Below are 53,212 nucleotides of genomic sequence, written 5' to 3'. Positions count from 1 at the left end.
CGGTCGGCTTCGTCGGCGCGGCCGAATCCAAGGATGCGCTGGCCGAGAATTCCTATGGCGTGCCCTATGCCATCGTGCGCGGCAGGCTTGGCGGCAGCGCCATGACCGCAGCCGCGCTCAATTCGCTGGCGAGGCCGGGCCTGTGAACGCGCTCCCCAAAGGAAGGCTTGTCGGCGTCGGCACGGGTCCCGGCGACCCCGAACTATTGACGCTGAAGGCCGCGCGTGCCTTGGCCCAGGCGGATGTCGTCGCCTATTTCGCCAAGCGCGGCAACAACAGCAATGCGCGCGCCATCGTCGAAGCGCGCTTCCGGCCGGACATGCTGGAACTGCCACTGCTCTATCCTGTCACAACCGAGATCGACAAGGATCACGACGACTATCGCTCGCAAATCACCGGTTTCTACGAGGAGTCGGCCGAGAAGGTCGCCGAACAGCTCGAGGCGGGCAGGATGGTTGCCGTGCTGTCCGAGGGCGACCCGCTGTTCTACGGCTCCTACATGCATCTGCATGTGCGGCTTGCCCATCGTTTCCCAACGGAAGTCATTCCCGGCGTCACCGCAATGTCCGGCTGCTGGTCGCAAACCGGCGTGCCGATCGTCCAGGGCGATGACGTGCTGACCGTGCTGCCCGGCACGATGAGCGAATTCGAGCTGACGCGGAGGCTGGCCGACACCGATGCCGCCGTCATCATGAAGGTCGGCCGCAACCTGCCCAAGATCAGGCGGGCGCTGGAAGCCACCGGCAAGCTGACGCGCGCCGTCTATGTCGAGCGCGGCACCATGGCCGGCAGCGTCTCGATGAAGCTCGCCGACAAGCAGGACGACAAGGCGCCCTACTTTGCCATCATATTGGTCGCCGGCTGGTCCGGCCGGCCCGGCGCGCTGGGAGTGCAGGCATGAGCGGCCGCCTTACCGTTATCGGCCTCGGGCCCGGCAATGCCGATCAGGTCACCCCTGAAGCCCGCCGCGCCGTGGCCGAGGCAAGATTCTTCTATGGCTACAAGCCCTATCTCGACCGGCTGGAACTGCGCCCGGACCAGACCCGCGTTGCCTCCGACAATCGCGAGGAACTCGCCCGCTCCAAGGATGCCTTGATCAAGGCCGCCGAGGGCCATGACGTTGCCGTGGTTTCGGGTGGCGATCCCGGCGTGTTCGCCATGGCCGCCGCCGTCTGCGAGGCGATCGAGGCCGGGCCGGCCGAATGGCGCGCTGTCGACGTGGCGGTCGTGCCTGGCATCACCGCAATGCTCGCCGTTGCCGCCCGTATCGGCGCCCCGCTCGGCCATGATTTCTGCGCCATCTCGCTGTCCGACAATCTGAAGCCCTGGGATCTGATCGAGCTGCGCCTCCTGGCGGCCGCCGGCGCCGGCTTCGTCATTGCGCTCTACAATCCGATCAGCAAGGCGCGCCCCTGGCAGCTTGGCCGCGCCTTCGAGTGCCTGACCGCGATCCTGCCCGGCACCACGCCTGTCATTTTCGGCCGCGCCGCCGGCCGGCCGGACGAACGCATCGAGGTTTACCTGCTCGCCGATGTCGACGCGCGGAAGGCCGACATGGCGACCTGCATCATCATCGGTTCGCCGGAAACCCGGATCATCAAGCGCGGCGACAGGCCGGCGCTGGTCTACACGCCGCGTTCGGCAGCGGGCTCGACAAAATGACCGACCATGGCGGCGAGCTCATCGACGGTTTCAGCCGAAGGCACCTCCGGCAGATCAGGCCTGCGCACCATGACCACCTCGATGCCGAGCGCCCGCGCGGCGGCAATCTTGCCGTAGGTGGCAGCGCCGCCGCTGTTCTTGGACACGACGACGTCGATGCGATGGTTTTCGAGCAGCGCGCGTTCTTCCGCCTCGCCAAACGGCCCGCGCGCCAGCAGATAGCTCGCATCCGGCACGGCCAGCTTCGGCTCGACCGGATCGACGCTACGGATGAGATAGTGGTGCTGCGGTGCGGCTTCGAAGGCAGCAACCTCTTGCCGGCCAAGCGCCAGGAAGATGCGGCGCGGCACCTGACCAAGCGCCCGCACGGCATCACCAACCGCATCGACTTCAGTCCAGCGATCGCCCTCGATCAGTTCCCAGCCGGGACGGCGCAAGGCGAGGATCGGCACGCCGGTCAGCCGCGCCGCTTGCGCGGCATTGGCGGAGATTCGCGCGGCATAGGGATGCGTGGCGTCGATCAGCAGGTCCGTGCCCGTCTCCCCGAGATAGGCGGCCAGGCCCTCGGCGCCACCAAAGCCTCCGCTTCGCACGGGCACGCCTTGCGCGACGGGGCTTTCGGTGCGGCCGGCCAGAGACAGCGTGACCAAGGCGCGTACCGCCAGCTTGCCGGCCAGTTGCCGGGCTTCCGTGGTGCCGCCGAGGATCAGAATGCGGTGGGTCATCATGCCTGCTGAAAGTTCGCGCGGCGCCAGGCCGAAATGGCTGACGGTGATCGGCATCGGCGAGGACGGTTTAGCGGGTCTCGGCGACGAGGCCAAGCAGCGGATTGCCAAGGCCGAATTCATCTTCGGCGGCAAGCGGCACCTGGCGCTGGTCGCGTCCTTCGCCAAGGGCGAGCCACGTCCCTGGCCGGTGCCTTTCGATGCAGGGATGGCTGATGTGCTGGCCCTTGCCGGCAGGAACGTCTGCGTGCTCGCCTCCGGCGATCCGCTCTTCCACGGCGTCGGCGCTACCCTCGCCCGCAAGGTCGAGCCGCAGGAGATGCATGTCATCCCGGCGCCGTCGGCCGTTTCGCTGGCAGCCGCTCGACTGGGCTGGGCGTTGCAGGATATTGAGACTGTCTCGCTGCATGGCCGTCCGCTCGACCTGATCCGGCCGCTGCTGCAGCCCAATGCACGCATCCTGGCGCTGACGTCGGATGCCGAAGCGCCGGCGGCGATTGCCCGCCTGCTCACCGAACTCGATTTCGGCGCCTCGCGGCTGACGGTTCTGGAAGCGTTGGGCGGTCCAAAAGAGAGCCAGCGGACCGCCCGCGCCGATGCCTTCGACCTCGAAAACATCAATCCGCTCAACGTGCTGGCCATCGAAATTGATTCGAATCCGCAGGCCCGCATCCTGCCGCTCACGGTTGGCCTGCCCGATCATCTGTTCGACCATGACGGCCAGATCACCAAACGCGAAATCCGCGCTATCACCCTGTCGTCGCTGGCGCCGAGGCGCGGCGAATTGCTGTGGGATATCGGCGCCGGCTCCGGCTCCATCGGCATCGAATGGATGCTCGCCCACCCCCAGATGCGCGCCATTGCCATCGAGGCCGACCCGAGCCGCGCCGCCCGTATCCACCGCAATGCCGCCGCCTGTGGCGTTCCCGGCCTCGTCGTGGTCGAAGGCAGCGCCCCCAAGGCGCTGGCCAGGCTGGACACGCCGGATGCGATCTTCATCGGCGGTGGCGGCAGCGACACCGGCGTTTTGAACGCCGCCATCAAGGCGCTGCGCCCCGGCGGCCGGCTCGTCGCCAATGCGGTGACGCTGGAGATGGAGGCCCTGCTTCTCGCGCAGCACCTGAAACTGGGCGGCGATCTTACCCGGATAAACATTTCGCGCGCCTCGCCCGTCGGCTCGATGCAGGCCTGGCGGCCGGCCATGCCGGTCACCCAATGGAGCTGGGTGAAGCCATGATGGTCGCGGGCATCGGCAGCCGCAAAGGCGTGAGCGTTGAAGACGTGCTTGCCGCGATTGAAACCGCGCTCGAAGCACATGGGCTGGCGATGACGGCGCTTTCGGCACTGGCCACAGCAGCGCTCAAGAAGGATGAAGACGCGATCGCCGCTGCTGGCGGCGCACTGAACCTTCCGGTCATCGTCGTCGATGACGCTGCGCTTCAAGCCGCCTCGCCAGGCACGCTCAGCCATTCCAGCCTCTCGCAGGAGTTGGCCGGCACGCCCTCGGTTTCCGAAGCGTCAGCCCTTGCCGTTGCCGGCGCCGGCGCAAAACTGCTGGGCCCTCGCACCGTGCTTGGCCCGGTCACCTGCGCCATCGCCATCAGCGGAGACGCGCCATGACCGTCCATTTCATCGGCGCCGGTCCGGGTGCCGCCGACCTCATCACGCTGCGCGGCGCAAAACTCCTGGCAAGCTGTCCGGTCTGCCTGCATGCCGGCTCGATCGTCGCCCCCGAATTGCTGCAGCATTGCGCGCCAGGCACGAAACTGATCGACACCGCGCCGATGTCGCTCGACGAGATCGAGGCGGCCTATGTCGAGGCCCACAAGGCAGGCCACGATGTGGCCCGCCTGCATTCCGGCGACCTGTCGGTGTGGAGTGCCGTTGCCGAGCAGATTCGCCGGCTGGACAAGCACGGCATCCCTTACACGCTGACGCCGGGCGTGCCTTCCTTTGCCGCCGCGGCGGCCGCACTGCGCCGCGAACTGACCATTCCGGAAGTCGCGCAGAGCCTGGTGCTGACCCGCGTCTCCGGCCGCGCGTCAAAAATGCCACCCGGCGAAACGCTGGCCGGCTTCGGCCGCACCGGCGCCACGCTCGCCATTCATCTTGCCATCCACGCCATTGATCGCGTCGTCGCCGAATTGACGCCGTATTATGGCGGCGATTGCCCGGTGGCGATCGTCTTCCGCGCCTCCTGGCCGGACGAGCGGGTGCTGACCGGTACGCTGGAAACGATCGAGGCGAAGCTTGCCGCCGATCCGATGGAGCGCACGGCGATCATCTTCGTCGGCCGCTCGCTGGCGGCGGAAGGTTTTGGCGAAAGTTCATTGTACGACGCCCACTATCAGCGGCGTTTTCGCGGACGGGACGGATTGTGAGCGGCAGCACCAAAACCAAGGGCGAAAACGCCACGCTCGAACAGGCGCTCGCGCGGCTGAATTTCAAGCCGCGCCCGCTGGAGCCGGGCCATGTCTGGCTGGCCGGCGCCGGCCCCGGCGACCCCGGCTGCCTGACGCTGGAAGTGCTGGCGGCGTTGGCGGAGGCGAACGCGCTGGTCTATGATGCGCTGGTTTCACCGGATGTCGTGGCGGTTGCTGCAAGCGCCGAGCTTTTCTTCGCCGGCAAGCGCGGCGGAAAACCCTCGATGAAGCAGGACGACATCACCGCTCTGCTGGTCCGGCTGGCGCGTGAGGGCCGTCGTGTCGTCAGGCTGAAAGGCGGCGATCCCTATATTTTCGGCCGCGGCGGCGAAGAGGCTTTGGCGTTAGCGCGCGAAAACATCCCGTTCCGCGTGCTGCCCGGCCTGACCTCGGGCTTAAGCGCTCTAGCCGCCACTGGCATCCCCGCCACTATGCGCGGCATCAACAAGGCGGTGATCCTGGCGACCGGCCACGCCGCCGGCACCGATGACGACATTGACTGGGCGGCAATCGCCCGCACCGGCCAGCCTGTCGTCGTCTATATGGGCATGGCCAATCTGCCGCTGATCGCAGCCGCATTGCTTGACGGTGGGCTGGCGCCATCGACGCCGGCGGCGGTGATCGTCGCCGCGACGACGCCGCAGGAACGAATTGTCGTCGCTACGCTTGCCACCATCGCCGAGGAAGCTGCAGCCGCAGGTCTTGCCTCGCCGGCGCTGATCGTCGTCGGCGGCATCGTCGCCATGCGCGCGGCACTGGCGGGGCAGGCATGACCGCCCGCGCCATCATCATCGGCGCGCCGCGCTCCGGTTCGGGCAAGACCAGCGTCACCATCGGCATCTTGCGCGCGCTCACCCGGCGCGGCCTGAAAGTGCGCGGCGCCAAATCCGGCCCCGACTATATCGACCCTGGTTTCCACACCGCCGCCACCGGCCTGTCCGGCGTCAATCTCGACAGCTGGGCGATGCCGCCGTCGCTGCTCAATGCGCTGGCGGCGCAACAGGCCGACGACACCGATTTCGTCATCCTCGAAAGCGCCATGGGCCTGTTCGACGGCATTCCGGCCGCACCGGGGCGAACCGGCTCGGCCGCCGACCTCGCCCGGCTCTACGGCCTCCCCGTGCTCCTGGTGCTCGACGTGTCCGGCCAATCGACCACGGCGGCCGCCGTCGCCAAAGGGTTTGCCACCTACGATCCCGATGTCCGCATGGCCGGCGTCGTGCTCAACCGGCTGGGCAGTGAGCGCCATCGCAAGCTGTCCGGCGACGCCATCGAGGCGATCGGCCTGCCCGTCGTCGGCGCTATTTTACGCGACCCTACCCTGAACCTGCCTGAGCGCCATCTCGGCCTCGTCCAGGCCGGCGAGTATGATGATCTGATGGCGCATCTCGACCGGCTGGCCGACATGGCGGAGAAATCGCTCGACCTCGATGCGATCATAGCGCTGGCGACGCCCCTCACCCCGGCAATTGGCGGTTTCGCCGACGCCCTGCAGCCACCGGGCCAGCGCATCGCGCTAGCCGAGGATGCCGCCTTTACCTTCCTTTACCCGCATGTCGCCGCCTATTGGCGCAAGGCCGGCGCGGAAATCGTCCCGTTCTCGCCGCTCGCTGATGGGGCGCCCGACGACAGCTGCGACGTCTGCTGGCTGCCCGGCGGCTATCCCGAGCTCCACGCCGGCAAGCTTGCCGCTGCCGAGACCTTCAAAGCCGGGATGGCAAGGTTTGCCGAGACGAAGCCGATCCACGGCGAGTGCGGTGGTTTCATGGTGCTCGGTGAAGCACTGGAGGATGCCTCCGGCGAGACGCATCCCATGCTCGGCCTGCTCGGCCATGCCACCAGTTTTGCAAAGCGAAAGATGAATCTCGGCTATCGCGAGGCGCGGCTGCGCGCCGATTGCCCGCTGGGCTCCGTGGGCGCGCTGATCCGCGGCCACGAATTCCACTATGCGCAGATGACGGCCACGGGCAATGACGAGCCGCTGGCCGACCTCGCCGATGGCCAGGGCAATCCGATCGGCGCCTCGGGCTACCGGCGCGGTCCTGTCAGCGGCACCTTCTTCCATGCGATAGCGAGGGCCAGCGCATGAAGCTCCCGAATTTGACCCTTTCGCCCCGGCAAATCCTCGACGATATCGCGCTTTGCCTGGTCTTCTTCACCCGCCTGCCCCTGCCCGACCTCGACTTTCGCGGCCGCGGCCTCGCCGCCGCGATTTGGGCCGCGCCGGTCGCCGGCCTCGTCGTCGGCCTGATCGGCGCCATCGTCTTTGCCACGGCGGAACGATTCGGCCTTGCCATGGGACCAGCGGCGGCACTTGCCCTCGTGGCAACCGTGATCACCACCGGCTGCCTGCATGAGGATGGGCTGTCCGATGTCGCCGACGGCTTTGGCGGCGGCAAGTCGCGCGGCCGCAAACTCGACATCATGCGCGACAGCCGCATCGGCGCCTATGGCGCCATGGCGCTGGCCCTGTCGCTGCTGATCCGCTGGAACGTGCTTTCGGAACTGGTGGATCCCACACAGGCGCTCTTTGCCCTTGTTGCCGCGCATGCGGCCTCGCGCGGCGTGCTGGGCGCCTTCATGCACCTGTTGCCGCCGGCGCGCTCGGACGGCCTCTCGGCCGGCGCCGGCACCGTCTCGCTGGAAACCGCCATTGCCGGCGCCGTGCTTGGCGCGATTCCGCTTCTCCTGCTCGGGGTCGGCGGCGCCGTCGCCGCGCTGATCCTGCTCGGCCTGTTCTTTGCCGCTTTCCATGCCCTTTGCCTCAACCAGATCGGCGGCCAGACCGGCGACACGATCGGCGCCTTGCAGCAGGTCAGCGAAATCGCGGTGCTGCTCGTCGCTTCCGTCGCGCTTTCCTGATCCCTTTTGACCTGATTCCCTTCCGGAGACCTTGCCCCCATGCCCTTCAAATCCCTCGATGAATTGCGTGCCGCCTGCCTCGATCTGCCCGCCGGCAGCGATACCGCCGCAAAGGCCGTTGCCAGCCGCCAGGACACGCTGACCAAGCCGCAAGGCAGCCTCGGCCGGTTGGAGACCATCGCCGCTTGGCTGGCGCGCTGGCAGGGCCGCGACATGCCGAAGCTCGACCGCGTGAAAGTCTTCGTCTTCGCTGGCAACCATGGCGTCACCGCGCAAGGTGTTTCGGCCTTTCCTTCCGAAGTCACCGTGCAGATGGTGGCGAACTTCGCCGGCGGCGGCGCCGCCATCAACCAGCTCGCCCGCATCGCCGGCGCCGAACTCGATGTCATCCCGCTCGATCTCGACCATCCCACCGGCGATTTCACGCAGGTGCCCGCGATGGACGAGAAGGCCTTCCTCGCCGCGGTTTCGGCAGGCTATGACGCCGTGACTGATGACCTCGACCTGGTCTGCTTCGGCGAAATGGGCATCGGCAACACAACGCCGGCCGCAGCCATTTCAGCGGCGCTGTTCGGCGGTGGCGCGGAAAAATGGACGGGGCGCGGCACCGGCGTCGACGATGCCGGCCTGAAGCGCAAGGTAGTCGCCATCGAAGCAGGCCTCAAGCGCCATGCCGCCGCCCTCGCCGATCCGTTGGGCATTGCCGCCGCACTCGGCGGCCGCGAACTCGCCGCCATCTTCGGCGCCACGCTGGCCGCCCGCCATCTCGGCATACCCGTGCTTCTCGACGGCTTCGTCTGCACCGCCGCCGCGGCCCCACTGGCCAGGCTGCACCCGACCGGCCTCGCTCACACCATCGCGGCCCATGTCTCCGCCGAATCGGGCCACCGTGGCCTGCTCGAAGCCCTCGGCCTGCCGCCTTTGCTCGATCTCGGTATGCGGCTTGGCGAAGGCTCCGGCGCTTGCCTCGCTGTCAATATCGTCCGCTCGGCGCTGGAGTGCCATGCAAGGATGGCCAGCTTTGCCGAGGCTGGTGTGTCGGACAAATAGGTTCGCGACGCCCGGATCACACCCGATGAATGAGCCCTCGCAGATTTTCGGAGATCCCAAACAGGGGCTTCGCGATGCTCTTGCTCGGATTATCCGGGATTTCGACAGCAAGAGCGGAGCTTTTGCCGGGCTGAAGTACAATTCGCCGTGGATACTGGCAACGCAGGATTGGGCGGAACGCTCGGGCCATACGGTCGAAGAACTGCGAGAGATGATTTCTCAATGGCGGATTTCGATCAGATTCGACCAACCGGATCCGAAAACCGTCCAGACTTTTGAAGATCTCCGCAACGCTGCGGAAGAGTGGCGAGCTGAAACCGGCTACAGTGATCCGCCTACCCATCTAACTCATGAAATGACAAAATTCCCCAATCGCAAGGAACTGAAAGCCCATACCCTTAAGACATGGAGCGCTCTGGGGTTGGCAAGACAATGGCATGACTATGATGCCAGAGACCTCAGTTTTGGCGGAGCTTTTGAAGACAGATTTGGTCACAATGTTTCGGTCACCATGACCTTCAAGCTTGGGTATGGCGGGCCGGTTTGGCTGTATTTTCGCTTTCCCTATTTCGAGCTTGGCGAGCCCACGTCTTTTGAACTCCTTATGCTCTCGGGTTGGGGAATAAATCGGGCGCTTAAGTTGCCGGAAGCTCCCGAGTTGCAATGGACGGTCGGCAAAAGCAAGACGGACTTTGGAGCTGTCGACGGCGTCATCGCCCTAACCCAGGCGATTCTCACTTATCTGCGACCAACTGTGCAATAGCAGTCGAACGGTACTGCCACCGGACGGCAGCGAAACATCCCGCTTTCAGGGTCTTTCCACCAAGTCTTTGAAGAATTTGGTGGGTGCGCACAGGATTGAACTGTGGACCCGCTGATTAAGAGTCAGCACGTCTACAATAAAGCCGGCGAAACCTCGCTAAATCCCGCTTGCCGTAACACCCTGTTTTAGCATACAGATTAGCTGATGTTAGCCGCTCGTTAGCCACGGTCACCGCTTCGAGTTGTTAGCCCATCGTTAGCCGAAGGGGCAATCTGATGCGCAGGAAGACACTTTCCGATGCTGGCGTCGCCGACCTGAAAGCGAGGTCCGCGCGCTACACATTTCCCGATCCTGAACTCCGCGGCCATTACGTGCGCGTCATGCCTTCGGGTGCAAAATCCTTCGTTGCTGTGTCGCGAGACCCGAACGGCAAGCAGGTGTGGGCAACCATCGGCGCCGCCGACATGATGGGCGTAGAAAAGGCCAGGGAAGACGCCAGAGAGGCAATCAAGCGCATCCGCGCAGGCCTTCCCGCAATAGAGAAGAAGGTCGCTGCAGACACCTTCAGGACGGTCGCCGAGAACTACCTAAAGCGCCATGTTGCGGCGAAGGGCTTGCTCTCCGAAAGAGAGATTAAGCGGTGCCTCGATGTGTATGTCTTTCCGAAGTGGGAGAGCCGCGAGTTCACCAGCATTCGGCGCGGCGATGTAGCTGCCTTGCTCGATGAGATCGAGGACGGCCACGGCGCCCGGCAAGCGGATGCGGTGCTGGCGATCGTCCGCGGCATCTGCAATTGGTTTGCTGCGCGCGACGACAGCTACCTCTCGCCGATTGTGAGAGGCATGCGCAGAGCTACGCCGACGAAGCGCGAACGCGTTTTGACCGATGAAGAGATTCGCGCCATCTGGCAGCAAGCCAGTAAGGCCGGCACCTTCGGCGATATCCTTAAGATCGCCCTCACCACTGCACAACGCCGGGAGAAGATCCTGACGATGAGATGGGACGATATATCGATCGATGGCGTCTGGCATGTCCCGAGCGATGAGAGGGAGAAAGGCACCGGCGGCGAACTGAAGCTTCCGGCTCTAGCTCTTGACGTCGTGAAGGCTCGGAGCCGCATCGGCGAAAACCCCTACGTGTTTGCCGGCCGCACCAAGAAGGGCTTTTTCAACGGTGTGTCCAAATCGAAGGCCGCATTAGACGCATCAATGGCGCCACCCGCCGATGCTGCTGCCAACGACACAGGCGACGACAAGGCAGCAGAGAAAGAGGGTTGGACCATACACGACCTGCGGCGCACGGCGCGCTCGCTGATGGCCCGCGCTGGCGTCGCCAGTGACACGGCCGAGCGCGTCATGGGCCACGCCATCGACGGCGTGGAAGGCGTCTACAATCGTCACAAGTACCAGGACGAGAAAGCGAACGCTCTGGCCTCACTCAACGCCCTGTTGAAGAGGATCCTCAACCCGCCGGCCAAGAACGTTGTGCCCATGAAGCGGAGGGCGCGGAAATGACCCCTCAACAATTCTACGATGAGGAGTTGGGCGTTCATCGGCGTCAGTGGGAAGAACACCGCATCTTCCCTGCCCTTTTCGAGACTGTCGCAAAATGCGGTTTGTGGGGAATCCCAATCCCCGGTTGGGCGCAAGAGCCTGTGCTCGAAGCGATCCGTTATGTCTACGACAACGAGCCGGATCCCGATGGAGCCGAAGGCGGCGGCTATGCCAGCCATAGAGGCCGGACGGCTATGGATTTTGCTCACTACCTACGGTGGATTGCCGTCAAAAACCAACTCGATATTAGGAACCTGACCTCGCTGCCGGCGAGCAAGGGGCGGCCGAAAAAGGATGCTGCCAATATGACAAAGGCAGCGATCCTTGCCAATGCTGCCGCCATGTTGAGGCGTAATGATGAGCGGAGTTCCCTTTCTCGGGTGCGCCAGGTCGAGTCTCTGGAAGAGAGTTATGTGATGGTTGAAGCATCTCGGAGCGCGGGTGAAACGCGCTTTCTCTTTGAAAGGCTCGTCACCTTCGGAAATCCCTGACCAACTCGACCAGTCTTCCCTTTTTTAATCCCGCTAAGACCCGCGTATCTACCGTGCCTCAACGTAACAACGGCGAGGCACCGATGAGAAAGCTTAAGCGGTTCAACGACCTGAAAGCCGACAAGGTTGTTGGCAACTGGCCGCAGTTGAAGAGGCTGGTCGAGAAGCACAACTTTCCACCTGGCAGAATGCTCGGCGACAACACGCGCGTCTGGTTTGAAGACGAAGTCGACGAATGGCTCGAATCTCGTCCCCTCGCTGTCAAGCGCGCGCAAGCAAGCGGTGGCGCTGGTGGCGAAGCCTGAACGCAAACGCCTGCCTTGGGAGAAATATCTCGTCGACCTGACAAAGTTCGATTGGCTCACGGCCGTCTGTCTGTCGCACGACCATAAGCACGCTGCCTTGCAGTTGCGGTTGGCGATCGTTCTGATGCAGCACGCCGACCCGGAAACGATGGTTGCATGGCCCACTCAGGAGACCTTGGCAAAGTATGCCGGCGTCGCCGATGAAAGGCAGGCCCGACGGGCGATCAAGGCCCTGTGCGACTCTCATGCTATCTTACGATGCCGGATTTCCGAGCTCGACGAAGCGAGCCAGGAGAAGGTGACGCGGAACAAGCGCGGCGTGGCCTACACCCTCAGCCTGCCGTGGGCGTTCGCCGTCTTGGAAGCATCCAAGGACCCGCTTCCAGCCGAGCCAAAGCATTTGCGCGATGCCCGGCGAAATAGGACTACGGCAGTCCTATCGAACAGGACTACGGCAGTCCGGTATGAACAGGACTACGGTAGTCCGCCTTATACTAAGAGGAAACGTAGTGATCAGATAAAAGAGGCTCCGGACAGGAAGGACTTGGCGTCTACGCCTGCGCGCGAGTCTACCCCTTCCAACTCCTACTCCTCAGCATCGAGGGGTGGCTGAGGATGGAGCGTAACAGCCTCGCCGCCACCATGCGGGCCATATCCACGAACCCGGAGCGCTCGCCTCTCGACGCCAAGATCGACGTCGTTGAGACAGCCTGCCTCAAACGCGGGATCTTGGTGACGGCCGACGGCTATGTCCGCCAGGCCGATGCTGCTGCGCTGCTGGGTGTCTCGCCCTACACGCTTCGAAACCAGCGCCTGAACGGCGGCGCGACCATCGCTTCCCGGCCGAACGGGCGAATCATCGAGTACGCCATTGCCGGCATCGCTGCGGCACTTCTGGCCCGAGAAAAGTGATTTCAGCGTACCGCGTCGTACCGTGGTGAACTAGCCGACGCGGGCTTTCGGTGGGAGAATCATCAAATCAAATCAGGGAGATCGGGAACCGCATGCTTGCTCGCTTCAAACCCACCCAAGCCGAAGCATCGTACTTTTCGAGCGTGCTCAAGCTGCCCAAGCCGACCAAGGAATATCTTGCCGCCGAGCGGGATGCGCTCCAGGCGGCGGCCGACCTGCGCACCCTGAGCGGGCGCCGCGAAAAAATGAAGCACGAGGTCGGGATCGACAATCCGATCAAAAACCGCATTCCGACGGAAAACTTTCACGACGCGCTCGACAAGCTCGCCGTCGACATCGCGGCGGCACAGGTTCGCGAAAGCCAAGCGTCAAGCGAATTCACCAGGCTGAAGGCCGAATATCTGGACAGCGTTCGCGAAACCCTCGCCGACGATATTGAAGGCTTGGGCAACGCGATCACCGGACACCTGGATCAGGCGCAAGAGCTTCTCAACATCGCCGCTTCGCTTGGCGCCGAGGCACGCGAGCGCCACGTCGAAATGCCCGGCATCGTCAAAGATGCAGCGGCCGCCAAGCATCTGATCGAGTCCGTCGCCTTCAGCACAATTCGCAAAATGACAAAGGGGGCCGCCCGATGACTACACGCCAGGTTTCCCTGAACGGCCCGTTCGTGTCGTCGAAGGTCGTCCACAAGGTCAAGCTCGGCGCCGAAAGCAAGGCCGAGCGTCGCGCACGATGGAAGCGCGAAGATCTGCGCGGTATTCGCCGGCTTGAAGCCGTCGGCATGACGTCATCGACCTGCAAGGCGCTGGCGATGATGCGCCTGAATTATCACCGCAAGTATGGCGAATGGCCGTCGTGAGGAAGACCAAGCCCGTAGTCGGCGATCAGCGTCAATCGGCCTTGCATAAGGTCGACGTCGAAATCGAGCGCCTGGAGAAGGTGATCGGCGAGAAGGTCGCGGCCGTCGACGCGGATCGCAAAAAACACGCGCTCGATCAGGACGGCGATTTGCAGAAAAGGCTCGAAGCCGAGATACGAGTGCTGCGCGGTCGCGTCGACGCATTGCAGCAGAGGCGGTTCGCCGTCGAAATAGCGGACAACCCAGCGGATCCTAACGGTAAACCGGCGGCACTGGCGGCAGCTGGCAAGGCGCACCGTCCCTGGAAACTCGAGCCGGTGCAGGAACCGGAATACCCCGGCATCTTAAGGACCCCAGAAAATCAGAAGACCTTCGCCGACGCTTTCGGCCGTGTCGTCGCATGGGCCGTCTATCGAAAGCATCTCGGGTTCAAAGAAGCCGGTTGCCATCCGGACCAGAGCGTTGATCTCGAATTGGTGTCCATGATCGCAGCCCAAACTGACGCCGGCTACTACTGGCTTTCGCAGCGCGTCGAGGCTTTGGAGACGCGCGTCAGCGAACTCGAAGCCCGGTCGACAGTCACAACTGGCGCCAAGGCCCCGCCCATCACGCGGGCCGTCACTCGCGTCACGAAATTCGATGGCCAGGGCCGGATCGCCGAATTCGAAAAGGTTGAAGGAGAGGCGGAACAGATCGACCTACTAGCGCGCGTCGAGGCTTTGGAGGCTAGGCCTCAGCTCGAGTATCAGGGCACCTGGAAACCCGACCGGCAATACAAACAGGGCGCCTTGACCACGCACGACGGGTCAATGTGGCACGCGGAGATCGGCTCGAAGGGCGTAACGCCAGGCCATGGCGAAGGCTGTTGGCGGCTTTGCGTTAAGAAAGGCAGGGACGCGCGGTCATGAGCACGTTCACCAACGCGCCAAGCGGAGTCGAACAGATCGATGTCACCTTGTGCGAGGACATGCGCACAGTGGTGCTGCACGCCTACGACCGACACGACAAGTGCTGGATCCAATCATTCGACCCGCTGCCCATGCCTATCGAGGAGAAGAATCTCATCGAACAGGAATGGCGCGCAGCGGCGCAACTCGACGCTTGGCGGCCGGTGCCATGATGCCGGCGATCATCTCCGTCGAGGCCGTTCTTGCCGAAGATGACCCCCGCTGGGTCGTCATTATCGGCCATTGTGCCAACGTCGACGATGACGTGAGTCAATGGGTTGAGATGCCCATTGCGATCGACCCCGCGAACCTGCTTGCCGGCGAATGGGTCGAGGCAGCGCGCCCAGGTGAGTGGCAGGCGCTCTATGGCTAAGCTCTCGAATCTCAAGCCAGCGCTCGCCAGCATGCCGCCGCGCCTGAACGTGGCAGGCCCAGCCAATGAGCGCGAGCGATCAGCGTTCCGAAGCAAGACCGAGATCAGCATGCGATGGTACAACAGCGCGCGGTGGAAGAAGCTGCGCATGTCGGTGCTGATCCGCGACCGGTTCACTTGCCGCATGTGCAGGCGCGTCGAGCCTGACACCTCGAAGCTCGTGGCCGACCACGTCATCCCTCATCGCAATGACCCGGTGAAGTTCTGGGAAGGCAAGCTGCAGACGCTTTGCCGGACCTGCCACAGCACCGCCAAGCAGAAGGCTGAAAGCTCGATGCCAAAAGGGGTTTGGTATTGATGAACCGGAGGCGCCACGACCCCAGGGGGGGACCATTCGACCAAAAACGAGGCGATGGCCCAAGAGCCGCCGCACCGCCATTCGCAGGTTTTTTTTCCTGCTCGCGCGATTTCGGCCAAAACCGGCAAAATGACCCAAAAACTCAGCGGACGCTAACCCTTGCGCCACATGGCGTTGAGCCGCCTGCGACCGCTTCGCCGTTCCATTTTTTTCCATGGTTTTTTTACTCCATGGATGTCGAAACCCGAGTTTTTCCAGTCCATGGATGCGCAAACCGGAGCGCGGCAGCATGAGCAAGCCCGCAACCTACTGGACCGAGCGCGCGGAAGCGGCCGATGAGCAGCGCAAGCAGCAGCAGCTCGAGCTTGCGCGCAATCTGATCATCGCCGGCATAGAAGCGGCGTTCCTGATCACTGGATCCGGTATCCAGGCGCTTGAAGAAACTGAAACCGCAATGGGCGCCTTCCTGGCTGCTCATGGCGCGCAGTTCGCGGCCGAGGCCGAGGCAATCGAAACGAAAGGAAACTGTTAGCCATGGTCGCAACCGTCGGATCGATTTCGATCGATCTCTCCACAAATGCTGCCAAGTTCGCCGACGGTTTCAAAGCCAATGCGACCACTGTCGAGCAGCAGTCGGCGCGCATGGCGAAAGGGATCGCAGCCGTAGAGCGCAATACCGCGGCGATGGGCGCCACGCTGAAGAACTTCGGTTCGGGCCTCCTGGCCGGAGCCGGCATCGCCGCGTTGGGCTCTCTGAGCGGTATTCTCGACAGGGCAAAGCAGGCAATTTCAGAGTTTGACGAGATCGCCAGCAATTCTCGATCGGCGGGCCTACGCAGCGATACCTACCAGGCCCTGAGCTTCGCGGCCAAGCAGGCAAACATCGATCAGGAATCGCTGAACTCGTCGCTCGATATCTTCGCCAAGAATTCCGGTCTGGCCGAGCGTGGGACGGGCGCGCTGTATTCCGGCCTGAAGAACCTCAACCCGGCATTGCTCCAGAACATCGTAAACGCGAAGGACCAGGAAGAGCGCCTGAAGGCAGTCGCTGACGCTATGATGAATACCAAGGACGCGGCCGAACAGGCAGCGCTGGCGTCTGTGGTCTTCGGCAAGGGTGGCGTCGAGATGGCCCGGCTCTTGGACCAGGGGAGCGCATCCATCGCGCGGATGAAACAATCGGCTCAAGAGATGGGAATCATCATCCCCGACGACCTGCTTCAGAAGGCAGGCGAGTTGGATGACAAGCTCGACGTTCTCGCCAAGGTGTTGGACGTCAACATTTCCGAAGCCGCTGTGAAGGCCGGGCCGCTTGTCGTCAAACTGGCGCAAAGCTTCGCCGATTTTGCCAAGGAACTTTCGACCTTCGCCGGCAACGTCGAGCAGTTCATGAACAATGAGAGCGTGGCGAATTTCTTCCGGCTGATAGCCGGCGACACGTCGAACCCGGATTTGCTCGGCAACAAAGTCGCCAAGGCCTTCGATGGCATGAGCGCGGCCTCGCATCGCAGCGCGGCAGAGATCAGTGCGGACATCGCTTCCGTCGAGCAGCAAATCATCGATCTGCAGAAGCTATCCCAGCGCGGAATTGGCGTTGGCATTCAAATCGACGATGCCCAGGCCAACCTTAAGCGCTTGCAAGATGAGTTGGTCCGCACGCAGCGGATAGCCGAGGCCGCCGCGAACAACGCCTCCGGCGCCTTCGATCAATTGCTCAAGTCGATGGGCGACGTGGGCGCCGCAGCGTCCAATCCTTTGCCGACCGTCCACCGCTATGGCGGCGACCCGAACAAGATCGAATTGCCGCAGTTCAGCACCCAGTCGAATGTCAACGGCTCTGGCGTTGGCGTGACGTCATATGGCGGCGCTCCTGACCCAGGGTTTGGGGCCGGCACGCAATCGAACGTCAACGGCAGCGGCGTCAATGTCCGGTCCTATGGCGCGCCCGATCCGAACACCAAGGCCACCGCCAGCTATACTCAGGAGACGGCAGACAACGTTTCGACCCTCGACAAGAACACCAAGGGCTATCTCAAGTCCCTGAGTGGGGACATCGGCGGCTATTCGCAGCAGCAGTCGATCGCCATCAGTCGGCTTTCTCAGGTCGTTGGCGCCTCGATGCAGCAGCTCAACTCCTATGCCCTGGCTGCTCTTGTCCACAACAACGACAGCGGCGCGACTGGCACCGGCAACACCATGTTCGGTGACTCCTTCGATTCCCAATATGGCAGCTATATCTCAAGCTGGGGCGTCGGGAAAACCACGCGGCCGAGCGTCAAATTCCCGACGACATCGAGCGACGGCAATTACAACACCTCGGTCAATGTCCAGCAGCCTGGCAACCCGATCACCTTCAACTATACAGCGGCGCCAGGCGTGAGCAACGAAACCGCCAAGCAGCAGGCGCTCGACATGTACTACGCAATGACGACCGCGGCGGCGAGGGCCTGACGAATGATGGTCGCGGGCCATGCCATCGCCTGGGGCGTTGCGTGCAACGACGAAATTGTCGTCGGCGCTGGTGCGTTCCGCCATCTTCTGCAGCGGGGTTTTCATCCCAAAATGCTTTTGATGCATGAGGGCGAGGAAATCGGCGAATGGGTCAAATTCGAGGAAGATGAACGCGGGCTGTTGTGCGTGGGCGAACTATCGGATTCGCCACGCGCAAGAATGGCGCGGGAGATGTTCGAGGCCGGCAAGCTCACCGGCCTTTCGATGGGTCGGAAGAAAGCAATCGCCAAGCCGATAGCGCCGGGTGCCTCGTTCATTGCCATAATGCTTGATGTCAACGAAATCTCGCTGGTAGACGAGCCCGGATGCCCGCTGGCGCTGATCACCGAGTTCTGCCAGGGGAGCGCCGGCTGATGGGTATCCAACGCCCTGTCCTCTACATCGGCGGCCAGCCGCCGGCGACGCCTACCGTTGCCGATGTGCCGCCTTTCCAGGCCACCTTGCCGACGTCCGCCTACGGCCAGACAATACCCGTGGTGTGGGGCATCATGCGGCTCCCGTCGGCCTACATCTGGTGCGCCCCAATCCTGACCGTGACATCCTCGCATCAAGAGTTCTGGGACACAATCACGACCACGACAAGCTTGATGACGGCGCGCCTACGGTTCGCGCGTCCCTTGGTCCCGAACTCGACTTGGTCGCTCCGAAAGCTGTATGCGAGCGGCAAGCTGATTTTCGACGGCACCACGGGTTACCGCGCCAGTGGTCTTAATTTCCGCGTTTACGATGGCCGATCGAGCCAAGGCCGTGACCCGGCCATGGTTCGCGCCGAGGGCGAGGCCAATGTTTCCGCTCATCGTGGTTACATCGACATCGTCGTCGAGGACTATGACGTGCATGGTTTCGGATCGCCTCCCGTTTTTGAGGGAGAATTCGTCCAGGCCGTCGGCGACGCCGCGTCCGTGCAGAGCTTTCAGGGTTTCTCATCCGATGCCGTCAACACGGTTGCGGCGGCCGATTGGGAAAGCTCGACCTGGTACGGCTACTCAGATGCATCGGGCATGCTCAGGCGCTTCTCGACGGCATTCCTGAGGGAAATCTATGCCGTGCCGGTCAACGGCTTCGGCAGGGCCTATACGGGCCTCGCTGAGAACTTTTTCCGCTACATCCCGGAGATCGATCGGCTGATTGCCGTCGGCGTCATTCCTGGCCCGCTGGGCGGTATCTATCCGTTGCTCATTGACCCCGTCTCGGGGACCTCCGTCGCCGAAGCCGATTCTGCCGGCGATCCTGGTCAATCAGTCAATGCCGCTTGCGCGCTCGTGATCGGGAACACTGCCGGCATCATCGCAATGTCGAGTTTCCATCTAGGCTATGTCTCGATCTACCGGTTCACCGCGACCACCATCGCCCAGGTCTCGATATCGGGAACGACTTGGGACGGTCGCGGCCGGCCGGAATGCTTCACGCCAGGCGAAATCAGGGACGGCGACGCGGACATATGGGTCTGCGCGGGCAACAGCGTCTGGAAAATGGTCATCACCTCGACCGGCTTGACCACGCTGCTGACCGAGTTCGCGACCTTTGCCGATGCTCCGCTCTATGCGGTTTGGCATGACAGCGACCTGATCGTTTGGACCGACAACGCGGAAGCGATCCGCATCGACGGCACGACAGGCGCAGTTGTATGGACGAAGGCCGTGCCATACCAATTGGACACCGGCTCTGCGCGGTCTTTGGCTGGCCCGGATGAGCACCGGCTCGATAACGAGCTGTTCGTGCAAGAGGCCAGCGCCTACTACCTCACCAGCCTCGACACGGGCCTGACGCGATCGATCAGCAAGGCCACGGAATCATCCGACTGGCGCTATGTCTATGACGGCCTGTCGAATGTCGCCATCACCACCGACAACGTTGTGCTTCCGCAGCGGCGCCGCTTCGATGCGGCCGGCAATGGCACGCTGCGCAATCTCTCCGATTTGCTGACCGACCTCATGGTGTACGGCGGCGGATACGATCCGTCGGAAATCACCATTGAGGGCAATATCGACGACCAGATCCAGGGCGCTGTCTTCGACGTCACCGCAGGGGTTCGCGACATCGCGCGTTCGATCTGCGAACCCTATTCCATCGCCATCTTTGAAAGGTAAGAACATGCTTTTGTTCACAGGGCAGATGTTCGGCAATGGCGGCGGGGCCGCGCCTCCCGCTGGTCCGATCAGCTACATCGGGCACAGCCAGGGCAGCGTCGTTGCCGGTGCCTACACCTACGCAAGCGTGCCCTTGTCGGCTCCTGCGGCCGATCGCATCGTCGTTGCGGTTGTTCGAGGCGAGTCTATCGGAAATTATTCGACCACATCGGTCGTTGTGGGTTCGACCACTCTCTCGCTCTGGAGCCCTGGGCGCATTCAGGTTTTCACGACCGTCGTCGGCTATTACGAGGTCTACTATGGCGTGGTGGCGAGCGGAGCCACGCCCAACCTCGTCGTAACCACCAACGCCCAGAACATCAGCGTTGACGTGTATTGCCTTTCAGGCCTGAGCAGCACGCCAGTTGATCAGGTCGGCGTGACATCGGCGAGCGGCACGACCTGCGCGATCAACGACGTCGAGACCAAGGTCGGCGGCGCGGTCATTGCCGGCATCTTGGTGCAGACTTCCGCGGGCGGACCAACCTTGACCGAAAGCTGGAGCGGAGCAGGCAGCATAGTCGAGGATTCAGACATCGATCTTTCGGCCAACACCCACACAGGCGCCGCTCATATCGCCACGTCTGCGGCGACCACGACCGACGATTTCACCTTTACGATATCGGCGTCGAAAACATTCGCTGGCGGCGCGATCAGCTTCGGACCCTAGCCGGCGATCGCCAATCGGGAGATTGTGAATCCCCACATCGGCCGGCTTGCGTATAAGCGGCGGGTTATGCATTATCGCCCCGTTCTCGACGGCAAGGCGAAGCATGCTGGCACGGACGTCCCACCACTGCGATATCTTCGCCATCGCCCGCGCCTGTGGCGTGAAACTGCACGACAGCGCGGACAATCGCTCGACCGGCCGCCAGCCCGGTCATTGCTACTGCAAACCTACCCTTCGGGCCATCGGGCGCCGGCATGGCGAGGCGCACCTGGCCATGGTGCTGAAGTTGATCAACCAGACCGGCAATGGTCTGGAGCTCCATGCCGCCACGCTGCAAGCGGTTTCCTATCTCATCCTCGTCGAAGTCATGCCGATCGGCTCGGCCTTGTTCGATGCCTTCGACCGGATCGACCTTGGCCACGTCCGCCGCATGGCCAGGGCGATGCCTGGGCTGACCTCGAACAACATGGTGGCGCTGCTCTATCCGATGCTGGCGGGCACCGCTATTTTCGAGAAGGTGGCAGCATGACCGAGATCGAGGTCGAAGGCGTTGGCATCTATCGGTTGCCGAACGAATGGCAATACGGGCGCCTCGGCCGGATGAGAGGCGAGAAGCGCCATACCGCGGTCCTTGCCTTCGGGTGCGGGATGACCGTCAGGCAGTTCAACAAACTTCCTGCCGACAAGCAGCATGAGGTGCACCGGGCCTATCTCAAGCTGATGTCGCCAAGCAATGTTGTGCCGCTGGGCGACCCGGCGCCGGCAGAGACTCGGTCAATTCCACGCGGCCATCTATCCGTCGACCAGAAGCTTGCCGTCGGTCGCTGGCTGCTCAAGGTCAAGGCACAGTTGCCGCATGGCCATTTCGGGCCGTGGATTGAGACGCAGAAGGGCCTATCCCGCAGTATGGCCTCGCAATGCATGCGGTTGGCCACAGGCGGGCGCCAGGACGCGCGGGAAGAGTTGGCGGCGTAGTACAGCGGCCAGCGGCAAACGCGCGCTGGTGGGCTTCCTGGCCAACTATTTGATACTGGGGGCAGGCGGTTTCATCATCACGCGCAACTGCATCTTGTCGATAGTTGCGACGATGGCAGCCGCCAGCGCTTCCGCTTCATGGATCAACTCCGGCCCGTAGAGGCCGTTCACCGCTTCCTCGCTCGGCAGTACACCGGGCGGGCAGTGTTCCTCGATCGTGCGCCGGATGAGCATCAGGGCTGCCCGGCATTCGTCGGCTTCGATCTTCATGACCTTCAAACATGCAAATCGTCTAAAATGTTCCGGAACTATTTTAGCGCAGGCTAATTGAATCGCGGTTTGTGAGTCCTGTGCATGCGTTTGAAGTTCGTCGCGCCCTTGATGCCGACCTTGGTGGAGAAGCCGCCAGAGGGCGACAATTGGATTCACGAGGTCAAATTCGATGGCTACCGCTCGCAACTGATCATCGATGAGGACGGGACGCGCATCTACACGCGCAACGGTCACGATTGGACAGCCAAATATTCCGACCTGGTGAAAGAGGCGGCGAACCTCGGCGCCGAGAGCGCCATCGTAGACGGCGAGATCATCGTTCTGAACGAGGCCGGCCTGTCCGACTTCGGCGAATTGCGAAAGGCGATCACCCGCCGGCAGCATGACCTCTATTTCGTCGCCTTCGACTTGCTGCATCTCAATGGCCATGATCTGCGCGACATGGAGCTCGAGGAACGCCGCGAGATCCTGGCCAGCATGATCGAGCCTGGTGGCCGTATCCAGTTCAGCGAGCCGCTGCCGGGCGAAGCCAAGGCCATCTTTCACCTGCTTGACCAGGCAGGGCTTGAGGGAATGGTATCGAAGCGGCGCGATAGCAAATACCGCAGCGGCCCGTCGACGAACTGGTTGAAGGCGAAATGCTACTCGGTCGACGAATATGAGTTGATTGGCGTCGAGCGTGAGGCCGGCAAGCCGGCGTTTGCCCTGATGGCCGATCGCAAGACCGGCCGCTATGTCGGCTCAGCTTTCATCAACTCCAGCCGCGCCATCCGGGAGCGGCTGTGGAAGCGTGTCCAGGAGCACGCAGGGCCGGCGCCGAAAGGTATGAAGCGGCCGGCGACGCAATGGGTCAAGCCCGGCATCATCGGCCGCGTGAAGCACTTGCGTGGCGAAGAGGATCTGCGACACGCTTCATTGCAGGATTTTCGTGAGGAATGAGCAAGCGAGGGAGCGATTTTCTCTACCATTGGATATCGGACCATTTATCCGACGATCCGATCACGGACCACGTGCTGCTGGTCATTGAAATGGCTGTGGATGCGAAACGGGCGGCTGAAGCCCAAGGCATTCCCGGTCGAGAGATCGACGAGGAAATTAGCACGATTTACGAATTCATCGTGCAGGCGCTGCGCTGACCACCGCTCGCCGGGAACCTAAGCGACAGGGCGAACTTATCGCCACATGAGCACGCGCGGAATCAACTTCCTGCATCAGTGGATAGCCAACAACGTGCCCGAGACGACGAAGGCCGATGTCATCTCGGTCGACGAACTCACGCACAAGCTGATCGCCGACGCCAAGGCGCTCGGCATAAAGCGGGGCGAGATCGACGAAGAGGTCGACAGCCTCTATCGAACGATTCTCGACGCCATTGTGCATTACGAGCCTGGCCTGCCGGAATAGCCTTGCCACAGAACCCGATCGGAGGAATATAATCCTCCCGTTGCGGCGAACCCCTGAAACGGAGATCGCCAATGGCCAGAACCAAACCTTCCAAGCAGTTATCGCAGGCTGAGATCGAGTGCTTCCTGGTGGCAGCGGAGGCGCTGCACAAGAGCATCGTGAGGCCGCTCATATCGCCAAGCAGCGATCACTTTCGAGCGCTCCAGAGGACGCACGAGGCGCTACTGAAGACGGTGAAGGATATCACCGGCGACGATGCGCCGTTCATCCAATGGAATGGGACAGGGCCGGCGCGTCCGCCTTCTTAGGCTAGTGTAGCCTCTGATTCCCGCGGTGGCCGTACCATGTCTCGATTGGCGATTCCGGATCGATATGCCGGCCAAGCGATTTCAGGTGGGCAACGATCTCTGGCAGCAAGAGATCGCGATCGCCAAACTCCTCGCCTATGCGCGCGAGATCATCCGCTGCCGAGGCCATCTCCTCGACGTCACCAAGCACGTAGCCTTTATCGCCGATGGCGCAGATATCGCAGCCAGCCTTAATCACCCTGTCTACGAAAGCGGGGATCTCGCTTGCCTTCATGAGCCTTTTGGTACGGGCCATTGCTATTCATCTCCTCTGGCAAGTCTAAATGCCAGAGCACGATGCGCTTAAGCTACCTGAACAATCGCGCAGGCTTGAATAGCGCCTCGCAATGCTGAAGCCTCGGGTCGAGGAGATCACGCCGAAGCGGAAGCAAAACCGGGTGGTTACCTCGGGAGGTAAAACCCCGGCGCGAGGCCGGGGTTTGGATAATATGGTCAGCCGAATTTGCGAGCAGCCGGCTCGTTTACAATTTCGCTGTGCAAACCGCGAAGCGCCTTGACCATCTCAATGGGTCGAGAGTTGATCAGCAGCAGGTAGGCCCGCATTGCCTGGACCGGGCGCGAGCGCCCCTGTTCCCACTGCTTCAATTGATCAAAGCCAAAAGCGAATGTGGAAGCGAAATCTTTCTGCGAAAGACCAGTCTTCGCACGGATGGCCTTCACGTCAATCTCTGCCGGCACATGAAGCTTGTAGGGCTCGGACTCGCCGCGCGCGACGGCAAGCGCTTCCTGCAGCCCCTCCGCGATCTGATCGAATACCTTCTTGCTCATGCTCTTTCTCCACCTGCGGCTAGCGGTTGGACGCGTCGCGCATATTCATCTACAATGGCAGCCGTAAATGCCCTCAGCCCGTTACGTTCGGCCTTGGAAAGATTGATCTTTTGGCTCTTCCCAAAAACGGTAATGAGGAAAACCGGAAGATCTGTGCCTGTGTAGAATGTTATCGTGCGAACGCCTCCGCTCTTGCCTTTGTTATTGCCACGAATCGAAAACCTTACCTTCCGGCAACCACCCGTTCCGACGATTTCTTCGCCGTCATCCGGGTTCGCTGCAATGTGGTCGACGAAGTCCTCAATGTCCTCATCAGACATCCCGGCTGCCTCGGCCGCCCTACGGAAAGCTGTCAGTTCTGATACTGTATGCATGCCCGGCATAAGTATGTAAACTACGCACCTTGTCAACTGGTAAACAGGCTAGTCGGTTCCATTCAAATCCCCATGGTGAGGGGATTTAACCCTGTTCCACGAAAGAGAAGGTCGGCCTGATCGTCGGATAGCGTCCGATGCTCCACCAATGCGGCTGCAACGCGTTCGATCGCCGCCCGGTGTTGGATGACGGCTATGCGCGCCTTCGCCCTCAGGCGGGCCTCATGGCGGTCGAAGACATCATCGCCAACATACGAGGCGCCGGGCAATCCGAGCCAAGCGAGGCAAGCCGTTGCGCGCTCGCAATCAACACTCTCGCCAACGTCGGCCGTGCTAAGAATGATCCGCTCAGCTTCGGCGCCGGCGTAGAGCGCGATGCAAAACGCTTCAACAATCGGACGTTTGGCGCCGTCGCCACGTTCCCAATGAAAGCGCGGATCGAGCATGACGCTATGGCCAAGCTCATCAGGTGTTTCGCCTTCGATCGTGACTTCGCCACAAGGCACACCAAAAGCGCGACCGACAACTGCATGGCCGGCCTCGTGGATTGCGGTTTGCAGATCCCGATCAGCCATTTCCGACGATGCCGCCATCGGCTTTGGCAGCCCTCCTGAGCCTGGCACCGGTGCCCTCGCCATTGGTGATGTCGACATTGTGCGCAGCGTAGGCAGCGACAATCTTTGCCTTGGTCGTTTCGGTAGCAATTCCAGTCGTTTCGAACCGATGCACAGTTGTGAAGGCGATGCCTGCCTTTTCGGCAAGGTCGCGCACCGACCATTTCAGGATTGCTCGCGCTGCGCGGTTTGCTTCCGGCGTCAAAGGCGCTTCATGCATACAGGTGTACCCATTCCAGTTGACTTTGCTAACGGCTGTATGTTTTACATACGGTCGTAACTGAACGCAACATCTACCGGAGTTTTCCAATGCCGAACACCTGTGTTCCGGCAGCCGGCGAAGCTATGCCCGCTGCCGAGGTAATGCCGATCATCGGGCGATTTTCCGGCCGGATCCTGCTCGTCCAGCGGAGGCCGTCATGACCTATGCTGCCATCGTGCTGCTGCTGGCCGCAGCGGGGCTCAGGACGCGCTTGGGACGCCTAGTCCTGGCCCGGCAACTCCTCCGCGCCTCGAACGTCCTTGGTGACGCTGGGAGCCGCGCCTTAGACAATGTGAAGGAGGATCATCGCCATGGATGACCTCCAGTTTACAAAGAAGGCCGAGGCCTATGCCGCCGCTAATTATTCCGAGCCGGAAGAATTACCGCCGCCGCTTCTCGTCGACTGCAAAAGCCGCCGCTCGATCGCAGATTCCATTGAGCGGCTGATCGACATGCTCGACGCGATGTCACCGGATCCTGACCTTGAGGACGGCGCCGACGACGAGCCGTCTCTTGGCTGGACGCATCGTGGCGGGCAATCGATCCTGGCCGCCACAGCACCCAATGGCTCACCCTGCGACACGATCGACCTTGAGCTCGACAACTGCGACGACGAGGACGGCGGCGACGCCGAGCCTTGCCCCGACATCGCCGGCGAGCTCATCATGTGGCCCGACGATCTGGAATCGCAGGAAGTGCTTGTGAGGTCGGGGATATGAGCGCTCTCTCTCGCGCCACGCTCGACCCGCTCGCAGCGGCGACAGAGCCGAGCAACGACATGATTGTCCTGCCGTTCCACCACGGCTACTGCAACAACTTCGGCATGATTCCGATCCGTACCGACGAACATTTCATGCTTGTCTCGTCGTGGCACTACGACCCCAAGCACTATCCGCCGGGATCTTGTATTCAATAGGTCCGGCCCGCTGAAACCGGCAAATCTGAAGCTGGCCCGCTGCTCAGGTGGCGGGCTTTTGTTAGCCGTCCGTTAGCCGAACAGCTTCGCCCGAAAGGGTCTTTCCACCTAAGCTTTTGAAATCTTTGGTGGGTGCGCACAGGATTGAACTGTGGACCCGCTGATTAAGAGTCAGCTGCTCTACCAACTGAGCTACGCACCCACTCGGCCGGCAAAAACCGGCGTTGGCGGGCATATAGCCGCCACCATCGGTCATGTCTAGCCCTGCCGGAATCATTTCCCGACAAATCGCTGAAGTGCCGCACGTCTCACACGAACAGTCTGCCTTCCGCCACCTTGACCGCATGGCCGCCAATGCGCGCCGAGGCCAGTTTTCCGCCTTGCACGGTCAGTTCGAGACGGATGCGCGACGGCCGGCCCATCTCCAGCCCCTGCTCGATCCACAGCTGGGAAATGCCATCCGTCGGGCCGTCGAAATGCATGATGGCGCCGGCGAAGGCTGCCGCCGCCGAACCGGTCGCCGGGTCTTCATAGGAAGGCGTGCCGGGCACGATCATGCGGACATGGAAGGCGCTTTCGTGGTTCACCGTCTCGCGGCAATAGACATAGGGGCTGGCGAAGGCCCATTCGCTCTTGCGCGGCGCCAGTTCCGACCACGCCTGGTTGTCCAGACGGATGCGGCCCGCCGCTTCGAGGTTGGCGACCGGGATCGTCACATAGGGCACGCCCGCCGACCAGAAGGCGACTCGGTGATTCTCGAAGCCGATCTCATGCGGCGCCAGGCCAAGGGCGGCACCGATCGCCTGCGGGTCGGCGGAGAGTTCCAGCGGCTCCGGCAATTTGGCGAGATCGAACTCGGCGAAGGTGGCGCCATCATGCGTGCTGACGGCGCATCGCACCGGGCCGATGTTTTCTTCCAACACGAAGATGCCGGCGCTGCCCTCGCCGGCCAGTTCGGCAAGCGCGATGGCCGAACCCACCGTCGGATGGCCGGCGAACGGCATTTCATAGTCGGGCGTGAAGATCCGGATACGGTTTTTATGCTTGGGATTGTCCGGGGGCAGCACAAAGACCGATTCGGACAGGTTGAATTCGCGCGCGATGGCCTGCATCGCGGCCGTGTCCAGGCCTTTGCAATCCAACACCACCGCCAGCGGATTGCCAGCCAGTCGCTCGGTCGTAAACACATCGTAAAGTAAGTAATTCCGGGTTTGCATTCCTGCCTCAATCCCAACATGGGCGAAATTTAATTTGATATTCGAACCAGCAAGCCTGATCTGTGCACAGATAGGGACATTGCGCATCATAGGGGTCCAGCGTGGACCAGATTGTCAATCTGCCAAAGACAGAATCGGATTCCGCCATCGAGACGGCGCTTGGGCTCGATAAAAACGGGCGGAGCAAGGCGCGCCGGCGTGGCTGGCTCTATGCGTTGCTGACCCTGCTCGTGCTTGCCGCCGGTCTTGGCCTCTATCAGTGGTATGCCGGCTCACCCGCCAAGATCGATTACACCACCGTGCCGGCGGCCAAGGCCGACCTCACCGTCCAGGTGTCGGCAACCGGCACGCTGCAGCCGCTCACCCAGGTCGACATATCCAGCGAACTGTCCGGCATCATCCGATCGGTCTCCGCCGAGGAGAACCAGCAGGTCAAGAAGGGCGACGTGCTGGCGACGCTCGATACGGTGAAACTCGAGGTCCAGATCGAACGCGCCGAGGCATCCGCCAAGGGCGCCGCTGCCAATGTCGAAGACGCCACGGTGACGCTGGCCGAGAACGAAAGCGCGCTGGTACGCGCAGCGGCCTTGACCAAGCGCGGCATGGCGACCGACCAGTCGCTCGAGGCTGCAACCGCGACGCGCGACCGCGCCAAGGCGGCGCTCGACAGTGCGCGAGCCAATCTCGCCATCGCCCAGGCCGACCTCAAGGCGCAGCAGACCGACCTTGCCAAAAGCACGATCTATGCGCCAATCGACGGCATCGTTTTGACCCGTTCGGTCGATCCCGGCCAGACGGTCGCCTCCTCACTGCAGGCGCCGGTGCTTTTCATCATCGCCGCGGATCTGCGGAACATGGAACTCGTGGCGGCTGTCGACGAAGCCGATATCGGCGCCGTCAAGCCAGGCCAGCATGCCCGCTTCACGGTCGATGCCTTCCCCGACCGACCCTTCGACGCCGAAATCCGCGACATCTCCTATGCCTCGGTCACGACCGACGGCGTCGTCACCTACAATGCGCGGCTCGAGGTCGACAACAACGAGCTGTTGCTGCGCCCCGGCATGACCGCCACCGTTTCTGTCGTCACGAGGGAAGCGAAGGGCGTGCTCACCGTCCCCGCCAGCGCCTTCCGCTATCGTCCGGCGCAGCAGGCCGCACGGGGCTGGAGTTTTAGCGACCTGTTCACGGGCCGTATGGGCCGTCCGGGCGGCAATCGCCAGCGCCAGGCCGCGACCGCCCCCACCGATGGCTCGCGCACGCTCTATGTGCTGGAGAACGGCCGCCCGCATCCCGTCAACGTCAAGATCGGCTCGACCGATGGTGAACTGACCGAGATCACGTCGGGCCTGGAGGAAGGCGCGCAGGTCATCACCGCCTCGCAGCAGCGGAGCTGATTCCGTGGCCGCCGGCGCGCCTCTCATCACCTTTGACAAGGTCTGGAAAAGCTATGGCCAGGGCGAGGCCCGCGTGCACGCGCTGGCCGGCGTCGACCTTGCCATCAAGCGCGGCGAGTTCGTCGCCATCATGGGTCCGTCCGGTTCCGGCAAGTCGACGGCAATGAACATCATCGGCTGCCTCGACACGCCGACGGCTGGAACCTACTCCTTCATGGGTGTCGATGCCGGCCGGCTCGACCGCAACCGCCGCGCCATGCTGCGCAACCTCTATGTCGGCTTCGTCTTCCAGGGCTACAATCTGCTGGCGCGCACCACAGCCGCGGAGAACGTCGAACTGCCACTGATCTATCGCGGCGTGGCCAGCCGCGAGCGCCGGGACCTTGCCATGCAGGCGCTGGCCCAGGTCGGCCTTGTCGGCCGCGAGCACCACACGCCGGCCGAACTTTCCGGCGGCCAGCAGCAGCGCGTGGCGATCGCGCGCGCCATCGTCACCAGACCGACGCTGCTCGTCGCCGACGAGCCGACCGGCAATCTCGACACCGCACGCACGCATGAGATCATGGAGCTTTTGACCAAGCTCAACAAGGAACTCGGCCTGACCGTCACCATGGTCACGCACGAGGCCGATGTCGCCGACTATGCCGAGCGCACCATCCGCTTCCTCGACGGCCACGTCGCCTCGGACACCATGAAGGTGGAGCTGGCATGATCTGGGAAACCGTCCGCCTCTCGCTACGCTCGATCCGCCGCAACGTGCTGCGCTCGTTCCTGACGCTGCTCGGCATCGTCATCGGTGTCGCCGCCGTCATCGCCATGCTGACCATCGGCTCCGGCACCACGCAAAAGGTCAAGGCCGACATCTCCAAGCTCGGCAGCAACCTGCTTGTCGTCCGGTCAGGCCGCCCGGCCGGTCCCGGCGGCCCGGGCGGGCTCGACCAGGTGGTGCGGCCGCTGGCCGAAAAGGACCTGGAAGCACTTGTCGCGCATCTGACCGGCGCGCGCGCCATCTCGCCGGCCTCGCAAAAGCAGGTGCGGGTCATCTTCGGCACAGAAAGCCTGACATCGGGCGTCACCGGCACCGACAGCGCCTATCTCGATGCACGCGACTGGAAGCTGGTTTCGGGCCGTCCGTTCAGCGATTCCGAGACCCGCTCGGGCACCGGCGTCTGCCTGATCGGCGAGACGGTGCGCCAGCAATTCTTCGGCGCCGGCGATCCCGAAGGCGAGATCATCCGCGTCAACCGCACCTCCTGCAAGATCATCGGCCTGCTCGAGCCCAAGGGCTATACCGGCTTCGGCCAGGATCAGGACAATGTCGTCCTGATGCCGCTGCACGCCTATCAGCGCCGCATCGCCGGCAACCGCGACATCGACAACATCTACATCGCCGCCGACGACAGCACGCCGACCAGCGAGTTGCAGCCGCGCGTCGAGGATATTTTGCGCGATGCGCGCCGCATGACGCCCGACCGCGAGAGCGATTTCGCCATCCGTGACATGACCCAGATCGCCGACGCCATGGCCAGCGCCACCACCACCATGACCGGCATGCTGGGCGCGGTCGCCGGCGTCAGCCTTTTGGTCGGCGGCATCGGCATCATGAACATCATGCTGGTCTCGGTCACCGAGCGCACCCGCGAGATCGGCATCCGGCTAGCCATCGGCGCGCATGAAAAGCACATTCTGATTCAGTTCCTGGTCGAGGCGACGGTGCTGTCGCTGCTCGGCGGCATCATCGGCATCCTGACCGGCCTGGCGCTCGCCGGTCTCGCCGCGGTGACGCTGACGATACCTTTCGCGCCGAGCCCGGCTGTCATCCTGCTGGCCGTCGGTTTTTCGGCCCTCATCGGCATGGTGTTCGGCTTCTTCCCGGCCCTGCGCGGCGCCAGGCTCGATCCGATCGACGCGCTGCGGCACGAGTAATTTCACCAAAGCTAGCGACTGGACAAAAAAGACGGGCGAGCTCACGTCATTGGTCATACGTCACCTCCGGTGGATTCTAGATTGAAAATCGTTCCTTCGAGCACGTATTCATCGCTCTCGAAAATATAGAGGGGCATACTGGAGAAGCCCCGCCAATGCTCGTCAGCATTGGTTACGGATATCGTCCCATCGATTGTCGCGGTTGCAGGCAACGTCCCTGTCTTGGAAAAGAAATTATCCCGCAGCGGAAATTCTTCGGCGTAACAATAAGCGAAGCCACGGCTCTGTTCGTTGCCAATATCGACATTGACGCTTTGGACTGATTGCAGGGTCTCGTATGCCGCCGTTCTCGCGCGTGGCTCGACTGGCCATTTGTCCTGACTCATCAGGGTGTCCGCCGGATAGAATGCAGCGGCTCTCTCGGTGCTGCCTCTTAATCCCACCAATTGCACCCCATCGCGGCGCAACGCGCCGACATCCGGTTGCCAGAAGCCCCCATTCAATTCCAGGGCCAAACCGTCGTCGCGCAGCTGTTTTTGTTCCTTGATCCGCGCCTCGCGGATCTCGTTCGCATAGGCACCCTGCTTTTTGACATCCGAGAACGTCCAGTATCGGGCACCGTCCGGCCGGTATTTGCGTACTATCTCCCGCTCCGGCTCCGTCAGCTTCCAGCGGGAATAGGCGTAACAATGCCGCCCGAACGCCGGATAGGTCCTCGGCAGGCTAAGGGAAGCAAGATGGTGGTCATTCTGTACTGAATGATACTCGCTGCGCGTGATGATGTTCTGCGGACCAGTGGCACGGAAGGTGTCGAACTCGGCGCGCGTCGCGCGTTCGACCGTCGCCTTGTCAAAACGCAGCACCGACTTCGGGCTCCGATAGGCGTCGTCCGTCATGTAGCCAATGCCGAACGCCACGGTGTCAGCATTGTCATAGACGACCATCACCGGCAGGAAATCGACGGGCACGCCGCCGTTTGCCGTGGTGTCGCCTCGGCAGGCATCCGGTGCGCGCACCACCACCGCCTTGCCGTCGCTCATGCGTTGACCCCACACGGTGGGGATCAGGCCTGCTTCATAGGTTGAAGAACTGTCCTTGTAGCGGATGTTGAGAACGTTGCACCCGACGACGAGGTCGTAACGGAGCGGTTCGCCCTTGTAGGCAAAGTCGACCTTTAACCGGAAATAGGTGCCGCGATCGACAATGGCCTTTTCGGTAAAGGTCCAGCGGCCGGCCAGAAGCTGCCCGCTCGTCGCCAACATCGCCCAGAGGACGCCAAGCACGACAACACCGCCAAGGACTAAAACAAGCTTTCGCAACACAATCCTCACACCCGCCATATGGTTTGCGATAGTTCGCCTCTTCGCCTTAATTCCCTGTGAGCAGCATTGCTAAAATGTGGCAAGCCGCATCCGTGGCCTGTCGCGACAGATCCTGCAATGCTAGTGCAACCGCCTCGGTAGTGAAGGAACAACGCATGAGCAAGAAGACACGACTGATCCTGACGATGGTGATCATCGAGGCCGCCCTGGCAGGCATCTGGTGGTATCTCGCCCGTTACGGCATGGCCAACCCCGATCGCGTCACGTCGGATTTCCAGGCAGTCGTCGGCCAGACCATGGGAATGGCCATGGGTGGGTTGGTTGGTATTGGCTTCATCTTGTTTTTCGTCGCAGCCAATAACGATCGCAAGGCAGCGCAGAACAAGACGCGCCGCTAGTCCACGCCGGAAAAATGCCACTCGACTAGTGGCTTCATGTGCGGCGACAGGCCCTCCGGCAGATCGGCGGCATGGCGGATGATCACCGGACCTTCGATCTCCGGATCGGTCTCGGTGGCGACGAAGGCTGAGATTCGCCGTGCGATCTCATCGGCCGGCGCTGGCTCATGATAGCGGCGGAAGATCACCGTGCCGCTGTTCGTCGACAAAGCGTGGTAGCGTTCGCCCCGTTGGGCATCCGACAGGTCGAGGCCGGTCTCTTCGCGCACCTCGCGGATCATGTTGAAATCGACATCGACCAGACCGTCGCGGAAATCGATGGGCTCGAAGGAGCCCGCGGCGAAATAGACGCGGCCGGCATTGACCGTTCGCGGTCCCATGCGGATCGCCACCAGCGCATTGTCGCCCGCTACCAGCACGGCATGGGCATAGGCATGCTCGGCGCCGGAATTCTCGCGTTGCTTGCGCCACAGCATGAAGGTCGCATAGTTGACCGCATGGCAGCGGCCGATCAGGCTGTTGTCGCGCCAGGCAAGCTGCGACAGCAGCACCACCGTGCCGTCGAACAGCGCCGGATTGGCCGCTATCTCGCGCTGCCAGTTCTCGGCGATCGCCTCTGCATTGTCCCTGGCAAAGGGATGCGGGCCGGAATCGAGCCGGACGTCGACGGCATCGACAGACAGGATGACATTGCGCGGCAGGTCGAAGCTCATGCGTATCAAGTCCCAATCCTGCTTATCGAGCCCCAATCTTGCCTATCGAACCATGTCCAGCGTGATCACCACCGGGCAATGGTCCGACGCTTTCGGCCGGTCCCAGCCGGCGCGCGGAAAACGCTCGACTTCCTGGCCCGCCGGAAAGATCGTGCGCCAAGGCTGGCCTTTGCGGATGATGTCGGGAACGGCAGTAGCATTCCTTGCCGCCAGTCCCTTGGACAGCAGGATGTAGTCAAGTTGGCAGAGATGCCGTTCTTCAGGTCCGCGCGTGTGATAGAACGTCCAGCGGTTCATTTCCGGCCGCCGCTCGACAACGTTCTCGCAGAAGCCGCCAGCCGTCAGCACGTTGATGCAGGACTGGTTCTCGTCGACCACCTCGAAACGATAGCCGTCGACGTCGTCGCCGGCGATCTTCACGCGCTGGCGATAATCGTTCATGTCGCCGCAGATCGCCCAGAGCTTGTCGGCGGCATGATCCGCACCGAAGCGCTCCTCGATGATCCGGCGTACCGCCAGCGCCTCCGCTATGCGCACCGGCATCGTCGCCTCGCGCCCATCGAGCCCGTTGCGTGGCGAGCCCATCGACTTGAAATGCACGAGATAAAGCGTCAGCGGCACGCCGCCGACAGTGATGTCGACTTCCAGGCAGTCGCGCCGGAAAATACGTTCATTGGCCTGGTTGCCGAGCGCCGCCAGTTCCGGCGTGTGCAGCCCGAACTGCTCGTAGGTGACGTAGGCGTGGCTGGTCATGCGCACGAATTCGATCGGCTGGCCCTGCGCAGTCTCGTTGCGCATCATCACCGCGACATCGATACCGCGCGAATCATTGCCGGAGGTGGTGTATTTCTGGCGGTAGCCCTGCCCCACCATCTTGAACAGATAGCCATATTCGAAGGCCTTCAGCGCCTCGATATTGTCGACCTCCTGCATGCAGATGATGTCGGCCCGGGTGGCGGCGATCGCCAGCGCCGTCAGCTGGCGCGTGTCGTCGGATTGGGCGATGGCGCGGGCCTGCTCCAGCATCTTGTATTCGGCTTCGCTCTGGATATCGAAGAGCGCCAGCGTCCGGTCCTCGTTGAGCTGGTTGCGATAGCCGGAAAAATCGAACCGGTTCATCAGGTTCTCGACATTGAAGGTGGCAAGGCGCAGCGACATGCCCCGACCTTTGCCTGCAAGTGCCGGAGAAAACAAGATCGCAGGACCACAAGCCAAGATCGACTGGTCCTGGAGGCATTCGCGCCATGGTTGACGGAACCTTTCCGTTCATCCGCCGTTCAGACGCAAGGATCCACAGTAGGCCCATTCCCAGGGTAGGCGTGGGGCCTGTATCTCTTGGAGAGTGCAATGAATTCGCTCTTTTCTTCCACCATTAAGTCCGGGCTGATTGCGCTCGGCATTGTCTCCGGCATCACGGCACCGTCGGCCGCCGGACCGATCCTGCAGCCGGACCTGTCGATTCCGACCAGCACTGCCGCGCCCACGATCACGCCGGTTCGCGAGGAATGGGCAGGCGGCAACAACCGGGAGTTCAACAACGACTGGAGATGGCGCCGCCATGACGGGCGTCGCAACTGGAACCGCGGCAATTGGGATCGCGGTAACTGGAATCGAGGCAACTGGAACGGCGGAGACGACTGGCGCTGGCGCCATGGCCGCCGCCACTATCACGGCGGCTATGATGATGGCGCAGCCGCAATCCTGGGCCTTGGCCTGGGGCTCGGGCTTGGCAGCATGTACAACAACTACAACAACTACGACTACTATGCGCCGCCGCCGCGCCGCTACTATCGCGCCGGTCGGCTTTCCAACGCCCATGTGCGGTGGTGCTATAGCAGGTACCGGTCGTATCGCGCCTGGGACAACACGTTCCAGCCCTATAACGGCCCACGTCAGCAATGCTGGTCGCCCTATAGCTGAGCTGTAGGCAAGACCGAACAAACTAAAATGAAAACGGCGCCTCGCGGCGCCGTTTTTTATTGTCGAGCGTGGATCGCTTAGTTCTTGGCCCTGTCGACCAGCCTGTTCTTCGAAATCCCCCGCGCGACCGCAGGGCGAAGCCCGAGGACGCGCAAAGGCAACAATGTGGATTTCGCTTAGTTCTTGGCCTTGTCGACCAGCTTGTTCTTCGAAATCCACGGCATCATCGCGCGCAGCTTGGCGCCGACTTCCTCGATCTGGTGGCTGTCGTTCATGCGGCGGATGCCCTTGAAGCGCGACAGGCCGGCACGGTATTCCTGCATCCACTCCGAGGTGAACTTTCCGGTCTGGATATCCTTCAGCACGCGCTTCATCTCGGCCTTGGTCTCGGCGGTGATGATGCGCGGACCCGAGACATACTCGCCCCATTCAGCGGTGTTCGAGATCGAATAGTTCATGTTGGCGATGCCGCCTTCATAGATCAGGTCGACGATCAGCTTGACCTCGTGCAGGCACTCGAAATAGGCCATTTCCGGCGCGTAGCCGGCTTCCACCAGCGTCTCGAAACCGGCGCGGATCAGTTCGACCAGGCCGCCGCAGAGCACGACCTGCTCGCCGAACAGATCGGTCTCGCATTCCTCGCGGAAATTGGTCTCGATGATGCCCGAGCGGCCACCGCCGACGCCGCAGGCGTAGGACAAGGCCAGATCAAGCGCATTGCCCGACGCATCCTGGTTGACGGCAACCAGGCAAGGCACGCCGCCGCCCTTCTGATATTCGCCACGCACCGTGTGGCCCGGGCCCTTCGGCGCGATCATGACGACATCGACGGTCGACTTCGGCTCGATCAGGCCGAAATGCACATTGAGGCCGTGCGCGAAAGCGATCGCCGCACCATCGCGGATGTTCGGCGCGATTTCGTTCTTGTAGATGTCGGCCTGCAGCTCATCGGGCGTCGCCATCATCATCAGGTCGGCCCATTTGGCCGCGTCGGCCACGCTCATCACCTTGAGCCCGTCGGCCTCGACCTTCTTGGCGGTCGCCGAGCCGGCCTTGAGGCCGATGGCGATCTCCTTGGCGCCGGAATCCTTGAGGTTGAGCGCATGCGCCCGGCCCTGGCTGCCATAGCCGATGATAGCGACCTTCTTGCCCTTGATCAGGTTCAGATCGGCATCACGATCGTAATAGACCCGCATTTTACTTCCTTCCCGTTTCTAAGATCAGAGGCCCTGCGGCCCGGTTTTTGCTCCGAAAAGAGCGAGAAACTGCTGCGTCGCCCGGACGGCGTCGCCGCCGATCGTCGCCTCAGTCAATTCCAGCCGGTCGCCGAGCAGCAGACGGATCTGCACGTCGCGGGCAACCAGCCCGAAAAATGTACGGAACGCCGTCTCGGCATCCGCAAATTCCAGAAGCCCGGCGTGGCGCCCGGCCTCGAGCACCGGCTTCAGCCGCTTGGCCAGCGCGAAGCGGCCATTCTCCAGCACGACGGCACCGAGATCATCCTTGCCCGATCCGGCATGCCCGACCGCCACCCGGTTGAGCGCGATCGAGGTATCGCTGGAGATCACCTTCAGCCAGTCGGACGCAAACCGCTCCAGGCTTGCCGTCAGCGAGGCAAGGTCAAGCCCCTTGCCGTCAACGGGCGCCACCCGCACCTTGGAAGCCTGCCACTGCACGGTTGCCGTCAACAGCCCGTCGCGGTCGCCGAACCATTTGTAGAGGGTTTCCTTGGAGCAGCTCGCGCGCCGCGCCACGGCGGTCATGGTTAGCTGATCGCCCTCCTCGACCAGCAGCCGCAACGCCGCATCCAGAACGGCCTTCTGCCGCTCCGTCAGCCCCTGGCTGTTGTCGATGTCGGCGTTTGCCAGCAACACGCTTCGTTCCCGTTCAATAGCCGAGGCCGCGGATCACCCAACAGCCGTACCGTACGTTACGGTTCGGCATATTGCGCAATCCGATAATCGACGCAAGAGGAAAAAGTAGAATATTCGCCTGCAAACGGCGACGAAGCGCAACGGCCGCCTGGTATTGGGCAACCTCAATCGCCGACGGGCGGATGGCGCAGCCGGCCAAGCAGTGCCGACACCGTATTCAGCTCGTCCGCCGAGAGCCTGGCGCCAACCAGTTCGGCAATCGACCGTCCATAGACGGCCCACATCCGCCGACGCGTCTCGCGCCCCTTGGCTGTGATGCGGATGGTCTGGCCACGACCATCATCGGCCACCGGCAGCTTCTCGACCAGCCCGTCGGCTTCGATCCGCGCCAGCAGTCGCGAGATGTTGTACTGCGCAAACAAAGTGCGCTCGATCAATTGGAACGGCCGCAAGCCGCCCTCGCCCGCCTCGGCGAGCTCGTGCAGCACATCGTACCAGGCAAGCGGCGGCAGGCCGCCGTCCTTCAGCGCGTCTTCGGCGCTCTCCACCAGCTGGCGCGACACGCGCATCAGACGGGCCCAGGCCTTGATGGCTTCCGGCGAAGGCGTGGCTTTCTCTGTCATGACCCACCCTAGGCGATAGATGCAGATGCATCAAGCTTGACGATAAATGCATATGCATCTATATAGATGCAATTGCATCAACCGAAAGGCAAATCCATGAAACACGAAATCTGCAAGGTTGCCGATATCCCGCAGGCGGGCAGCCTGATCGCCCCGTTCTTCGGCCGGGAGGTCCATGTCTGGCGCAGCGGCGAACGCATCCGCGCCGCAGCCAACGTCTGCCTGCATTTCGGTGGGCCACTCGACTGCAAGGACGGCAGACTTGTCTGCCAGTGGCACGGCGCCGCGTTCGACATGGCATCGGGCGATCGTGTCGACGGTCCCGCGCCCAAGAATTCCCGCCTGATGTTCCTGTCGACGCGCGTCGAGAATGACGCGTTGAACTATGTCTGGGGAGAGTGAGATGACCGACAAACTCATCCTCGTCAGCCACCCTCTCTGCCCCTATGTCCAGCGCGCCGCGATCTCGCTGACCGAGAAAGGCGTGCTGTTCGAGCGTGTCGACATCGACCTCGCCGACAAGCCTGTGTGGTTCAAGGCGATCTCGCCGCTCGGCAAGGTGCCGTTGCTGCGCGTCCAGCGAAATGGCGATGAAACGACAATCTTCGAATCCGCGGTCATCCTCGAATTCCTCGAGGAGACGCAGGCGAGCCCCCTCCATCCTGCCGACCCCTATGCCCGCGCACGGCACCGCGCCTGGATCGAATACGGCTCCGCCATCCTCAACGCCATCGGCCGGCTCTATTCAGCGCCGACCGAGGCCGGCTTCCTTGCCGAGTCCGGCGCGCTGGCGGCTATGTTTGATCGCCTCGAGGCCGAACTGGCTGACGGCCGTGGTGGCCCATGGTTCGCCGGCGACAGCTTCTCGCTCGTCGATGCGGTCTATGGGCCTGTCTTCAGATATCTCGACGCTTTCGACCGGATCGGCGACTTCGGCACCCTGGACGGCAAGCCGCGCGTCCAGGCCTGGCGGCAGGCGTTGAATGATCGTCCGTCGATCAGAGGTGCCGTGGCGCGCGATTATCCGCGACGCCTGCATGCTTTCCTGCAAGCGAAGGGATCATTTCTCTCGAGCCTCATCCACCGAGGCGATCTGGCCACTGCGCTTCGACAAGCCCTGCCCGCCTGAACGGATCAATCACCGTACCAGCGACCATCGACGCGAGAAACTGCGGCGCCGGCGGGATTTTTGCGATGGTCGCCACCAGCCTGTCGCGGATGAAGGGCAGCGCCGCGGAATCCGACTGGTAGAACGGCGTGAACGCCAGCGACAGCGCCTGGAAGACACGCACATGCCAGCGCCGCGCCCTGGCATAGCTTTCAAGCGCTGCCTCGATGCTCTGCGTGCGCGCCAGCCCATGGCTGAGCGCCGCCGCGTCGAGCAGCGCCATGTTGGCTCCTTGTCCAAGCTGCGGACTGGTCGAATGCGCGGCATCGCCGATGACGGCCAATCTCCGGCCAACCGGAAGCTTCATCGTGTGGTGGCCATAACGGGCCAGCGACAGCTGGTCGAAACTGTCGATCTGGCTGGTGAACGCCTCGCTTTGCGGCCACAGCCGCACCACCCTCTCCTTCCAAGCGTCGATGCCGATAGCACGCACCGCGTCGGCATCATCGGGCTTCAGGCTCCAGAAGAAGGCCGCCATCTTCTCGGCACCGGGCTCCGGCCGGCCGATCGGCAGCACGCCGATCATCACGCTGGCCTTGTCATAGCGCTGCAACAGCGCGTGCTCGTCAAAGCCTTCGCCGCGCCAGCCGAGCGACGCCCATAAGGCGCCATAGGTCAGAGCGCGCGGCGCGCCCGCAGCGCCAGCGCATTGCCGCAGCTTCGAGCGCGAGCCGCTGGCATCGACGACCAGATCGAACGGCCCTGCCCTTCGTCCATTGCCAAGGATCAGCGTCGCCCGTTCGCCGGCCTCCATGGTCTCGATCTCGACGCCGGTCTCGATGGCGATGGCCTCGCGCCGGGCGGCGCGAAACAGCACGCCGAACAGGGCCGCCCGGTGCACCGCCAGGCCGAAACGGTGGCCGCGCTGGGCATCGTAGCGGACGTCGAGCACAGTGCGCCCGGTCGAGGCATCGGCGCCATGCAGCCGGTCGATGCGGGCACCGAGCGCCAGTATGTCATCGAGCAGGCCGAGATCGGCCAGAACCGTCAAGCCGGTCGGCTGCAGGATCAGCCCGGAGCCGACCGGCTTCGGCTCCTCGAAGCGCTCGAAGATGGTGACCCTGTGCCCGGCACGCTTGAGATAGAGCGCCATGGCCAGGCCCGCCGGACCGGCGCCTGCAATTGCGATATCGTAGGAAATGCCGATGCCCCCAAGCCAACTGGCCGGGACAATCCTTCAGCCGCCTGATGAAATCAAGTCGCCGCGTCGAACCCTGCCGGGCCGCTCAAGCCTGTGTTGCGTCGAAGCCGGCACGTGCCTCGCGCACCGCATCGTGGTTGAGTTCGGCCCATTGCAGCAGATGCTGCAGGGCGCCGAACATCGAGCGCCCGAGATCGGTGAGGCTGTATTCGACGCTCGGCGGTTTGGTCGGGAACACTTCGCGATGCACATAGCCGTCGCGCTGCAGATCGTAGAGCGTCTGGGTCAGCATGCGTTGCGAGATGTCGGGAACCAGCCGCCGCAACTCGCCGAAGCGATAGGGCTGCTCGGCCAGCGCCGCCATCAACAGCGATCTCCATTTGCCATTGAGCCCCTGGATGACCTCACGGACGGGGCAATCGGCAAGGTTTCCGCCGCCGGTCATGGCTTTGTAGACGTCGAGTTTGGATCTCAGATTGACGATCCGGCTGTCCATGGCTGGTTCCCTGCGTGTGCCTACCTCCCCAAAAACTGCCTTCTTTACGGCACCGGGTCAATTCCTATTTTAGTGCTGGTCTCTTTTTGAGACCACTACCCGAACCGCCATGCTGGCGCAAAATAAGGACCTCCCCGTGACCGAAACCCTCCTTGTCACCGGCGCTTCCGGCCAGCTTGGCCGCGCCGTCATCCGCCATCTGCTGGACGCTCAGAAAGTCGCGCCGGCAAGCATCATCGCCACCACGCGCGACCCCGAAAACCTCGCCGACCTGGCGGCACTTGGCGTCACCGTCAGGGCGGCCGACTTCAACGATCCGGCTTCGCTGGAGAAGGCGTTTGCCGGCGCCGACCGCGTGCTGATCATCTCGACCGGCGATCTCGATCTCAAAACCGGCAGGCGTCTGAAGCAGCATGAGGCGGCGGTGGCGGCTGCGAAGAAAGCAGGCGTTTCGCATCTGCTCTACACCTCGATGCCCAATCCGGAGCCGGTTTCGCCGGTGCTGTTTGCCAACGATCACTACGGCACCGAGCAGGCGATCAAGGCGAGCGGCATTGCCTACACCATCTTCCGCAATGGCTGGTACCAGGAGAACCTGTTCATGGCCTTGCCGCACGCCATCGCTTCGGGGCAGTGGTACAGCTCCGCCGGCGACGGTCGCATCGCCCATGGTGCACGCGATGATATGGCAGCGGCAATCGCCGCCGGCCTGGCTTCAGACGCGACCGAAAGCAAGACTTACACGCTGACCGGCCCGCAGGCTTATACCACGGCCGAGATTGCCGCCCTGGTCGGCGAGGTCACCGGCAAGCCGCTCACCATTGTGCCGGTTTCGGATGAAGCCCTGACCGAAGGGGTAAAGGCGGCTGGCGTTCCCGAGGACTTCGCCCGCATCATCGTGTCCTTCGACGCCAACACGCGCGCTGGCCGCATCGCCCTGGTAACCGACGCCATCGAGACGCTTTCCGGCAGGAAGCCGCAGACGCTGAAGCAGTTTCTGGAAGCCAACAAGGCCGCGCTGGCTGGTTGAACGGAGCGCGGCGGGAGGTTCTCCTCTCGCCGCGCTATTTCTTCAGCAGGCCGAGCCGAACCAGGCTCTCGCCTGTGGCGGCCAGCGCGTCTTCGCGCGAGCGCGGCGCCCAGCCGAGCACACGCACCGCCTTGGCGCTGGTGGCATTCTTGACCTTGCCCAGTTCCGTCACCAGTTGCGCGGCTTCCGGGTTGAACAATCCGACTATGCGCACCAGCCAATCGGGAAGCTCACGCGTCTTGACGCGCGCCGCCGCATCGCCGAGCCGCGTTTTCAAGGTCTGTGCGATCTCCCGCACGGTCATGAAATCACCTGATACCGCCAGGAAGCGCTCGCCCTTGGCCGCCGGATCGGTCATGGCACGCACATGCAGGTCGGCCACGTCGCGTGCGTCGACGACGCCGAAGGACAGGCGCGGCAGCCCCGGCATGGCGCCGTTCATCATACGCTGGACAAATTCGGTGGAGGTCGAATGGTCGGCCCCCAGCACAGGCCCGAAAATGCCGACCGGATTGACGACCGCAAGTTCCAACCTGCCGCCCTCGGCGGCGATGAAATCCCAGGCCGCGCGCTCGGCAAGCGTCTTCGACTTCACATAGGCGCTGACCTTGGCCGTCGGATCGGTCCAGCTCTCCTCGGTGAACGGCCCGGGCGGCATCTTGCCATAGCCGATGGCCGCGAAGGACGAGGTCAGCACGACGCGTTTGACACCGGCGTCCCGCGCCGCCCGCAGCACCCGCAGCGCGCCTTCACGAGCCGGAACGATCAGATCGTCCTCATGTTTTGGAACGCCGGGCGGAAATGGCGAGGCGACATGGAGCACGTAGTCACAGCCGGAGACTGCTTGCGGCCAGCCGGCGTCGTTCATGAGATCAGCGATGGCAAAGGAAAGCCGGTCGCCCGGCTCGACGCCGCCCGCCTTGAGCATGGCGAGCACATCGGCTTCACGCTTAGCGGAGCGCACTGTCGTGCGCACGCGGTAGCCCGCCTTCAAGAGTTCAAGGACGCAGTGGGCGCCGAGAAAGCCCGATCCGCCGGTGACAAGCACCAATTCGCCGCTCACGCCCGCCTCCCGTTAGGTCGAGGCGATCAAGCCGATCAGATCGCCACCTGCGTGCCGATTTCTACCACACGTCCGGTCGGGATCTGGAAATATTCGGTCGCATCGGCAGCCGTGCGCGCCAGGCCGATGAACAGCCGGTCCTGCCACACCGGCATGCCGGAATTGGGCGATGCCTTGAGCGAGCGCCGCGACAGGAAGAACGACGTCGTCATGATGTCGAACTTCCAGCCCTGCTTGCGGCAGATCGCCAGTGCGCGCGGGATGTTGGGCTGTTCCATGTAGCCGAAGGTCAGCGTCACCCGCATGAACAGCTCGTTGACTGTCTCCATCTTGACCCGCTCGCTGTCGGGCACGACCGGTTGCGGCGCCGTCACCACCGAAAGGATGACGTTCTGTTCATGCAGCACCTTGTAGTGCTTGAGGCTGTGCATCAGGGCGGTCGGCGCGCTGAGCGGGTCGCTGGTCAGGAACACCGCGGTGCCCGACACCAGTTGCGGCTTCTTCTTCAACAGATTGGCGGCCAGGAAATCGAGCGGGATCTCGTTGCGGCGCGTCTTGTCGAACAGATAGCGGCTGCCGCGTACCCAGGTCCACATGCCCAGCACGATGGTGAAAGCCACCAGCAGCGACGCCCAGCCACCTTCGAACACCTTGACGATGTTGGAGGCGAAAAAGCCGATATCAATGAAGGCGAATAGTGCGGTGAGCGGGATCGCCACCGACAGCCTCCATTTCCAGATGCGGGTCATGACGACATAGAGCAGCACCGTCGTCACCAGCATGTTGCCGGTCACCGAGATGCCGTAGGCCGAAGCCAGCTTGCTGGATTCGCCGAAACCGACCACCAGCAACATCACCGCCAGCGCCAGCAGCAAATTGACGCGCGGCATGTAGATCTGGCCGGACTGTTTCTCGGACGTATGCAGGATTTCAAGGCGCGGCAGCATGTTGAGCTGCACCGCCTGCCTGGTCAGCGAGAAAGCGCCCGATATCACCGCCTGGCTGGCGATGACTGTTGCCGCCGTTGCCAGCACCACCATCGGGATCAGCGCCCAGCCCTCGTTCATCTCGAAGAACGGGTGGCCGACGACGCCATTCTTTGCCAGCACGAAGGCGCCCTGCCCGGCATAGTTCAAAAGCAGGCAGGGAAAGACGATCGCCAGCCAGGCGAGCACGATCGGCTTGCGGCCGAAATGGCCTAGATCGGCATAGAGCGCCTCGGCGCCAGTGACGGCGAGGAAGACGGCGCCGACCGTGACGAAAGCCACATCGGGCGAATGAATCAGGAAGGCGACGATATAATGCGGGCTGATCGCCAGCAGGATTTCCGGATCGCTGATGATATGTTTCAGGCCGGAGAGGCCAATGGCCAGGAACCATACTGCGGTCACCGGCCCGAATACCAATCCCACCCCGCCCGTGCCAAAGCGCTGCACCGCGAACACCATCGCGAGGATGACCAAGGTCAGCGGCACCACATAAGGCTGGAAAGCGGGTGTCACGACATTCATGCCTTCGACCGCCGAAAGCACCGAAATCGCCGGTGTGATAACGGCATCGCCGAAAAACAGCGAAGCACCGACGATGCCGATGCCCAGGATCACCGCCGAGCGCTTGGGAAAACTGCCGCGCGCCAGCGCCATCAGTGACAGGACGCCGCCCTCGCCGCGGTTGTCGGCACGCAGCACGAACATGATGTATTTTACCGTAACCGTGATCGTGAGCGACCAGATGATGAGCGACAACACCCCGAGGATATCGCCGCGATCCGCCACGGTGCCGTGGGACGACGCCACCAGTGCCTCACGGAACGCATAGATCGGGCTGGTGCCGATATCGCCATAGACAACGCCTAGAGCGCCCAGCATCAGCACCTTGGTGCTGTGCTGTTCCATCTCCGGATGGCTCGACTGTTCGACGGGTTCTGCCTCACTACCAGCATTGGCAAGGGCCATGGACGACACTCCGATAAGCGCGCGGTGCTCTACGCTTGCTGCAATGCAATATCAAGTGCCGTCGCGTGATGGCTCCCATGCTTGCAACGCTGGACTGCTCGAGAAATAGCCGATTACCCGACACTCGCGGGTTGAATCCGCAGCATGGAACCGCTGTGTGCACCTTAGATAGCGACTTGCGTGCCGATTTCCACGACACGCCCGGTCGGGATCTGAAAATATTCGGTCGCATCGGCGGCCGTGCGCGCCAGGCCGATGAACAGCCGGTCCTGCCACACCGGCATGCCGGAATTGGGCGAGGCCTTGAGCGAGCGCCGCGACAGGAAGAACGACGTCGTCATGATGTCGAACTTCCAGCCCTGCTTGCGGCAGATCGCCAGTGCGCGCGGAATGTTGGGCTGTTCCATATAGCCGAAGGTCAGCGTCACCCGCATGAACAGCTCGTTGACCGTCTCCATCTTGACCCTGTCGCTGTCCGGCACCACCGGCTGCGGCGCCGTCACCACCGAAAGGATGACGTTCTGCTGATGCAGCACCTGGTAGTGCTTCAGGCTGTGCATCAGCGCTGTCGGCGCGCTGAGCGGATCGCTGGTCAGGAACACCGCGGTGCCCGACACAAGATGCGGCTTCTTCTTCAAGAGATTTGCGGCGAGGAAATCGAGCGGGATCTCGTTGCGGCGGGTTTTGTCGAACAAATAGCGCGTGCCGCATATCCAGGTCCACATGATCAGCCCCATCAGGCAGGCAACCGTGATCGATACCCAGCCGCCTTCGAATATCTTCACGATGTTCGCCAGGAAGAAGCCGCTGTCGATGACACCGAACAGCAAGGTCAGCGGCAGGGCGACCGCCAGTCTCCATTTCCACAGCTTGCGCATGACAACGAACAGCAGGATCGTCGTCATCAGCATTTCGCCGGTCACCGAGATGCCATAGGCGGAAGCCAGCGAACTCGAGCTGCCGAAACCGACGACCAGCAGCATCACCCCCAGGGCAATCAGCAGATTGACGCGGGGCATGTAGATCTGGCCGAGTTGCATTTCGGACGTATGTTGCACCTCGATGCGTGGCAGAAGGTTGAGCTGCACCGCCTGGCGGGTGAGCGAAAAAGCACCTGATATGACTGCCTGGCTGGCGATGACGGTCGCAGCCGTCGCCAGTCCCACCATCGGCATCAGTGCCCAGTCAGGCAGCATCTGGAAGAATGGATTGGTCGGCCTCCCGCCATTGGCCAGCACAAAGGCCCCCTGCCCGAAATAGTTGAGCAGCAAACAGGGGAAAACCACGGAAAACCACGCCAACACGATAGGTTTGCGTCCAAAATGGCCAAGATCGACATAAAGCGCCTCGGCCCCGGTCACCGCCAGGAACACCGCGCCGACAGTGACAAAGGCGGCCGTGGGTGTGCTGACGAGATAGGCGACCGCGTGATACGGATTGATGGCCAGCAGGATCGATGGATCGTCCATCAGGTGATAGAGCCCCGCCACGCCGATGGCCAGGAACCACAGCGCGGTCACCGGCCCGAACACCGCCGCCACCTTTCCCGTGCCGAAACGTTGCACTGAAAACAGCACGGCCAGGATGAGCAGCGTGATCGGCACGACATAGGCGTCCAGTGTCGGCGTCACCACCCTGAGGCCTTCGACCGCTGACAGCACGGAGATGGCCGGCGTTATGATCGAATCGCCGAAAAACAACGCCGCGCCGCAAAGGCCGATCGCCAGGATGAGTCGCGCACCTTTGGGATAGGCGCTGCGCGCCAGCGACATCAGCGACAGCGTGCCGCCTTCGCCCTTGTTGTCGGCACGAAGCACGAAGGCGACATATTTTATGGTCACGATGATCGTCAGCGCCCAGACGATCAGCGACAGCACGCCAAGCACGTGAGCGCGCGTATCGATGCCGGGCGAAGCGTGAAGCGCCTCGCGGAAGGCATAGATCGGACTGGTGCCGATATCGCCATAGACAACGCCGAGCGCGCCCAGCATCAGAACCTTGGTGCTGTGCTGCTCGGCCCCGGAATGGCTCGATTGCTCGACGGTTTCGGCCTCGCTACCGCGACTGGCAAGGTCCATGGACCACTCCCCGACAAGCGCGCGGTGCTTCACGCATGCTGCGATGCGATGTCAATTGCACGCTATGGCTGCCATACCTGCAAAGGAAGCTCTACCCCTACCAGCCGCAGGCTCTGAGGAACCGGCCCACCGTGCCGGCCATGCCATACTCCAACGCGTCGGCTGTCAACCCATGTCCGATTGACACTTCGGCCAATGCCGGAATGCGCTTCGCCAGAGCCGGAAGATTGCCCACCGTCAGATCGTGCCCGGCATTGACCTGGATGCCGGCGGCAAATGCCGCATCGGCCGTTTTCCCCAATCTTTCCAGCTCCTTGGTGGCCTTTGCGGAATCGGAATGGTAGCTGCCATAAGGGCCGGTATAAAGCTCGATCCGATCGGCGCCGGTGTCGCGCGCGGCTGTCATGCCGGCAGGATCGGCGTCGGAAAACAGCGACACCCTGAAGCCGCCCTTCTTCAGGCGCCTGACGATCGGCGTCAGGAACGCGGCATCGGCGACGAAGTTCCAGCCATGGTCGGAGGTCGCCTGCGCCGGGTCGTCGGGAACCAGCGTCACCTGTTCAGGCTGATGCTTTTCCACAAGCGCCAGGAAATCCTCGCTCGGGTAGCCCTCGATGTTGAATTCCGCCTGCGGGAACTCGTCGTCGATAAGCGCTCGGATCTCGGGCAGGTCGGAATGCCGCGTATGACGTTCGTCGGGACGCGGATGGACAGTCAGCCCATGCGCTCCCGCGGCAAGGGCAAGCCGGCCGATGCCGGTGACGCTTGGCCACGGCAGGTCGCGCCGGTTGCGCAGCATGGCGATGGCGTTGAGGTTGACGGAAAGCTTTGCGGGCATGGCTGGCGTCCGTGAAACAGGCGGGTTGACGGCGCGCCAAAGCCACAAATTCAGCCTAGGCGCGCTTGAGACCGGGCATCTATAGCGTCTTTAACGGGAACAGATAGGGGGTTTCCGGTGTTCCAGAAGACCAGCGTTTTTCGCCAAAGGAGGCCCTGCCGTGAATTTCCTGCAATCCGTGCCGGCGATCCGTCGCATCGAGACCGATCGCGACGACCTGTTCGCCATCGATGTGGTCGGGCATGTTTCGGCGGCCGATGCGGAAAACCTGTTCGGCCTGCTGGAGGCGGCCTATGCGCTCCATCAGCGAATCGACGTGGCCGTGCGCATTGTCGATCACGATGGCGTCGACTGGACCGACATCTCCGATGAGACCCTCAAACAGGGTGCTGTCCATGCATCGGAGCATATAGGCCGTTGCGCGGCGATCGGCACGCCGGACTGGACGCCGGACGCACGGCACGCTTTGCCCGCGTCGTCACCCATCGAATTCAGGCATTTCAAGGCCGAGGATGAAGAAGAGGCCTGGGAATGGCTCGGCGCCGGGCAGGTCGGCGTGCGAGAAAAGCCGGCGTCGTAGCTCTACCGGACGATGGTTAGCCGTTCGGCGGCCCGCGTGATCGCGGTATAGAGCCAGCGTTGGCGGGTTTCCTTGAAGGCCCAACTTTCGTCGAACAGCACGATTTCGTTCCACTGCGAGCCCTGCGCCTTGTGCACGGTCAGCGCATAGCCATAGTCGAAATCATCAAAACGCTTCTTCTGCTGCCAGGGGATATCGGCGTCCGGATCCTCGAACGCCGCCTTGAGCAGCTTGATCTTGGCGACGCCGCGGTCCGGATCGTCCTCTTCCGGCGAGACCAGAAGGTTGATGCCGGGCTTCACCGTCTCGCGCGACGAGGTCATCACCTTCCACAGCGAGCCATTGAGCAGGCCCTTGGCGGGATCGTTGCGCAGGCAGACCAGCTTGTCGCCGGCTTGGGGATAGTCGGCATTGAAGCCCTTGAGTTCGCGCAGGCGCTGATTGTAGCGGCGGCGCGTGCGATTGGTGCCGACCAGTACCTGGTCCGCCTTCAGCACCAGTTCCTGGTTGACGTCTTCCTTGCCGATCACTTGCGCCGTGCCATAGTCGCCGCGCATGAATTCGCGGCCTTCGCGCACGTCGAGCGCCAGCCGCAGTATCGGATTGTCGCGCGCCTGCCGATGGATTTCAGTGAGCAGGAAATCCGGCTCGTGATCGGTGAAGAAGCCGCCTCCCGAAATCGGCGGCAACTGGCCGGGGTCGCCCAGCACCAGGATCGGCGTGCCGAAACTCATGAGGTCGCGGCCGAGCTGCTCGTCGACCATCGAGCATTCGTCGATCACGACCAGTTTCGCACGCGAGATCGGGCTCTGCCGGTTCAGCGAAAAGGTCGGCGACATCGAGGTCTTGCCGGTGACCTCGTCCTCGACCGATTCCTCGCCCTTGGGCCTGTAGATCAGCGAATGGATGGTGCGGGCATTGACCGCACCCTTGGAGCGCAGCACCTGGGCCGCCTTGCCGGTGAAGGCGGCGAACTGCACCTGGCCATCGACATGTTCGGCAAAATAGCGCGCCAGCGTCGTCTTGCCGGTGCCGGCATAGCCGAACAGCCTAAACAGCTGCGGCTGGCCAGCCTGCAGCCAGCGGGCGACCGCTTGCAGTGCCTCGTCCTGTTGGGGAGAGAATTCCATCAGTGCGACAGACCGGATTCGCAAGCGAAAGACAAGACAGTCGCCTGTCGACTGCCGTCAGTGACGCACCGAGCGCCGCCGACGGTTCAGGCTATCAGGCATGTACAAGAACGTAAAGAGAACAAACACAGGCGCCCGGTTGATCACTCCTGTCAGCCGAGCGCGATCAGGGCCGTGCCGGCGAAGGCGAGCACTGCCCCGGCCCAGGCCGGTGCCGGTGGCCTGTAGCCGCTGCGCAGCCACACCATCGGCAACACCAGCACTGGCGAGAGTGACGACAATGTCGAGACAATGCCGACCTTTCCGCCAGCCAACGCGGCCATGATGAGCGACATGCCCATGCCGGTGCCGATCAGCGCGCCACCAATGCCGATGCCGAGTGTTCGCGCCGACGGTCGCGGGCGCTTGGCAACGCTGCGCAAGGGAACCAGTGCCAGCAAAAGGAAGAAAACCGCCGACACCCCGGTCCGGATCGCCATCGCCGTGAACGGATTGACGCCCGATGCCATGACCGGGCGCGCCACCAGGGCGCCAGCCGCCTGCCCCAGAGCCGCTACCAGCCCAAAGGCGAGACCGACAGGCAAGGTCATCTGCTTTGCCGGCAGCACCACCGTTTCGATCGGCGGTGTCGGGAAGATGCCTTCGGGCTGAACCTTGGCCGGGCGCCCGAACAGGATGGCAAGCACAATGCCGGCGATGACTAGCGCCACGCCGGCCAGTTTGACCGGACCGACCGTCTCGCCCAGGAAGAAATAGCCCATGATCAGCGCAAAGGGCGAGGTCAACGAGAAGACCAGCAACGCCAGCCGCGGCCCGAGTGCGAATATCGACGAGATGTAGGCTGATGAGGCAATGAAGATCCCGAACACGCCGGAAGCGGCAAGGTAGCCCATCTGCCATGGCTGCAGCCCGGCCCAGCCGCCCAGCACCGTTGCCGCGATTGTAGTGGCGACAGTCACCGCAAGCGTCTGCAAGCGGGTCAAGGTCAAGGCATCGATGCGGCCGACCAGTTCACCAGCCAGCATTCCGCTCGTGGCTATGCAGAGCGCCGCGCCGATCGAGAGAATTTCCGACAGGTACATTCATTCTCGCTTGGGTAGAGGGGCGGCTTTTCGCTGGCGGGTGTTCGGATTGGACGGTCCGAAAAATATCCGCCTGATCAGGCGGATTGGAACTCCGGATCGTTCTCCAGCAGGATCGGCTTGCCGTGCGGCGTGGCGTGCGCGGCGCGTTCCCAGGCCTGCGCCATCGCATCGACATCGGGCCTGGCGGCCAGCCCCTTTGCGGCAAGCAGCCCTTCCAGCGCCGCCAGCCAATGCTCGTAATAGTCATGGCCGTCGGCTGCCGCACCCGGCTTCTTCACCTCTGCCGACAGGGCATCCGCCCATTCGCCCCACGAAAACAGGCCCTTGTCGTGCAGCGCCACGGTCATGGCGAACGCCTCGGCCTGCCAGGGCTCGGCGAAGACAGGCGCGTCGAGGCTCGCGGGCAAATCGGCGGCGGTCCCGTCAGGCCGGTTCAAGATAACTCTCCCAGGCATCGATCGAAACGGTCAGCGTCGGATCGGCACCCTCGCCCCAGATCTCCGTGCCTTCGAAAACCACCGTATAGACCCACTGCGGGTTCTCGCCCTGGCCATGCGCGTTGCTGTCTGGAAAGACGAACCCGTCACGCACCGCCTCGATCGTGCCCCGCTTGCCGCGCGCGTAGCGCGGCAGCCTGGTGTGGCCGGTCGGGTTGAAATTCTTCGTCCGCACTACGTCGCCGGCTTTGAACCGCGCTGGCTCCGCCATCGGCCGGTCGCAAGGGCCGCCCTTGGCCAGCACGGCAGGGACATTCTCCGCCTTCAGCACCCGTTTCGGGGTCGCCGCCGCATCGATCGCCTCGCCCGCCTTGAGATCGCGTTCGCTGACGAAGCCATGGCGCTTGAGCAGGGTCTCCAGCGCCTTGATCCAGATCTGGTAGTAGTTGGAGGAATAATAGTCGGCCGGATGCAGCGATTCGCGCGCATGCCGGCTCTCATCGATATTCCAGGCGCCCATGGCACCGGCGCAAAGCGTCACACCAAGCGCCCGCCTCTCCCAGGCAGCGTGGAAATAGGGCTCGTCCTGTTCGGGCGCGACCGGCCCGAAACCCATCTGTCCGCCGAGATCCTGCGGCCCGTTCATGCCGGCCCCCCCTCCGGTGCTTTGGCCAGCGCGGTGCCTATCATGGCATCGCGGCTCACCAGCTCCGCCAACCGCTCCTCGCTCCAGCCCTCGGTTCGCTGCGGCCGCATCGGCACGACGAGATAGCGCAGTTCCGCCGTCGAATCCCAGACGCGTATCTTGGTGCTGCCCGGCAGCGTCAGCCCGAATTCCTCGAGCACGCCGCGCGGATCGATCACCGCCCGCGACCGATAGGGCGGCGCCTTGTACCAGACCGGCGGCAGGCCAAGCACCGACCATGGATAACAGGAGCACAGCGTGCAGACGACGAGGTTGTGCGTATTCCCCGTATTGAACACCGCCTGCATGTGCTCGCCCTGGCGGCCGGTATAGCTCAGCGATTCGATCGCCGCCGTCGCGTCGCTTTTCAACCAAGCCGCATAGGCAGGATCGCTCCAGGCCTTGGCCACCACTCTTGCGCCGTTTCGCGGACCGATCTTGGTCTCGTAGGTATCGACAATGACGTCGATCGCCGCCGGATCGATCAGCCCCTTGCGGGTCAGGATGGTTTCCAGCGCACGCACGCGCGCGGCAAACGGATCGAGTTCATTGTCGTGGTCATGATCATGGGACATGGCCACAAATTACGGTTCCGACCCGCCGGCCGCAAGCACGACGGCTTGGGCCAGTGGAAATCAGCGCCCGTTGGCCGGCTATTCGGCGGCCGTCTTCTGCGGCTCGACAGGGATGTCGTCGTTGATGCCGAACAGCGAAGGCTGGTCGGCGCTCTCGACCGAATGCAGTTCGGGCTTGCGCTTCGGCATCAGCCCGACCAGCCAGCCCGAGAAATTCTCCATGTAGACGTAGATCACCGGTGTCACGAACAGCGTCAGCGCCTGCGAAGCCAGCAGGCCGCCGACAACGGCAACGCCCAGCGGCTGGCGCAACTCGGCACTGGCGCCGGTGCCGAGCGCGATCGGGAACGTGCCCATCAGTGCCGCCAACGTCGTCATCATGATCGGCCTGAATCGCATCAGGCAGGCCTTGTGGATGGAGTCTTTGGCGGACATGCCCTCTCGTCGCAATTCAAGGGCGACGTCGACCATCATGATGCCGTTCTTCTTGACGATGCCGATCAGCATCAGGATGCCGATCACCGCGATGACCGACAGGTCCATGCCGGCAAAGCGCAAGGCAACGACCGCGCCCAGCACCGCCGACGGCAGGCCGGTGAGAATGGTGAGCGGGTGGATGAAGCTCTCGTAGAGAATGCCGAGCACGATATAGATGGTCAGGATCGCGCCGCCGACCAGCAGACCCTGGTTGGCCAGCGAATCCTGGAAGGTCTTGGCCGTGCCGGCAAAGGTGGTCGAGATCGCCGTCGGCATGCCGATCTGCTCCTTGAGCGCATCGATACGCTTCACGCTGTCGCCCAGCGCCACGCCTTGCGGCAGATTGTAGGAGATGGTCACGGCCGGAAGCTGCCCGAGCTGGTTGACCGTCAGGGCGCCAGCCGTGCGATCGACGCGGGCGAAGGCGCCAAGCGGAACCAGGGAGCCGCTCGCCGTTCGCATCTGGATGGCGAGCATCCGCTCGGGCGACCATTCGATGTTGGGGTCGAGCTCGGTGATGACCTCGTAGCTGTCGGC

At 62.8% G+C, this 53,212-nt stretch carries 70 protein-coding genes and 1 tRNA gene (2 of these 71 cut by a window edge); 44 read left to right on the top strand and 27 right to left on the bottom strand.

Annotated features, from left to right (window positions below):
• The 3 genes in view from JN279_RS19390 to JN279_RS19380 are tightly spaced (each overlapping or abutting the next) and all read left to right on the top strand, a layout consistent with a single transcriptional unit that may run on beyond the window.
• On the top strand, positions 1–146 hold the final stretch of the coding sequence (locus JN279_RS19390; protein WP_096447192.1) for a precorrin-8X methylmutase. 487 nt of this gene lie to the left of the window's left edge; only the last 146 of its 633 coding nucleotides appear in the window; its start codon lies beyond the left edge, outside the window; it ends in the stop codon at positions 144–146.
• Positions 143–901, top strand: a complete 759-nt coding sequence (locus tag JN279_RS19385; protein ID WP_096447194.1) for a precorrin-2 C(20)-methyltransferase — start codon at positions 143–145, stop codon at positions 899–901. Before JN279_RS19390 ends, JN279_RS19385 begins: the two co-directional genes overlap by 4 nt.
• Positions 898–1,662 (top strand): precorrin-3B C(17)-methyltransferase, encoded by a 765-nt coding sequence (locus tag JN279_RS19380; RefSeq protein WP_096447196.1) that lies wholly within the window; start codon positions 898–900, stop codon positions 1,660–1,662. Before JN279_RS19385 ends, JN279_RS19380 begins: the two co-directional genes overlap by 4 nt.
• On the opposite strand, the gene JN279_RS19375 is transcribed toward JN279_RS19380, so the two are convergent.
• On the bottom strand, positions 1,626–2,387 hold the full coding sequence (locus JN279_RS19375; protein WP_096447198.1) for a cobalt-precorrin-6A reductase: 762 nt from the start codon (positions 2,385–2,387) through the stop codon (positions 1,626–1,628). The genes JN279_RS19380 and JN279_RS19375 overlap by 37 nt on opposite strands.
• 1 nt (position 2,388) lies before the next feature.
• Between JN279_RS19375 and cbiE the strand changes: the two genes are divergently transcribed.
• The 26 genes from cbiE to JN279_RS19245 all read left to right on the top strand — a co-directional run bounded on the left by cbiE (position 2,389) and on the right by JN279_RS19245 (position 21,571).
• Positions 2,389–3,624: a precorrin-6y C5,15-methyltransferase (decarboxylating) subunit CbiE gene (cbiE, locus tag JN279_RS19370; protein WP_096447200.1), complete on the top strand. Its 1,236-nt coding sequence runs from the start codon at positions 2,389–2,391 to the stop codon at positions 3,622–3,624.
• Positions 3,621–4,007, top strand: coding sequence for a cobalamin biosynthesis protein (locus JN279_RS19365; protein ID WP_096457461.1), 387 nt, complete (start codon positions 3,621–3,623; stop codon positions 4,005–4,007). Before cbiE ends, JN279_RS19365 begins: the two co-directional genes overlap by 4 nt.
• Positions 4,004–4,768 carry a precorrin-4 C(11)-methyltransferase gene (cobM, locus tag JN279_RS19360; RefSeq protein WP_096447202.1) on the top strand — a complete coding sequence of 255 codons (765 nt, stop codon included), beginning with the start codon at positions 4,004–4,006 and terminating at the stop codon, positions 4,766–4,768. The genes JN279_RS19365 and cobM overlap by 4 nt, the downstream gene beginning before the upstream one ends.
• Positions 4,765–5,583 (top strand): uroporphyrinogen-III C-methyltransferase, encoded by an 819-nt coding sequence (cobA, locus tag JN279_RS19355; protein ID WP_096447204.1) that lies wholly within the window; start codon positions 4,765–4,767, stop codon positions 5,581–5,583. The genes cobM and cobA overlap by 4 nt, the downstream gene beginning before the upstream one ends.
• Complete coding sequence (locus JN279_RS19350; protein ID WP_096447206.1) at positions 5,580–6,899, top strand: cobyrinate a,c-diamide synthase; 1,320 nt, start codon at positions 5,580–5,582, stop codon at positions 6,897–6,899. Before cobA ends, JN279_RS19350 begins: the two co-directional genes overlap by 4 nt.
• Positions 6,896–7,672 (top strand): adenosylcobinamide-GDP ribazoletransferase, encoded by a 777-nt coding sequence (gene cobS / locus JN279_RS19345; RefSeq protein ID WP_096447208.1) that lies wholly within the window; start codon positions 6,896–6,898, stop codon positions 7,670–7,672. The genes JN279_RS19350 and cobS overlap by 4 nt, the downstream gene beginning before the upstream one ends.
• Positions 7,673–7,711: 39 nt before the next feature.
• Complete coding sequence (cobT, locus tag JN279_RS19340; RefSeq protein ID WP_096447210.1) at positions 7,712–8,722, top strand: nicotinate-nucleotide--dimethylbenzimidazole phosphoribosyltransferase; 1,011 nt, start codon at positions 7,712–7,714, stop codon at positions 8,720–8,722.
• Positions 8,723–8,747: 25 nt separating this feature from the next.
• Positions 8,748–9,485 (top strand): hypothetical protein, encoded by a 738-nt coding sequence (locus JN279_RS19335; RefSeq protein ID WP_096447212.1) that lies wholly within the window; start codon positions 8,748–8,750, stop codon positions 9,483–9,485.
• A 275-nt stretch (positions 9,486–9,760) separates the two neighbouring features.
• Positions 9,761–10,999 (top strand): tyrosine-type recombinase/integrase, encoded by a 1,239-nt coding sequence (locus tag JN279_RS19330; protein ID WP_202350000.1) that lies wholly within the window; start codon positions 9,761–9,763, stop codon positions 10,997–10,999.
• On the top strand, positions 10,996–11,529 hold the full coding sequence (locus JN279_RS19325; RefSeq protein WP_202349999.1) for a hypothetical protein: 534 nt from the start codon (positions 10,996–10,998) through the stop codon (positions 11,527–11,529). Before JN279_RS19330 ends, JN279_RS19325 begins: the two co-directional genes overlap by 4 nt.
• Positions 11,530–11,612: 83 nt before the next feature.
• Entirely contained in the window at positions 11,613–11,834 is a 222-nt protein-coding gene (locus tag JN279_RS19320; RefSeq protein WP_202349998.1) for a helix-turn-helix transcriptional regulator, read from the top strand.
• Entirely contained in the window at positions 11,821–12,447 is a 627-nt protein-coding gene (locus JN279_RS19315) for a helix-turn-helix domain-containing protein (RefSeq protein WP_202349997.1), read from the top strand. Before JN279_RS19320 ends, JN279_RS19315 begins: the two co-directional genes overlap by 14 nt.
• Before the next feature lie 2 nt (positions 12,448–12,449).
• Positions 12,450–12,746 carry a hypothetical protein gene (locus JN279_RS19310; protein ID WP_202349996.1) on the top strand — a complete coding sequence of 99 codons (297 nt, stop codon included), beginning with the start codon at positions 12,450–12,452 and terminating at the stop codon, positions 12,744–12,746.
• 92 nt (positions 12,747–12,838) lie between these two features.
• Positions 12,839–13,384, top strand: a complete 546-nt coding sequence (locus tag JN279_RS19305; RefSeq protein ID WP_202349995.1) for a hypothetical protein — start codon at positions 12,839–12,841, stop codon at positions 13,382–13,384.
• Complete coding sequence (locus JN279_RS19300) at positions 13,381–13,608, top strand: hypothetical protein (RefSeq protein ID WP_202349994.1); 228 nt, start codon at positions 13,381–13,383, stop codon at positions 13,606–13,608. Before JN279_RS19305 ends, JN279_RS19300 begins: the two co-directional genes overlap by 4 nt.
• Positions 13,605–14,516 (top strand): hypothetical protein, encoded by a 912-nt coding sequence (locus tag JN279_RS19295; protein ID WP_202349993.1) that lies wholly within the window; start codon positions 13,605–13,607, stop codon positions 14,514–14,516. Before JN279_RS19300 ends, JN279_RS19295 begins: the two co-directional genes overlap by 4 nt.
• Positions 14,513–14,728 carry a hypothetical protein gene (locus tag JN279_RS19290; RefSeq protein ID WP_202349992.1) on the top strand — a complete coding sequence of 72 codons (216 nt, stop codon included), beginning with the start codon at positions 14,513–14,515 and terminating at the stop codon, positions 14,726–14,728. The genes JN279_RS19295 and JN279_RS19290 overlap by 4 nt, the downstream gene beginning before the upstream one ends.
• Entirely contained in the window at positions 14,725–14,928 is a 204-nt protein-coding gene (locus JN279_RS19285; RefSeq protein ID WP_202349991.1) for a hypothetical protein, read from the top strand. Before JN279_RS19290 ends, JN279_RS19285 begins: the two co-directional genes overlap by 4 nt.
• Positions 14,921–15,286, top strand: a complete 366-nt coding sequence (locus JN279_RS19280) for an HNH endonuclease (protein WP_202349990.1) — start codon at positions 14,921–14,923, stop codon at positions 15,284–15,286. Before JN279_RS19285 ends, JN279_RS19280 begins: the two co-directional genes overlap by 8 nt.
• Positions 15,287–15,551: 265 nt before the next feature.
• Positions 15,552–15,818 carry a hypothetical protein gene (locus JN279_RS19275; protein ID WP_202349989.1) on the top strand — a complete coding sequence of 89 codons (267 nt, stop codon included), beginning with the start codon at positions 15,552–15,554 and terminating at the stop codon, positions 15,816–15,818.
• Between the two features lie 2 nt (positions 15,819–15,820).
• Complete coding sequence (locus JN279_RS19270; RefSeq protein WP_202349988.1) at positions 15,821–17,737, top strand: methyl-accepting chemotaxis protein; 1,917 nt, start codon at positions 15,821–15,823, stop codon at positions 17,735–17,737.
• A 3-nt stretch (positions 17,738–17,740) separates the two neighbouring features.
• Positions 17,741–18,151, top strand: coding sequence for an HK97 family phage prohead protease (locus JN279_RS19265; protein WP_202349987.1), 411 nt, complete (start codon positions 17,741–17,743; stop codon positions 18,149–18,151).
• Positions 18,151–19,887, top strand: a complete 1,737-nt coding sequence (locus JN279_RS19260; protein ID WP_202349986.1) for a hypothetical protein — start codon at positions 18,151–18,153, stop codon at positions 19,885–19,887. The genes JN279_RS19265 and JN279_RS19260 overlap by 1 nt, the downstream gene beginning before the upstream one ends.
• A gap of 25 nt (positions 19,888–19,912) precedes the next feature.
• Complete coding sequence (locus JN279_RS19255; RefSeq protein ID WP_202349985.1) at positions 19,913–20,596, top strand: hypothetical protein; 684 nt, start codon at positions 19,913–19,915, stop codon at positions 20,594–20,596.
• 103 nt (positions 20,597–20,699) lie between these two features.
• Entirely contained in the window at positions 20,700–21,125 is a 426-nt protein-coding gene (locus tag JN279_RS19250) for a hypothetical protein (RefSeq protein WP_202349984.1), read from the top strand.
• Complete coding sequence (locus JN279_RS19245) at positions 21,122–21,571, top strand: DUF3102 domain-containing protein (RefSeq protein WP_202349983.1); 450 nt, start codon at positions 21,122–21,124, stop codon at positions 21,569–21,571. Before JN279_RS19250 ends, JN279_RS19245 begins: the two co-directional genes overlap by 4 nt.
• A gap of 45 nt (positions 21,572–21,616) precedes the next feature.
• Here the strand turns inward: JN279_RS19245 and JN279_RS19240 are convergent, their stop codons facing one another.
• A complete protein-coding gene (locus JN279_RS19240) occupies positions 21,617–21,841 on the bottom strand; it encodes a hypothetical protein (protein ID WP_038652471.1) in 225 nt (74 codons plus the stop codon).
• Between the two features lie 84 nt (positions 21,842–21,925).
• On the opposite strand from JN279_RS19240, the gene JN279_RS19235 reads away from it, so the two are divergent.
• From JN279_RS19235 to JN279_RS19220, 4 genes are all read left to right on the top strand, one after another.
• Positions 21,926–22,783: an ATP-dependent DNA ligase gene (locus JN279_RS19235; protein WP_202349982.1), complete on the top strand. Its 858-nt coding sequence runs from the start codon at positions 21,926–21,928 to the stop codon at positions 22,781–22,783.
• A complete protein-coding gene (locus tag JN279_RS19230) occupies positions 22,780–22,980 on the top strand; it encodes a DUF768 domain-containing protein (RefSeq protein ID WP_202349981.1) in 201 nt (66 codons plus the stop codon). The genes JN279_RS19235 and JN279_RS19230 overlap by 4 nt, the downstream gene beginning before the upstream one ends.
• Positions 22,981–23,026: 46 nt before the next feature.
• Entirely contained in the window at positions 23,027–23,248 is a 222-nt protein-coding gene (locus tag JN279_RS19225; RefSeq protein WP_202349980.1) for a DUF768 domain-containing protein, read from the top strand.
• A 71-nt stretch (positions 23,249–23,319) separates the two neighbouring features.
• A complete protein-coding gene (locus JN279_RS19220) occupies positions 23,320–23,556 on the top strand; it encodes a hypothetical protein (RefSeq protein WP_202349979.1) in 237 nt (78 codons plus the stop codon).
• Position 23,557: 1 nt separating this feature from the next.
• Here the strand turns inward: JN279_RS19220 and JN279_RS19215 are convergent, their stop codons facing one another.
• The 5 genes from JN279_RS19215 to JN279_RS19195 all read right to left on the bottom strand — a co-directional run bounded on the left by JN279_RS19215 (position 23,558) and on the right by JN279_RS19195 (position 25,577).
• Positions 23,558–23,851: a hypothetical protein gene (locus JN279_RS19215; protein WP_342216259.1), complete on the bottom strand. Its 294-nt coding sequence runs from the start codon at positions 23,849–23,851 to the stop codon at positions 23,558–23,560.
• A gap of 197 nt (positions 23,852–24,048) precedes the next feature.
• Positions 24,049–24,384, bottom strand: a complete 336-nt coding sequence (locus tag JN279_RS19210) for a helix-turn-helix domain-containing protein (RefSeq protein ID WP_202349978.1) — start codon at positions 24,382–24,384, stop codon at positions 24,049–24,051.
• Positions 24,381–24,758 (bottom strand): type II toxin-antitoxin system RelE/ParE family toxin, encoded by a 378-nt coding sequence (locus JN279_RS19205; RefSeq protein WP_202349977.1) that lies wholly within the window; start codon positions 24,756–24,758, stop codon positions 24,381–24,383. Before JN279_RS19205 ends, JN279_RS19210 begins: the two co-directional genes overlap by 4 nt.
• A 62-nt stretch (positions 24,759–24,820) precedes the next feature.
• A complete protein-coding gene (locus tag JN279_RS19200) occupies positions 24,821–25,351 on the bottom strand; it encodes a hypothetical protein (RefSeq protein ID WP_202349976.1) in 531 nt (176 codons plus the stop codon).
• Complete coding sequence (locus JN279_RS19195) at positions 25,326–25,577, bottom strand: helix-turn-helix transcriptional regulator (RefSeq protein WP_202349975.1); 252 nt, start codon at positions 25,575–25,577, stop codon at positions 25,326–25,328. The genes JN279_RS19200 and JN279_RS19195 overlap by 26 nt, the downstream gene beginning before the upstream one ends.
• Positions 25,578–25,945: 368 nt before the next feature.
• On the opposite strand from JN279_RS19195, the gene JN279_RS19190 reads away from it, so the two are divergent.
• On the top strand, positions 25,946–26,353 hold the full coding sequence (locus JN279_RS19190) for a hypothetical protein (RefSeq protein WP_202349974.1): 408 nt from the start codon (positions 25,946–25,948) through the stop codon (positions 26,351–26,353).
• Complete coding sequence (locus tag JN279_RS19185) at positions 26,350–26,550, top strand: hypothetical protein (RefSeq protein WP_202349973.1); 201 nt, start codon at positions 26,350–26,352, stop codon at positions 26,548–26,550. Before JN279_RS19190 ends, JN279_RS19185 begins: the two co-directional genes overlap by 4 nt.
• A 126-nt stretch (positions 26,551–26,676) precedes the next feature.
• Here the strand turns inward: JN279_RS19185 and JN279_RS19180 are convergent.
• Positions 26,677–26,752: transfer RNA gene (locus tag JN279_RS19180), tRNA-Lys, on the bottom strand.
• Between the two features lie 106 nt (positions 26,753–26,858).
• Complete coding sequence (locus JN279_RS19175) at positions 26,859–27,767, bottom strand: PhzF family phenazine biosynthesis protein (protein WP_096447214.1); 909 nt, start codon at positions 27,765–27,767, stop codon at positions 26,859–26,861.
• A gap of 101 nt (positions 27,768–27,868) precedes the next feature.
• Here JN279_RS19175 and JN279_RS19170 point away from each other — a divergent pair, with 101 nt between their 5' ends.
• Genes JN279_RS19170 through JN279_RS19160 form a run of 3 tightly spaced genes read left to right on the top strand, consistent with a single transcriptional unit; the run spans position 27,869 to position 31,087 of the window.
• Complete coding sequence (locus JN279_RS19170; RefSeq protein ID WP_202353608.1) at positions 27,869–29,161, top strand: efflux RND transporter periplasmic adaptor subunit; 1,293 nt, start codon at positions 27,869–27,871, stop codon at positions 29,159–29,161.
• A 4-nt stretch (positions 29,162–29,165) separates the two neighbouring features.
• Complete coding sequence (locus JN279_RS19165; RefSeq protein ID WP_096447218.1) at positions 29,166–29,873, top strand: ABC transporter ATP-binding protein; 708 nt, start codon at positions 29,166–29,168, stop codon at positions 29,871–29,873.
• Positions 29,870–31,087, top strand: a complete 1,218-nt coding sequence (locus JN279_RS19160; RefSeq protein ID WP_096447220.1) for an ABC transporter permease — start codon at positions 29,870–29,872, stop codon at positions 31,085–31,087. The genes JN279_RS19165 and JN279_RS19160 overlap by 4 nt, the downstream gene beginning before the upstream one ends.
• A gap of 53 nt (positions 31,088–31,140) precedes the next feature.
• Here JN279_RS19160 and JN279_RS19155 read toward each other — a convergent pair whose 3' ends face one another.
• Entirely contained in the window at positions 31,141–32,406 is a 1,266-nt protein-coding gene (locus tag JN279_RS19155) for a hypothetical protein (RefSeq protein ID WP_202353607.1), read from the bottom strand.
• A gap of 158 nt (positions 32,407–32,564) precedes the next feature.
• Here JN279_RS19155 and JN279_RS19150 point away from each other — a divergent pair, with 158 nt between their 5' ends.
• Positions 32,565–32,807: a hypothetical protein gene (locus JN279_RS19150; RefSeq protein WP_202353606.1), complete on the top strand. Its 243-nt coding sequence runs from the start codon at positions 32,565–32,567 to the stop codon at positions 32,805–32,807.
• Here JN279_RS19150 and JN279_RS19145 read toward each other — a convergent pair.
• Positions 32,804–33,520, bottom strand: coding sequence for a hypothetical protein (locus JN279_RS19145; protein WP_202353605.1), 717 nt, complete (start codon positions 33,518–33,520; stop codon positions 32,804–32,806). The genes JN279_RS19150 and JN279_RS19145 overlap by 4 nt on opposite strands.
• A gap of 42 nt (positions 33,521–33,562) precedes the next feature.
• Complete coding sequence (locus JN279_RS19140; RefSeq protein WP_096447228.1) at positions 33,563–34,678, bottom strand: endonuclease/exonuclease/phosphatase family protein; 1,116 nt, start codon at positions 34,676–34,678, stop codon at positions 33,563–33,565.
• Between the two features lie 189 nt (positions 34,679–34,867).
• Here JN279_RS19140 and JN279_RS19135 point away from each other — a divergent pair, with 189 nt between their 5' ends.
• Entirely contained in the window at positions 34,868–35,440 is a 573-nt protein-coding gene (locus JN279_RS19135; protein WP_096447230.1) for a BA14K family protein, read from the top strand.
• A gap of 176 nt (positions 35,441–35,616) precedes the next feature.
• Here the strand turns inward: JN279_RS19135 and ilvC are convergent, their stop codons facing one another.
• From ilvC to JN279_RS19120, 3 genes are all read right to left on the bottom strand, one after another.
• Positions 35,617–36,636: a ketol-acid reductoisomerase gene (gene ilvC / locus JN279_RS19130; protein ID WP_010910140.1), complete on the bottom strand. Its 1,020-nt coding sequence runs from the start codon at positions 36,634–36,636 to the stop codon at positions 35,617–35,619.
• A 24-nt stretch (positions 36,637–36,660) separates the two neighbouring features.
• Positions 36,661–37,314 carry a TetR/AcrR family transcriptional regulator gene (locus tag JN279_RS19125; protein ID WP_096447232.1) on the bottom strand — a complete coding sequence of 218 codons (654 nt, stop codon included), beginning with the start codon at positions 37,312–37,314 and terminating at the stop codon, positions 36,661–36,663.
• 164 nt (positions 37,315–37,478) lie between these two features.
• Entirely contained in the window at positions 37,479–37,937 is a 459-nt protein-coding gene (locus tag JN279_RS19120; protein ID WP_096447234.1) for a MarR family winged helix-turn-helix transcriptional regulator, read from the bottom strand.
• 96 nt (positions 37,938–38,033) lie between these two features.
• Here JN279_RS19120 and JN279_RS19115 point away from each other — a divergent pair, with 96 nt between their 5' ends.
• Complete coding sequence (locus tag JN279_RS19115; protein ID WP_096447236.1) at positions 38,034–38,339, top strand: Rieske (2Fe-2S) protein; 306 nt, start codon at positions 38,034–38,036, stop codon at positions 38,337–38,339.
• Between the two features lies 1 nt (position 38,340).
• On the top strand, positions 38,341–39,066 hold the full coding sequence (locus JN279_RS19110) for a glutathione S-transferase family protein (RefSeq protein WP_202353604.1): 726 nt from the start codon (positions 38,341–38,343) through the stop codon (positions 39,064–39,066).
• Here the strand turns inward: JN279_RS19110 and JN279_RS19105 are convergent.
• Both JN279_RS19105 and JN279_RS19100 read right to left on the bottom strand, forming a co-directional pair.
• The gene (locus JN279_RS19105; protein WP_244734669.1) at positions 39,014–40,198 is read right to left on the bottom strand and encodes an FAD-dependent oxidoreductase; all 1,185 of its coding nucleotides are present in this window, start codon (positions 40,196–40,198) and stop codon (positions 39,014–39,016) included. The two genes, JN279_RS19110 and JN279_RS19105, sit on opposite strands and share 53 nt — an antisense overlap.
• A 133-nt stretch (positions 40,199–40,331) precedes the next feature.
• Positions 40,332–40,742: a winged helix-turn-helix transcriptional regulator gene (locus tag JN279_RS19100; protein WP_202353603.1), complete on the bottom strand. Its 411-nt coding sequence runs from the start codon at positions 40,740–40,742 to the stop codon at positions 40,332–40,334.
• A gap of 136 nt (positions 40,743–40,878) precedes the next feature.
• On the opposite strand from JN279_RS19100, the gene JN279_RS19095 reads away from it, so the two are divergent.
• Positions 40,879–41,772 (top strand): SDR family oxidoreductase, encoded by an 894-nt coding sequence (locus JN279_RS19095; protein ID WP_096457464.1) that lies wholly within the window; start codon positions 40,879–40,881, stop codon positions 41,770–41,772.
• 34 nt (positions 41,773–41,806) lie between these two features.
• Here JN279_RS19095 and JN279_RS19090 read toward each other — a convergent pair whose 3' ends face one another.
• The 4 genes from JN279_RS19090 to JN279_RS19075 form a co-directional block, all read right to left on the bottom strand.
• Positions 41,807–42,835 (bottom strand): SDR family oxidoreductase, encoded by a 1,029-nt coding sequence (locus tag JN279_RS19090; RefSeq protein WP_096447242.1) that lies wholly within the window; start codon positions 42,833–42,835, stop codon positions 41,807–41,809.
• A 35-nt stretch (positions 42,836–42,870) separates the two neighbouring features.
• Positions 42,871–44,790 (bottom strand): potassium transporter Kup, encoded by a 1,920-nt coding sequence (locus tag JN279_RS19085; protein WP_096447244.1) that lies wholly within the window; start codon positions 44,788–44,790, stop codon positions 42,871–42,873.
• A gap of 164 nt (positions 44,791–44,954) precedes the next feature.
• Positions 44,955–46,868: a potassium transporter Kup gene (locus tag JN279_RS19080; protein WP_096447246.1), complete on the bottom strand. Its 1,914-nt coding sequence runs from the start codon at positions 46,866–46,868 to the stop codon at positions 44,955–44,957.
• A gap of 97 nt (positions 46,869–46,965) precedes the next feature.
• Positions 46,966–47,706, bottom strand: coding sequence for a pyridoxine 5'-phosphate synthase (locus JN279_RS19075; RefSeq protein ID WP_096447248.1), 741 nt, complete (start codon positions 47,704–47,706; stop codon positions 46,966–46,968).
• A gap of 160 nt (positions 47,707–47,866) precedes the next feature.
• Here JN279_RS19075 and JN279_RS19070 point away from each other — a divergent pair, with 160 nt between their 5' ends.
• Positions 47,867–48,286, top strand: coding sequence for an STAS/SEC14 domain-containing protein (locus JN279_RS19070; RefSeq protein ID WP_096447250.1), 420 nt, complete (start codon positions 47,867–47,869; stop codon positions 48,284–48,286).
• Positions 48,287–48,288: 2 nt separating this feature from the next.
• Here the strand turns inward: JN279_RS19070 and JN279_RS19065 are convergent, their stop codons facing one another.
• From JN279_RS19065 to JN279_RS19040, 6 genes are all read right to left on the bottom strand, one after another.
• Complete coding sequence (locus JN279_RS19065) at positions 48,289–49,416, bottom strand: ATP-dependent DNA helicase (protein ID WP_096447252.1); 1,128 nt, start codon at positions 49,414–49,416, stop codon at positions 48,289–48,291.
• Positions 49,417–49,568: 152 nt separating this feature from the next.
• Positions 49,569–50,498: a DMT family transporter gene (locus tag JN279_RS19060; protein ID WP_096447254.1), complete on the bottom strand. Its 930-nt coding sequence runs from the start codon at positions 50,496–50,498 to the stop codon at positions 49,569–49,571.
• A 77-nt stretch (positions 50,499–50,575) separates the two neighbouring features.
• The gene (locus JN279_RS19055; RefSeq protein WP_096447256.1) at positions 50,576–50,956 is read right to left on the bottom strand and encodes a nitrile hydratase accessory protein; all 381 of its coding nucleotides are present in this window, start codon (positions 50,954–50,956) and stop codon (positions 50,576–50,578) included.
• Positions 50,925–51,584 carry a nitrile hydratase subunit beta gene (gene nthB / locus JN279_RS19050; protein WP_096447258.1) on the bottom strand — a complete coding sequence of 220 codons (660 nt, stop codon included), beginning with the start codon at positions 51,582–51,584 and terminating at the stop codon, positions 50,925–50,927. The genes JN279_RS19055 and nthB overlap by 32 nt, the downstream gene beginning before the upstream one ends.
• Positions 51,581–52,198, bottom strand: coding sequence for a nitrile hydratase subunit alpha (nthA, locus tag JN279_RS19045; RefSeq protein WP_096447260.1), 618 nt, complete (start codon positions 52,196–52,198; stop codon positions 51,581–51,583). Before nthA ends, nthB begins: the two co-directional genes overlap by 4 nt.
• A gap of 78 nt (positions 52,199–52,276) precedes the next feature.
• A protein-coding gene (locus tag JN279_RS19040) for an efflux RND transporter permease subunit (RefSeq protein ID WP_202353602.1) crosses the window boundary here: on the bottom strand, positions 52,277–53,212 show its 3' portion. Its footprint extends 2,226 nt past the window's final position; only the last 936 of its 3,162 coding nucleotides appear in the window; its start codon lies off the right edge, out of view; the stop codon is at positions 52,277–52,279.

Source organism: Mesorhizobium sp. 113-1-2, from assembly GCF_016756475.1.
GTDB classification, from domain to species: domain Bacteria; phylum Pseudomonadota; class Alphaproteobacteria; order Rhizobiales; family Rhizobiaceae; genus Mesorhizobium; species Mesorhizobium loti_C.
Note: the sequence above shows the minus strand (reverse complement) of the source record. Positions and strands in the feature narration are given on the sequence as shown.

Coding starts and splice junctions, on each gene's coding strand:
- JN279_RS19380 (WP_096447196.1), top strand. CDS start 898: ATGAGCGGCCGCCTTACCGTTATCGGCCTCGGGCCCGGCAATGCCGAT.
- JN279_RS19375 (WP_096447198.1), bottom strand. CDS start 2,387: ATGACCCACCGCATTCTGATCCTCGGCGGCACCACGGAAGCCCGGCAA.
- cbiE (WP_096447200.1), top strand. CDS start 2,389: ATGCCTGCTGAAAGTTCGCGCGGCGCCAGGCCGAAATGGCTGACGGTG.
- JN279_RS19365 (WP_096457461.1), top strand. CDS start 3,621: ATGATGGTCGCGGGCATCGGCAGCCGCAAAGGCGTGAGCGTTGAAGAC.
- cobM (WP_096447202.1), top strand. CDS start 4,004: ATGACCGTCCATTTCATCGGCGCCGGTCCGGGTGCCGCCGACCTCATC.
- JN279_RS19350 (WP_096447206.1), top strand. CDS start 5,580: ATGACCGCCCGCGCCATCATCATCGGCGCGCCGCGCTCCGGTTCGGGC.
- cobS (WP_096447208.1), top strand. CDS start 6,896: ATGAAGCTCCCGAATTTGACCCTTTCGCCCCGGCAAATCCTCGACGAT.
- cobT (WP_096447210.1), top strand. CDS start 7,712: ATGCCCTTCAAATCCCTCGATGAATTGCGTGCCGCCTGCCTCGATCTG.
- JN279_RS19335 (WP_096447212.1), top strand. CDS start 8,748: ATGAATGAGCCCTCGCAGATTTTCGGAGATCCCAAACAGGGGCTTCGC.
- JN279_RS19330 (WP_202350000.1), top strand. CDS start 9,761: ATGCGCAGGAAGACACTTTCCGATGCTGGCGTCGCCGACCTGAAAGCG.
- JN279_RS19325 (WP_202349999.1), top strand. CDS start 10,996: ATGACCCCTCAACAATTCTACGATGAGGAGTTGGGCGTTCATCGGCGT.
- JN279_RS19320 (WP_202349998.1), top strand. CDS start 11,613: ATGAGAAAGCTTAAGCGGTTCAACGACCTGAAAGCCGACAAGGTTGTT.
- JN279_RS19310 (WP_202349996.1), top strand. CDS start 12,450: ATGGAGCGTAACAGCCTCGCCGCCACCATGCGGGCCATATCCACGAAC.
- JN279_RS19305 (WP_202349995.1), top strand. CDS start 12,839: ATGCTTGCTCGCTTCAAACCCACCCAAGCCGAAGCATCGTACTTTTCG.
- JN279_RS19300 (WP_202349994.1), top strand. CDS start 13,381: ATGACTACACGCCAGGTTTCCCTGAACGGCCCGTTCGTGTCGTCGAAG.
- JN279_RS19290 (WP_202349992.1), top strand. CDS start 14,513: ATGAGCACGTTCACCAACGCGCCAAGCGGAGTCGAACAGATCGATGTC.
- JN279_RS19285 (WP_202349991.1), top strand. CDS start 14,725: ATGATGCCGGCGATCATCTCCGTCGAGGCCGTTCTTGCCGAAGATGAC.
- JN279_RS19280 (WP_202349990.1), top strand. CDS start 14,921: ATGGCTAAGCTCTCGAATCTCAAGCCAGCGCTCGCCAGCATGCCGCCG.
- JN279_RS19275 (WP_202349989.1), top strand. CDS start 15,552: ATGCGCAAACCGGAGCGCGGCAGCATGAGCAAGCCCGCAACCTACTGG.
- JN279_RS19270 (WP_202349988.1), top strand. CDS start 15,821: ATGGTCGCAACCGTCGGATCGATTTCGATCGATCTCTCCACAAATGCT.
- JN279_RS19265 (WP_202349987.1), top strand. CDS start 17,741: ATGATGGTCGCGGGCCATGCCATCGCCTGGGGCGTTGCGTGCAACGAC.
- JN279_RS19260 (WP_202349986.1), top strand. CDS start 18,151: ATGGGTATCCAACGCCCTGTCCTCTACATCGGCGGCCAGCCGCCGGCG.
- JN279_RS19255 (WP_202349985.1), top strand. CDS start 19,913: ATGTTCGGCAATGGCGGCGGGGCCGCGCCTCCCGCTGGTCCGATCAGC.
- JN279_RS19250 (WP_202349984.1), top strand. CDS start 20,700: ATGCTGGCACGGACGTCCCACCACTGCGATATCTTCGCCATCGCCCGC.
- JN279_RS19245 (WP_202349983.1), top strand. CDS start 21,122: ATGACCGAGATCGAGGTCGAAGGCGTTGGCATCTATCGGTTGCCGAAC.
- JN279_RS19240 (WP_038652471.1), bottom strand. CDS start 21,841: ATGAAGATCGAAGCCGACGAATGCCGGGCAGCCCTGATGCTCATCCGG.
- JN279_RS19235 (WP_202349982.1), top strand. CDS start 21,926: ATGCGTTTGAAGTTCGTCGCGCCCTTGATGCCGACCTTGGTGGAGAAG.
- JN279_RS19230 (WP_202349981.1), top strand. CDS start 22,780: ATGAGCAAGCGAGGGAGCGATTTTCTCTACCATTGGATATCGGACCAT.
- JN279_RS19225 (WP_202349980.1), top strand. CDS start 23,027: ATGAGCACGCGCGGAATCAACTTCCTGCATCAGTGGATAGCCAACAAC.
- JN279_RS19220 (WP_202349979.1), top strand. CDS start 23,320: ATGGCCAGAACCAAACCTTCCAAGCAGTTATCGCAGGCTGAGATCGAG.
- JN279_RS19215 (WP_342216259.1), bottom strand. CDS start 23,851: ATGGCCCGTACCAAAAGGCTCATGAAGGCAAGCGAGATCCCCGCTTTC.
- JN279_RS19210 (WP_202349978.1), bottom strand. CDS start 24,384: ATGAGCAAGAAGGTATTCGATCAGATCGCGGAGGGGCTGCAGGAAGCG.
- JN279_RS19205 (WP_202349977.1), bottom strand. CDS start 24,758: ATGCATACAGTATCAGAACTGACAGCTTTCCGTAGGGCGGCCGAGGCA.
- JN279_RS19200 (WP_202349976.1), bottom strand. CDS start 25,351: ATGGCGGCATCGTCGGAAATGGCTGATCGGGATCTGCAAACCGCAATC.
- JN279_RS19190 (WP_202349974.1), top strand. CDS start 25,946: ATGGATGACCTCCAGTTTACAAAGAAGGCCGAGGCCTATGCCGCCGCT.
- JN279_RS19185 (WP_202349973.1), top strand. CDS start 26,350: ATGAGCGCTCTCTCTCGCGCCACGCTCGACCCGCTCGCAGCGGCGACA.
- JN279_RS19175 (WP_096447214.1), bottom strand. CDS start 27,767: ATGCAAACCCGGAATTACTTACTTTACGATGTGTTTACGACCGAGCGA.
- JN279_RS19160 (WP_096447220.1), top strand. CDS start 29,870: ATGATCTGGGAAACCGTCCGCCTCTCGCTACGCTCGATCCGCCGCAAC.
- JN279_RS19150 (WP_202353606.1), top strand. CDS start 32,565: ATGAGCAAGAAGACACGACTGATCCTGACGATGGTGATCATCGAGGCC.
- JN279_RS19145 (WP_202353605.1), bottom strand. CDS start 33,520: ATGAGCTTCGACCTGCCGCGCAATGTCATCCTGTCTGTCGATGCCGTC.
- JN279_RS19140 (WP_096447228.1), bottom strand. CDS start 34,678: ATGTCGCTGCGCCTTGCCACCTTCAATGTCGAGAACCTGATGAACCGG.
- JN279_RS19135 (WP_096447230.1), top strand. CDS start 34,868: ATGAATTCGCTCTTTTCTTCCACCATTAAGTCCGGGCTGATTGCGCTC.
- ilvC (WP_010910140.1), bottom strand. CDS start 36,636: ATGCGGGTCTATTACGATCGTGATGCCGATCTGAACCTGATCAAGGGC.
- JN279_RS19120 (WP_096447234.1), bottom strand. CDS start 37,937: ATGACAGAGAAAGCCACGCCTTCGCCGGAAGCCATCAAGGCCTGGGCC.
- JN279_RS19115 (WP_096447236.1), top strand. CDS start 38,034: ATGAAACACGAAATCTGCAAGGTTGCCGATATCCCGCAGGCGGGCAGC.
- JN279_RS19110 (WP_202353604.1), top strand. CDS start 38,341: ATGACCGACAAACTCATCCTCGTCAGCCACCCTCTCTGCCCCTATGTC.
- JN279_RS19105 (WP_244734669.1), bottom strand. CDS start 40,198: ATGGCGCTCTATCTCAAGCGTGCCGGGCACAGGGTCACCATCTTCGAG.
- JN279_RS19100 (WP_202353603.1), bottom strand. CDS start 40,742: ATGGACAGCCGGATCGTCAATCTGAGATCCAAACTCGACGTCTACAAA.
- JN279_RS19085 (WP_096447244.1), bottom strand. CDS start 44,790: ATGGCCCTTGCCAATGCTGGTAGTGAGGCAGAACCCGTCGAACAGTCG.
- JN279_RS19080 (WP_096447246.1), bottom strand. CDS start 46,868: ATGGACCTTGCCAGTCGCGGTAGCGAGGCCGAAACCGTCGAGCAATCG.
- JN279_RS19075 (WP_096447248.1), bottom strand. CDS start 47,706: ATGCCCGCAAAGCTTTCCGTCAACCTCAACGCCATCGCCATGCTGCGC.
- JN279_RS19065 (WP_096447252.1), bottom strand. CDS start 49,416: ATGGAATTCTCTCCCCAACAGGACGAGGCACTGCAAGCGGTCGCCCGC.
- JN279_RS19060 (WP_096447254.1), bottom strand. CDS start 50,498: ATGTACCTGTCGGAAATTCTCTCGATCGGCGCGGCGCTCTGCATAGCC.
- JN279_RS19055 (WP_096447256.1), bottom strand. CDS start 50,956: ATGCCTGGGAGAGTTATCTTGAACCGGCCTGACGGGACCGCCGCCGAT.
- nthB (WP_096447258.1), bottom strand. CDS start 51,584: ATGAACGGGCCGCAGGATCTCGGCGGACAGATGGGTTTCGGGCCGGTC.
- nthA (WP_096447260.1), bottom strand. CDS start 52,198: ATGTCCCATGATCATGACCACGACAATGAACTCGATCCGTTTGCCGCG.